We start from the raw sequence: 57,671 nt of genomic DNA, 5'->3' as shown, positions 1-57,671 counted from the left end.
AATCGATAATCTCGAATTCCCGCCGCTTGGCCGCAGCCTGCGCCATCTCGGTCAAGCTTCCGTGGAGCTTCTGGCCGCGGAATGAAGCTAGTGCTCTATTGTGGTTACAGGTAGGAGAACAATGGAAAGGCTGCTGGCGTGCACCAGTAGCTTCTCCATGCAGGCTGACGAGAACGTTCGGTGCTGGCTACGCCGTATGCGTATGCATGATTAAGGAAAGGATCCTCCTCCAAGACTCGCGGACAGAGGTTCCGCTATTTGGGTGAAGCTTCCTTGCATTAACGGACGCACCGTGAACCAGCCGTTATGGAGCCCGCTGCTTCGAAACGGTACCAGCAGTCCATGCACGTTTACTGTAATCCCCCTTCCTTGTTGCGGAACTAAAGCCGCCCGTTAGCGTTAAACAGGCTGCCGATCATGCCGGCAGCCTGGTGATGTTGTGCTATAGCGTTCCTGTTAGTTCTATCGTTGACGATCCGGTAGCGGCACCTGCATTTCAATTGTGTACGGCTTGCCATCCGGGCCGCCTGCGACATTAAAGTATAACTTGAGCGCGCTTGCTGCTTTATTAACAGGCTCGAATATATAGTACTGTTTACTGCCCGACTCCGTCTCCGGATCTCCCTGACCGCCAAGAATCGGATAGACGCGCCCCTGATCATCCCGCGCTGCCGACATATCAAAATCATCCGGATGCACGAATGTGTTTGCTGTATCCTCGGCCTTAGGCCGTAGATGGAAGAACACCTGTGTCGTCACAGGCGTCACGATGATCTTGTCCACGACAAATCCGCGATTAGCGAGCGTATCTGGCATGTTGGGCTTCTCGATCACAACCGATTCGGCATTGATTTTCACCGGTACGTCAAAGCGAAATGGCTGTTCGACTCCGGCTACCGTAAGTGTAACCCCAAGCGTGAACGGACTCGTCAACCCCGATTGAAACCGATCCATGCTAACGAGCACGGAATGCTCTCCAGCTGGCCTCCATGACGGCATTAGCTGTTGCTCCTGCCAATAGGCCTCGACGGAAGTCAGCTCGCCAGGCTCAGGATTCCGCAAGTCGCGGCTGTAGAATTCCCCGTCACCCTCCCGTTGCACCTCCAGCACGATCCTCGCCCCATCATAAATGACATTTCGGACGCTGATTGTTGTGTCTCCGAGAGTCTCGGTGACTGCAACCGGCTGCACCAATCCATTCTCCACTGCTGCTTGCATTCCCCTGTCCCCATACAAGGAGAATAAGCTTCCGATCACCGGCACCGACCGCATTGATTCGGCGAATGCCGACGACATGTAACCGAGCCCGGCCATGCCCATTCCAAGCAGTAACACGCCTGCCACAGTTATGGCTGCCAAGCGTCGCAGCCGGCGGAACCGTCCGGGGACGATGGAATGAGAGCCGGCTTGGCCATTCACCTGCAGGATGCCGTCGGAGAGGCCAGCCCGATCCGGCTTGCGGCGCTTGCCGGCTGCTGGCAATGAGGAAGGTGCTTCGGCCCGGATTTTCCCAAGTATCTCCTCCATTCGGAGCTCTACGGCCTCGGGAATGTCTACGTTCAGTTCCGTTCCCGACCGGAGTCGGTCCAGCCGTTCGTCAATATGATCTGGCTTCATGATTACCTCTCCCTTCCCAAGACGGCTCCAGCCAGCTTCTCAGCTGGGCCTTGCTCCGTTTCAGCCGCATCTTGGCTGCGCCTTCGCTGATGCCAAGAATCGCCGCAGCATCCGCAATCTTCAAGTCCTCCAAATAGACGAGCACCACCACTAGCCGAAGCGGCTCCTCCAGGCGATCAATGGCTTCTTTCAGTTCTACGTCTTGGCAAATCGGGCGATCTGCAACCGGCTCCGGCAGCGTGCCGGGCAGAGAGTGGCGTAGTCTCTTCTGCAAGATCGAATTGCATTCATTGATAAGGATTCGATACAGCCATGTTTTGACATGGGTCGGTTCTCTCAGCGAACGGATTGCCTGGTAAGCCCTTACGATGGTTTCTTGGAGTGCATCCGCACAATCCTCGTCGTTTTTTAGAATCGTACTTGCGGTTCTGTAGAGCGCACCCTTCAGGCTCTCTATCAGCTCAAGAAAGGCTTCCGTATTCCCCTCTCGAGCCGACCATGCGAGCTTCGCCAGTTCAATTTTATTCGACGATGTGACGCTGCCTGACCGATTATTCGTCATCCTTTTAATATTCCCCGCCTCCCAGAAGACCCGGGCCTTCTCGTGTTTCATTGCTGTCGACATAGATTAGATGTGCTGAGCGGAGAAAAAGTAACGGGTGGGGACGAATATTTGATATCGCTATATAACATCATAAGAAAAAGCCTGATTTCTCAAGCTTTTACTCGTTCAATTATGTAGGTGGAGTTGTGTCGCTAGACAGATATGCTGCTGCAAACATGAGAGGTTCTTTCGTATGAGGAGGTTAATCCCTCGGATAATTCATGCTCATGATATCCATGAAAGGAACCTTGTCCAATCCGTCTGCCGTATTCACATGGACCTTGCCCGTCCTGGAATCCATCGCTATGATTTGTCCCCGCACGCTCTCTTCTCTCCCCCAGACGGTCAGCAGAATCACTGATTCCTCCTGAAAGGCCTCCACGAGCTGATTGCCTATCTCCTCCAGTACGAATTCGTCTCTGGTAGGTCTCTTCGGTACTTTCGCTTTAGCCACTTTCGTCACGCCTTTGCTTAATATCTTGTAGCTCTATCATAATACAACATGATCAAGAAATTGATCTCCTAAATACAAAAAGCCGCGAATATTGCGGCTTTTAATGAGATACCGTTCTTGTCACCCGACAGCTGAGATGCATTGACGCAACTGGCCGCGTCGTGTCAGTGCCGTCCCTTGTTCGTATTGATGATTTGCGGAAGCATTTTCACGCTTCTCACCATTGGGGATTGGCAAATCGAGCACACAGGCACGTTCGCAAATGAGAAATTATCACGGATCCATCCTTTGCAATCCTTATGCGTGCAGCTCCAGATTATCGTTTCTTCATGCGGTAGCTCTTCTACCGGTTTGCCGCGATATGCCAACAAGAATCCCCTCCTTTAATTAAAAAGCTGCCCTTAACGCGGTGTTAAGGGCAGCTTCACGGGCTTGGTTTAAAGCTTAACTACGTTCTCGGCTTGAGGTCCGCGGTTGCCTTGAGTCACGTTAAACTGAACGCGCTGGCCTTCGTCGAGGGTTTTGAATCCATCGCCTTGGATTGCGCTAAAGTGTACGAATACGTCGCTGCCGCCTTCAACCTCGATAAAACCAAAGCCTTTGTCAGCGTTAAACCATTTTACTGTTCCTGTTTGCATATTGAATATGCCCCCTAATGAATGATTAACATGTTTTTCTTGTATGGTGAACAAAAATCACACATTGAAAAAAGTACCATCCGGACAATGTGAACCCTTTTCAATATGTAAATTTAAGGTATGATTTATGTTAATCTAATTTATAATACCACAGTACAATACACAAATCAATAAATATGGTATCATGAAGAATAAACTGATTTAGGAGTGATAGGTCTGAAGAAAAGAAACAAGCCGATTTCCTTTGATGAATTGCTGAATGAGCTTCAAGGCGCGAAATCCAATGAAGGCGACCAAAATCACGTATCCATTGAAAAGTTATTTCATGAGACCTTCATGAGTCGGCACTCTTCCTTCAAGAGTTTCAACGAGTTTCTCCGCAAGGGAAACTTCGACGTTGACACCCTGGAAGACATCGACAACATCCCCGAAGAGCTGTTAGATCGGCATGTTAACCGGGAGACCGACTTCGGCAGCTGGAAGTCGATGCTGGGCCGGGCCAACGAGGATTATGAGGCCGACCAGCGGGTATAGCGGCTGTCGGATTTTATTCACTCAAGCTTTTCACTAATCCTTGCCATGGACCCATTAAATGAAAGGCTGACATTTATTCCCCTACATAATAAGTAAAAAGTCTGATTGCTCCAGCTTTTACTCGTTCAATTATGTAGGTGGATTTGTGTCGCTAGACACCTCTGGAGGCTTACTTTTACTCGGAAGGCGCCGCCTCTCCATTAGTGGTCAATCTGTTCTCATTAGAACAAGTCTTGCACTCCCCCCTTGTGTAATTTCATAAGAATCCCATACCCATCAGTGCAGCCTCCGCTTTTTACGAACGCCTTACAAATGTGAGCCTCCGCTCTTCTTGCGCTAATCGCGTCGCAATGGCACGTCCAATCCCGCGGCTCGCGCCCGTAACCAACGCAACGTTACCCTTTAATTCAGTCATGATTTTATCTCCTCTTGTGTCAAATACGGTACACGATAGTTATAACACGAGGCGAATTTTGAAATGTTGCTCTCCTATTCGAGGGAACAAAATTCGGAACGGATTCTTATCGCGTCGGCGTCTTAATGGGAGATCGTTTATTACAAATTTTCAACTCTGTGCCAGTATAAATTAATTTAGTATTTGCGGCCTTCTGGCCAATGTTCCGGCTGCTCCATGACCGCATTCCCCTCACAATCGCGAATCCAAGTATCGAACTTCCTCTCTCCCGCCTTGAGTTGAATAACGCGAGCGCCGACGGGCATAAGGTCTTTTCTTACGCCATCAATAAAGCTCACATAACGGGTCGATCGTCCGTAACAAAGCTTGATTCCGTGCAGTTCTCCAACGAAGTCATTGGCATGGTCATGACCAACGAACGTCCCCATGACATCCCCCATTTCCACCATCGCGGCGAAAAAGCCCGAATTGATCTGCGGACTTGAACAACAGCCGTCATAGCGATACCCGTGGCAAACGTGGAAATCCCATACTTCGTTATACTCCGGCAGCGGAATATGAAAGAAAGCAAGCGCCGGCAAAGGATTGCCGCCATTTCGCCTCGTAAACTCGCGCGACTGTTTGGTATACCAATCAATTTGGTCGCGCCCGATCCACGCGTATCCTCCGACTGGGCTGTCCTTGGCCGGATAATCGCCGCTATCGAGAAAATAAAGCGCTGCAGCCGGTTCTCCTCGTTCATCATGAACCGACAAGACGTAATTACCAGCTCCGCTTACGTCCTTGGGGTCTTCAAGAGCTACGTTGTAAGGATACTTCAGCTGCTCTTCATGCATCGCTTTACGCGGCACGCTCCCTTCGGAATCGTGATTACCGAACACGGCAGCCCAGTTGACTCCGAGTCGTTCTACGATGGATACGGCAGTGCGCATCGATTTAAGCGGATCCCTCGCCCGATTGCTCGCAATCACATCCCCGCAAAATACGACCAAATCAGGCCTTTCGGCGTGAATGATCGCTTCCATCGTACGTAGGGTTGCGACATCGTATGCTGGCGTTTCCGGGTCATAATCGAACTCATCTACTAGTTCCGTATCGGAAAACTGTACGATTTTGAAAGTACCATCTTCACGAAAGGTTAGTTTGCGCTTCATGATTGCTGCCTCCGATTCTAATAATAAAGGTAAAGCTGGATATTCCGCGATAAGCCGGCAATTTGCTTAACACTGTCCCACTCGATGTTTCTCGTATTATACAGCCGCGTCTCTAGCCCGCTTCTCATGCTTCGTACTCAGCGGATTTCCACGTGTCCCGTCTAATTATTCGCGCTCAAAGCGTCCGATCCTCCAGCTGTACCGACATTGTAGGAATCTTTGTGTCGCTAGACAAAAAAGCTGCCGGTTTCAGTTTCCGGCAACTCCTGCTTCCCAGCTTTGCTGTATTTCTGCTGCTACTGTTGCGCGGCCGAGTTCCATGTCAGAGCAATCCACATGTCGGACATCGATTTTGTGTCGAAATAGAGGCTCCAGTCTCCGACAGGCGCAGCAGGCAAGCCGTCAGACAATATCCCGCGATGCAAATTATTATCTGCCACTAACTTGCCCTTCGGTGTATTGCTATTCGTACTACCGGTTTGGAAAACTTCCACAATTGGAGGAAGCGGATCCTCCGTTCTGCTGCGCGCCAATATCTCGACTCGCTCGACGCGCTTAAGCCGGTCTCTGCTCCAGAATGGGTAATGCTCGTCTTTGAAACGGAGCACCAATTCGAACCGCTTGGTGTCGCTTGGTTGTTGGCTTTGAAGATTTGCCCACGCTGCCGGAAACTCATGACGCACGGAGAATAGGCGGACCGATCCCGGCGCCTGAGCAATCTCGGCCAGACGATTGAAGCTCTTCTCGGCTTCGCTGCGCAGCGAACCGCCTCCCTCGCGAGCCGTATAGCGAAGGTGAAGAAGCACGTCGCTGATCGTGTCATAGTCGAATTGGCGCAGATTCGTCGGCAGCTCCAGCTCCCATTCGCTAATGACGCCCATGTTCTCGAATGGAAGATAGCGCTCATCCCGGAGATTGGTCTCGAACATCCCGCCGTCGTTCTGGGCCGTGCTCGTGACAATGGCTTGCGCGCTGCCGTAATAATCGCTGAATCGACTGTCTTCCGTACCCAGCCGCGCATAGCCGTCCCCTACTCCGATTTCCTTGCGAATGGAGCTCTTGGTCAAAGTCAATGTGCAGTTCACGGAAGTGTAAGGGCCGGTGACGCAAGGAATGCTTATCGCCACGCTTCTGATCCGCCGGAAATAATGTCCGGGTCCGTCCATATCGAACAGCGCTTCAGGCAGTTGGATCGACGTTCTCCCCGTTGTGCGCAGCTCGATGAGGCCTAGCGGATTCACCTGAAGCAAACTGACGTGCTTGGTCAGCTCATACTCGCGCTTATTCAACTCGTGGTAAGCCATCTCCATGCGCTTCAGGTCGAAATACAGCTTCTCTCCTGCCAACAAACCTTCCTTGCCGGACATATAGCCATACTGCAAGAAAGTCAGATCGGGCTTGCCCAATTCGTGCTGCAAGGCGCGTTCGGCTTTCTTCGCCACATCGAAAGCAAACTGGAATACCTGCGCGTATAAACCGCGTACCTCGCGCTTTAGCCATGCGTAAAAGGCTTGCGTGGTTTTTTTGCCGTTCTTTTCGTTGGTTAGGAAATCTTCGATTTCCTGCGAGTGCTTGATTTGCTGCCGGTGGTTGCGCCACTCGCGCTCGGCGACATTTTCGCGTATTTGCGCGGCTCGCAATTGTTTGAAGATCTGATTGATCTCGCCGGCTGCAGCATTGCTTTGCTGCACCCAGTCTTGTTCCCGGCGGGCGAATGATCCTACTTTCGCCGCTCTTCCCGCTTGATAGTTCAAGTGGTCGGACCATTCAAGGGCTAAATCAGCAGCAAGACGAGCCGTTCTGGAAAGATCCGTACCGCCCTTCGTGGCATGTCCCCCTAATCCCCAAAAGTGGAAGTCTATATTGAAATCCGGTAACACGGACAGACCTTCCCCAAGCAGAATAGAGCCTTTTGCTATATCATGCCACATTCTTGAAGAACTAGATTTGTCCAATTCCTCCGCTTCATAGCTGCTCACGATTTTGCCGCCGGATTCGCCCAAATCTTGCGCAATGTCCACTTCATAAGCTCGGCGCGCAACCTCCGGTTCGGAGCTCTTGAACTTCAACTTGTCGAAGCTGTCCGCATCCAGCGGATCCATCCCCGGAACCGCGATTTCACTCTCCGGTTTGCCGAGCATCCGTTCATAATAGATGTAACGCTGAGCCGCGTTGAAGAGCGATGTCTCGAGACCTTCCCGGTTTTTGATCGTCTCCTGCCATTGCGCGTATTTGACCGTTTCTGCTAGACCCAGAATGACTTTTTCGTGCCTGGCGCGAAGGATCGACAGTGCCTCGTTATCCTCCTTCTCCAGCGCGGATAGCAAGCTGTTGCCCAGCGACTTGACTTCCTGGCCGATCTCTCCAGCCTTTTGCACGAGCAATTGATAGCGCACCAACGGAAGCGGCTGGTTGATTCCCGCGATGACAGCGCCGATATCCAACCCTGCGGCAGCCGCCCTGGCCAGCAATGCCGGGTCGATCGGAGGCTCGAACAACGGCAGCTGGCGATAGATGCCTTGCAAGTTCAAACTGTTGCGGATCTTAAACAAGCGGTCGGCGACCGTATCCCAATAGCTCATCAGCTTGTCGTTACGCGGCACGCAGAAATACAACGACGTCCCAATCGAGCTTAAGGTCGCAAATTGATCGATGGCGCCGCCTGTCATGGGAAGAGGGGTGATATCGAACGGAATCTCGCTCTCCATCTTCTCCAGCGTGTTGCCGAATTCATCCCACTTGCGGCGCGCGGAGGCATACGTTAGCGGTGCCAACGACCCTTTCTTAGGCACGGCTTGCGGCCGATCGCCCAGAATCAACGCGGCCAGCACATAAATCTGCGTTGCCTCATTGATGGCTTCGCCGGTATCCTGCCGGAACAGGTCATCTCCCCAGGCGATTAAATTGTCCAAATAAGCCATCACGGCCTTGAACATATAAGCGGTATGGCGGTACCGTGCGATAAGATGAGGCCGAAACGGAGAATCCTTCCAAGCGCCAATGCTATTGATCGTGTCCTTCTGCAGCGCCGAGTCGGTTCCCGCGGACAGATTGATAAGTATTTCTTCAATCTGTTTGACCTCGGTGTACTGAAACGGCTGCACTTTCCAGAAGCGTTCCGGCGTCGCTCCGTCGCTGCTGTCCGTAGGATCGAAGATAAAGTGGAACCACCGCTGCGCTTCCTCGTAGCGCTGGTTCTTGCTGAGATGTATGGCGGCAGCGATCGGAATGTGGTAGAACAGCTCCCAGTTATAGACGGAATAAGCACCGCCCGAAGTAAAGTCGAGGTCTCGTACAGGGTAAGGCTGCTGCACCAGATCCGTAGGCGAATAGCGCGTCTCGGTGAAGATCTCCCGATAGAGCTTCGGGAGCGGCTTGCCGCCCAGCAGCTTGATGTTCGTCCCCGCAGGCAATGCAACGATGCCGGGCTCGGCTAGCCGGCGCAGCTGCCCATCTTCGCCTATGATAAGGACGGCTTCCGGCAAGGCGACGTACACCTCTTCGGACACAAGGATCACGACAGCGCCGATTTCGAGATCGGCGGCGGTCCCATCCTGGAGCGCGACTCTTATGCCCCGTTGTTGATCGGCGGCTATGACGCTTCCGGGCAGCGTCGTCTTCAATCCGCCAGCCAGCCTCACATCGACACCGTCGGGAATCGCAACCGTTACGCTTCCTTGCAGCGTGATCGGTTCGCTCTCCGTCGGTTGGCCCTGCCGCGGTAATTGCAAAGCCAGACCATCCGGCAAGGCAATCTGGAAGCTGAACGGCAGCGTCCGATACGTCCCGTCCATGTTCTTCACGTAGTCGGTGTCGGCAGCCTGCAAACCCGCGACCGATCCCTCCATCAACCGCTTGGCCAATTCTCCGACATAAGGATGAAAGTGAGGGTAAATACGATAGCGGAGGGTTCGGGATTGGGTAAGGATATGGCGTTCGCCCGTTACGGTCTCTTCGACCTCGACATAATCGTGAATAGGACCTAACAGCTTGATCGCGGCTGAATCCGCCAGACCGTGAAATGGAGCAGCCTTCCCATTTGGACTCGTCATCTAGCACCTCTATTCCTCATATTGATGCTGCCCCCGGCGCTGGTGATGACGCGGGATAGTTGTTCCGTCTCTTGAATGCGGCCTTTGGCCCCGATGAAGGCATCGCCGAATTGCAAGGCGATGTCGGGCTGAGTAAGCGCATCTGCATTGGGTTTAATGCTGTACAGCGAGACGGAGTTCATCGTTTCTGGTCTAAGTTGAGGCTGCGTGATGAATACCTGGTTATATTTCGGCGGAATCACCGGTTTGAGCTCGTGAGGCGGATGCTCAATAAAATCGTTCCAGCGCGGTCGCTGAGACTTCTCGGTATGGATATAGCCCTGCCACTTCTCAACCGTCGTCTCCGTCAAAGACGGCTCTACAAAAAAGGTGTACAACTCGTCTGCATAAAAAAAGGGGCTGACTAGCGGCGCAAACTCCTCATTCGGCCAACTCATTCGATTGCTGGCCTGTAAGAGCGTGAAGCTGCCGATATTGGATAAAATGGTTTGCGGCGCAGGAGAAGCGGCTTTCGTTACGCCGTCTTCCGTTACCGCTTCCTGTACGAATGATACCGATAATGCGCCCTCTCCTTCGTAACGATTATAGGATGTCTTGTTAAAAGCGTATGGCGTAGCCTTAGTCGACAAACGAGTGCTTTCGAACTGGGGAACGCCGTTCTTGCTAGCTACTCTGAAGTAGTAGAATAAACCGTTCAAATGGATTCGAACCGCATCTGTACCTGCATCCGAATCTTCCTCCTTGGACACGGTTACGAATACTTGGCTTGCGTCAAACGGTTGAGAAGCAATCGTATTCCCGAAACCGCCGGATTCCCGCACCGTCCATTCGCCTTGGAAGTATTCGGACCAGTTCAGTTGAATATCGAGGCTTCGACTAACCGCGCCTTTGGAGACCGTTGCGGCATCATTAATTAACGTCTTTAATTGAATATCGCCCAGGCTGCCCGTCTCGTTCGTACGGGGTCCGGTCGGAGACTCCTCTACCTTCTCCATGAAGGTCAACCAGAACAAATGCAGCCTCTCTCTCCACATGACCGCAACGAGATGATCGCCGTCGATGTCGGCTGTCACCGGCTCCCAGGGGGTCCACATGTGATAAGCATAGCTGCGATAGAAATACTGGCGCGGCGACATATAGGTGCGTCCGATCACATGAATGGTCGGCGGACCTAACGGCTTCTCCTCCGCATACATCGTTACGATTTCCAACCGCGCCAACTGGTCGAGCTTCTTCAGGTATACATAAAGCGCATCCTCGGCGAGCTGGTTCGTCACGTCGCCTTGCAGCAGGCTGCTCTCCAGCTCCTGATACAAATGGGTTTTGTCGTCGCGCCATTCCGGCTCCAGCCAATTCTCGGGGTACAGGTAAATCTTGCGGTTCGCCTCCCACACCCGGTAGCGCTTCATCCAGCTCCAATGCTGCGCGTTCAGCACCGAAGGATGAACGCTAGGCTCAAGGTTCAAGAAGCAGCGCTGAATAAACGTCTGCACCGACGATATGGCCAGCCGAAGCCGTGAAGTTTGCACGATCGGCTCGGTACCGGGATCGATCAAGAAGTATTCAAACAGCTTCTCGACGCTAACCAGCTGCTCGTTCGCGTGCATGATGTAAGCGACCAGCGCATCGCGCTGACGCTGGCGCAGCGGGTCGAAGATCGCCTGCGCTAATCGCTGCCATGTCTCCGGCTCGTAGCGGGCTTTTACCGTCCTGCGAACATTCATGGCAACGGCTGCATCCGGCTTGGCGGTAAGCCATGTCTTCAAGGTCGACACCGATATCCCGAACCTTTCGACGAATTGCAGCGCTTGCCACAGACGTCCCACCAGTGCTTCGTCCGCGAAATGCACGGGTTCCTTCATCTTTAGTTCGGCTGCCGCCAGCTGCACTTCACTACTCCGTCTCCTTGTCAGAGCCGCGATACGTTCACATAACGCTTCTATTCTTGCGGCCTTCTCGCTGTCTTCGAAACGCAAGCGGGCATATTCGAAGACGGCGATGAGGTCGTCGCTCCCGCCCGCCAGATCGCGCTTAAGCGAAGCATAGCGTACCAAAGGCATAAATCCGCTGAAGCTCGCCACGGCCGGATCGACAGCTTGCTCATCCCGAACTTCCTCGCCGGCATCTACCCCGGCCGGTCGTTCCTCCGTCGGCAGCAGACGCCAATTCACGCCGCCGAAGTCCGACGGATTCGTCAGCATGTGGCGAACCTCCCGCTCGCTCAAACCGAGCCCTTGCGCGAGCTGCAAGGCTTTGGCCGCCATCGTGTATGCACGTTCCGCTTCGTTCAACTCGTTCCGGGGGATCATGATCACAAGCTTGCCGAGCTGCTGTTTAGGCGTGGTCTCGCCTTTGATTAACAATTGAAAAGCGCCGCTTTGCAGGTTGCTGGCCGTCAAATGGAAGGCATACAGCACACCTGGCTTCAAGCTGAGAAGCGCGGACAGCTCATCGCCTTCTTTCGCAGCAATGCCGCCTTTCGCAAACGCAATGGCTGACTGGTCAATAGAAAGCTCAACTTTGGCTGCTTCCTTGCCCAATATGGCGTATAAACGGTACTCTCCGTCAAGCGGGACTTCGATAAAGCCCTCCCATGTCGCTTCCTGGCATTCGTCGTCCTCCTTGATCTCGATGCGCTCGGTCGATTCGGGCTGCTTCTCGGCATCAGACGGCGAGAACTTCACGCTGAAGCCGCGCCGGCCCAGTCCTTCAAGCATGGACAGCAGCGCCTTATCGGGCGCATCGGGCAACGCGAGAAATTCCCGGTTCGTCAATAGCGCTTCAATCAACGTTGGATCGCCGCCGGTCTGCGACGTCATCGCTTGCACGATGGCCCTGCGAGTAAGCTTCGCTTGGAGAAGAGGAAGTATCGTCGCCACTATCTTCTGGCGTTTCGCATCTCGCGATACATTCACCTCGTTACCGTAGAGCTCATTGAAATTCAGAGACCCATCGAAGTTCTTGCTGAAGAAGGCCTCGAATTGAGCACTTGAGTCCAAGGCGATATCATCGAGCAGCTCCGCATAGATTTGACGCGCTGCAATGGAATCTTGATCACCGGGTAACGGTTCCGGAATCGCGTCAAGCAAGGCATTCTTGTCGGCTGAGGTCAGGACGCCCGTGTACGTTACTTTCTGTTGCTGCCGGTTCTCGTCATAAGAAACGTTCACGCCGTTGATCGCATAACCTGCCGGGTCGAGGCGATGCTTTGGGGGCACGTCTTCTTTCGTCGCGCTATACACTGCTTTGTCCAGCAATAGCTCAACGACATCGGGAGCATAAGCCATCCCCATTGCCTGCCTAAGCTCGTCATCGCTCACGCTCGCCGAGACATCAGGTATGGCGAAGTCGGCAGCAATGGCATGCAGCTGCGCGGCCAAGAGCCTGATCCAATCCTTGGAACCGCCGTCTTCGCGATAGCTGCCGTTCGGATCCATCCGATGCCGGAACAGGTAATTAAGATCGTTAATCGTGAATGTACTGGCCTTCACTTCCTGCGCGAGGCGTACGAAAGCAAGCGTTTGCTTGAGCGGATAATCGTCCTCGATGCCGCTCAGCGCATTCGGACTGAGCAGGTGGAACGGATTCAATCCGCTAAGCGTCTTTAAGCTGATCATTTCGCTGACGGACAACTTCAATGCTTTGGCCAATAGACCATAGCGATACAGCGTTGAAACGGTAGATAACAGGAGTTTGGCTTTATGGACCTCGCGCTCGTCGCCCTTGCTGCTGTCTTGCAGGATCAGAGAGATCTCGTCCGCCGTTAAGTTCAACGCGGCTTGTATCGCGGGCAAATGATCTGCGAGGAACAAGTCCGGGTCGCTTAGGTAGTTGCCCCAAGGATCGTCGAATACGGCATCCTCTTTCAGGATGTTGCGCGTTAAGAACAGCTGCGCATACAACGAGTTTTTCCCCTTCGTCGGCATTCGTTCAGACCACAGCATCAGCAGCTTGATTCGCGAATCCGTGCCTGCTTGAAGCCGTTCCGACAACTCTTTGAGATGCGCCAGATAGACGAGAGCGGTCTGCATCGCATTTCCCAATGCAGCATCCGTGATTGCTTCGTTGACGGGAAGACGACAAAAAGCGGTCAGCGCAAGATCGGTCTCCTCCATCGTCCACCCCAGCCGCTTCCATAACCGTACGAATACATTCAATTTGATGAAGACCATGGCATCCGCTTCCGAACCGTCCGAATATCTCAGCTCTGCCAAATCTAACCCGCCGCCGCTATCCGGATCTTTTAAAACAACGATCTGCTCGAACTCCTCTGCTTGCCAAGAAAGATCCAACCATTGCGCAGCGTCAAAATGGGGTTTGAACTTCTCGGTGAGCGCCGTCAGACGCCGCTCGAACTCGTCTTCTTCCTCAGGCTCAAGAGGCGCATATTCAGGATGCTTCTTGTAGCGAAACACTTCTTGCACATCAAGTCCCAGCTTGCGCAGCGTGACCAGAGCGTGCAGATTCGGGTTTACGAACTCGGTCTGCACAAGCTCGATGAGTTCCTTATAGGTTACATCCAGTCTGCGAGAGAGCGTCTTGGCCGAAGTGAGTATTGGGATGGCTTCGCTTCCGCTCTCCGTGCCGTAACCGTATAATCTAGGCCAGCTAGCTATATTCGGAGCCGTATATAGGGCATATTCAACGGGAGTTAACCCAAGAAATTCGCTGAAGATATGTACGCGATAGTAGGCTTCTGCGGGAGCTTCCGCAGGCTCGAACAATTCATGGCTCGGCCGAAACGTATCCAGGACTTGCCAGAATGGCGTCTCGAAATAGCCGCAGAAGCGGCGTATCGTCTCCAGCCACAAATCAAACGGCAGCGACAACGGATAGATCGCGTCTTGTAACGTTTCGTAGGCTTCGGGGATGATGTTCTGAGGTTCCGCGATCAATTCCGCGGAGGTGGCTTCCCCGGTATCGCGCACCGCTTTGGCATCCATTTCGCTATAAGCGACGTAGTATTCCAGAATTTCATTGACGAGATCGATATAGGGCATTGCCGTGTTGGTATTCTCGCAAGTCAAAGGCAAATAAGGGATATCCGGGCGGCGCTTAGCGAGCGCTTCATACGGTTTAAAATAATCGTAGCTGGCATACGTTCTGCCGTTATGGGTTTTCTCCCAATCCTTCAAAGCATGCGCCCAATCTTGTTCCGATGGATCGACGAAGCGCAGCAAGTCCACCAAATACGCGGCAGGACTAAGAACAGAACGGCAATGCTCGCATTCGCAGTAATCCATCGAATCGAAGAGCGATTCCATCGTCGGATAATCTTTCAGCAGCGACTTCAGGTCACGCTTGGCCTTATCATGGCGTTCGGTCGTGCCGGTGATCGCCGTAATCGTCGGCGTACTGTCTATCTTCTTGGCAAGCGTGTAAATATTGAACGTGGATGAAGTGATCTGTACGCTCTTATCCCAAATGACTTCCGTTACGGTATGCGAACCGAAATCTTGAGCGTACCGCTCGATAAAAGCAGCTTTCGGAATAGCGGCCACCTGCCTGGCCGAAGTGAACCCAAGATCGAGCAATATCGTCATCGCATCGTCGCTCGGAGTCATCTGATAAGCGCGCGTCAACAGCTTAACCCCTTCCTCGGCGAGCCGCTTATCGGTATCGGTGAACCCGTCAAACAAGGATTCCCCGTGATGCCGAAGGAATTGTTCCACCGGCGTTCGTCCAAGCTGAAATCCCTTGTCCAGCGCATTTTTCAATACAGATTGAACAGGCGCCTTCATCTCGTCATGCCGCGAGCCTAGACGCAAATCTTTCTTCTCCAGCATCCGATGAATGACTTGAGTGGGAAAGCTCTGACGCACCTTGCGCGCAAGGTCGCCGGCGTATGCGTCGCGGCGGTCGTTAAGCTCCTTCTGGCTATACGCGGACGGGATCAATCCAGCAAGCTTCTCGGGAATGACCACGCGATTCTCGCTCGCCATGCTATCCAGCCTCGCACTCCATTCTTTGGGCGTGTATAAGTCTTGCTCGACCAAATGCGCCAGGTTCTCTTGCGAGCCGATTTCATTCATCAGAGACTCGCTAAGCGGTGCGTTGTTCAACGTCAAATAGGCAAGTTTGCCTTGCAATTGCAAATCGGCGATCGGAATGCTTCTCTTCTTGGCTTCCATCCATAATTGTTCGTCGTCGTCATCATACTGCATCAACAGCTTTTCAAACTCGTCCTTGTGCGCCTGTTCCAGATTCAATTTGGCCAGCATGTCGCCTACGCTTGATAATGCGCCGGGAACGATCCTCTTACGCCGCGCGGCAAGGGCAAATGCTTCGAACGATCGGGCCGCTGCGGTGATTTGGTCCATAGTGAGAGTGATCACGCCCGCTTCATGGGCGCGCGTCAAGGCGGTTGCGAATGCCTCGGGCGTAACCATGGCCAACGCTTCGGGATCGTCCGGCAATCCGGCGCGGATTGCGCCATAGAGTGCATCGTGCCGAATACCCGTTATCGGACTGAGCTTGGCGGCGGAAGCGGCTCTAGCGATCAAACGCGCATCCCAATTGGTCGTTTCGTTCAACATCGATAGATCATAGCTATTTCCGTTCTCTTGCGCCCGAGCGAGCTTGCTTAGGTCGTCGCCGATGATTCCCTTTAGATCGCCTGACATCAAGGCGAATTCGTTGGCCTGAGATGTAACGGTGGAAGGCGCAACAAGGTTGAGCACTTCATAGCGGCCGGCGTTAAATTTGGGCATGGAGAGCCGAACTTCATTGAGATCCGAGTCAAGGGTCCGCACTTCGATGTGCGCGGCCGAGTTGTCCAAGTCATAAGGCAAAGCATAGAAGCCTTGATCATCTGTCTCGGCCTCGCCGAGCAACGTCTCGTCCTCGCCGAAGCCTCGGTTCACGATGCGAAGCTTAATCTTCGCGGCAGGCAAGCCGTTGTCCATAAAGATACGTCCCTCGACCCGTCTGGGGAGAGCAACGTTCCCGACAGCAGTGACAAGCGCGTTCCGCGTCCCGTCATCCAATACGCCTGTTTGGGCAAGGTCGAATGTAGCTTGCAGCTGCAGCAGCGCATCGTGCGTGCCGACCCCGAAGATGCCGCTTCCCGTCTCGCTCGCCGGAAGCGTGACACCCAGACTGGCTAATTTGGCATGAAGGTCCTTGACCGCTTCGCCTTGCATGTTGAGCGAGAGCGGAGCGGCCGTTCTCCCAAGCGTACCGATCTTCTCGTCAATACTCGCCAGATGATCCGTTCCGGCATTAATCGCGTTCAACGTCTGCCCTTGCGTCTTCAGCGCTTCGGCCAATTGTGCCCACCCCTCATCCAACGCGCCTAGTTTCTGCAGGAGATCATTGATTGCGGCGGCTGTCGCCTCGTCAACGACTCCGCTGTCTGCCAGATGCCGTTCCTCTTGAAAGATGCTGACCAGCTTAATCGTGCCGTCTTTATATATTTGATCAACGCGCTCTTGCTGCAACAGCGCGCCCAGCTCTCGCCTGAAACTTTCATTACCGGACATCATCATGGCTTTGTCCAGCAATAGCTGCAGCGCGGCTTGCAGATCGCCGACCTCCGGGCTTCGGTCACCTGGCTGCAGGGGGAAGGTTATTTTGTTCATGGGGGCCTCCTTGGATATCTACCTGAATATCTATTTGCTACTCAAGTTGAACGTTTTGATACTTACATTTGAGCTATTCAGCCAGGTTATGGATTCCTTCGTCACCTCAGCCTAGGCGGGTTATCGCGCCTGGCCAGGGCCTCCCGGGTTACGCCAATCGCCCTGGTGGGCGTCGAAATGTTGTGTCTCGGTCAGCGGCACATTGATCGGTGTTCCCATGATGTGGTGGATGCTGATAGCCTCACCAGAGACAGCATCGGGGAAATAGCGCTGCCATGCCTCATCAACATAGGGAACATAACCAGCTGCAATGAGCGCGCGATTATTCTCGCTCAATATGTCGGACATATCGCTCTGATCCCAAATGTCGCGCCACTCACGCCAATCCGTCGGGTTGTGGCGCACCACGCCAGAGGCGGTCGTATTGCTGGATTTTGGTGGCCTATTGGGATCTCGGACGAATTTCCCGGTCTTCGGATCTCTTGCTTGCTTTGGCGGAGCAGGCGGACCGATGACAGGTTCGTCGGGCGGGCCGCCGGAAGCCCCTCCACTCGCTAGCGGTGGTTTGCGAGAATAATTTTCTTCTCTAGAAACGCCAGGCACATAGGTGCCGTTCTCAGTAAACGTGCCTCTGACTGTCTCGACATTTGGATCAGGGTTTTCGACGGGAGGAACGATGACTTCTATTTCGTCGTTCCGGGAATAAATCTTTCGATTTGGATCGACGCTTTGTGGAATATTCGGGTCGGCAGAAGGCGGTGGCTGGTTGTCTTCCAGATGTACCGGCAAGTACGCAGATACGAATATGCCAATGATGAGCCCCCAGCCGATTCCTCCAACGAGGAGAGGACTTACCGGCGCACCAGGAACAGGTTCGACTGGTGGCGGCGCGGGTTCAACCGGTGGCGTGGGAGGTCTCAAATGATTGGCGTTCCCCGGGAATCCGCGACCACCAGGCGGGCTAACAGGATCAAATGTATTTGGGGATGGCAAGTTCTGCACCGGCAGAGGCGCGAGTCCGGAAATGTCAGTCATTCGGACGGGGTTGGATGCTCCGTAGCAATAGAGGTCGATGCCGCCTCGCATGTCCACTGGGTCACAGCTCACCCACCGCCCCAACCACGCCGCGTAATACCTCGCCGCGTGGTAATACAGCCCGCTCTCCTCGTCCCGCTCCTTCCCCGTGTACCGATACCGCTTCGCCGTCTCCGTCTGGCTGCGCACGGCCTGATAGGTCGAGCTGCCGTAGGGCGCATACTCCTCGTAGGAAATGATCTGCGCTTGCTCGTCCAGCTCCAGGCTGCTTGATCCGAGGTGATTGCCGAACTGGCAGCGGATCAGTCGCTGCGGTACGTCCTGCTCATCGCCCAGCGTGCGCATTTCCACCAACGCGATGCGCTGCTTGTCGTCCATCACGTGCAGCGTCTCGCGCTCGAGTTTCAAGGTTCGCGCATGGGCCGCACCTTCATAGCTGCGAAACACTTCGAATCCGCCGAGGTAGATGCGCTCGTCATTGACGCCGCCGTTGTTGGCCAGCTCCGTTACCTTGCGCACGCGCTGGCCCGAGGCGTCGTAGACGTACCAAGTGCGCTCGCCGTGGCGCTCTCGGCCGCCCGCGTCTTCGTCATTGACCTTCTGCCGCTGCGTCATCTGCAGCTGATCCCGGTAGTCCCACTGCATCGTCTGCAGCTGCGGCATACCCAGCATGTTTCCGTGGGCGTCGTGGCTGTAGGGCTCCAGCGCGGCGTTGCCGACGGCGGTGCGGCTCAGCCGGTTGCTCTGCTTGTCGGGCTCGATCAGGCTGGCTTCGCCGTAAGTATAGGCGCGCGTCCAGTCCGCAACGGCGGCATTACCCCGAGCGTGCTGCATCTGCAGGAAGTTGCCGACCGCGTCATAAACGTAGCGTTCGGTGTAGCGGCCCATCGCATTCCGGTCGTTGGGCGCGAAGCGGCCGGCTGGATTGGCACTGAGGATGCCGACGCGCCCGGCATCGTTGTAGGCGTGCGAGATCGGCGTGCCTCCCTGGCCGAGGTGCTCGCGGCCGGTGGCCTGGATCAGCCGGTAGAGCGCATCGTAGACGTAGTCGTTGCTCGGCTCGACGCGCTGGTTCTTGAAGTAGACGGCCTGTTGCGCGTCGTCGTGGATGTGGGTGATGTTGCCGGCGGGGTCGTAGGTGTAATGCAGGTTCTGCACCTGCTTGCCGGGCCAGGCGGGGTCACCGGCCTGCTGGTCGTCGCCGGGGAAGTCCGCAGGCTTGCGCCTAGTCAGCAATTGGGTGAGGCGGAAGGTGTGCGGGTCGTAGCTGTAGAAGGTGCTGGCACCGTTCATGTAATCAATGCACAAGCGCTGACCTTTGGCGTCGTAGTCGATGTTGGCGACGCCGACCGGCGACGGCGTCTCCACGGCCGGATCGAGCAGCTTGGCCGGTTCTGCCGCGCGTTCCAGCCACGCATGTACGCGCTCCGGCAGGTTGGCCTCGTTGAACACCGGCTGGATGACGTTGACCTTGCCGCGCCCCAGGCTGCTGCGCGGCGCGACGGACTGGATGGGACGATTGAGCGCGTCGTAGCAGGTGCTGCCTTCGAAGGTCTCGGCGTCGAGATTCGGTCTTGGATTCCGCGACCAATCGGGAATGGCTTTGTAATCGCTGACCAGCTGCCGCGTGCTGCACAGCAGATTGCCCTTGAAGTCATAGGCCTCGGTCGGCTTGCCATCGGCGTCGAATCTTGCGTTGGCGGTGACGCCGGCGGAATCGAAATGCCGATAGATGCGGGTGCGCAGGTTGAGGCGCTGCGCTTCTGCTTCCTGGTCCGGCGTAGCCCCAGGCGGCGGTTCGCCGTATTCGATGCTGTCCACCAGCAGACCAGCCTCGTTCGGGGGATTCAGCGTGTGCGGGTCGGAGTTCGGCTTCAGCGGATCGGGATCGCTGAAGGTGCCGCGCACGTACTGCTCGATCGGGCGGCGCAGCGCGTCATAGCTTGTCGTAAAGTCGTGGCCGCGGCTGTCCCAGGCGCGGATGGACTTGCCGGCCACGTCGTTGAGCATCCAGCGCGCGCCGGCTTCCATGCTGAGCTGGTAGACGCGATTGCCAAGCATGTCATAGGCGTACTGCATGACAACGCGCTGCTCCGGCGCCCCTTGGGGCAGGTTGTCCGCGTCGGGCAGCCTGCGCTCGTCGAATACCTTGCGCTGGTTGCCTTCGATGTCCAGCTCGACGCGGGTGCGGAATTCCTCGTCGGGTTTGTTGTGGAGCAAGTGGCCTTCGCAGATTACCCGGTTGCGTGCCACGGTCAGGAAAGGCCGACCCAGAGCGTCGAAATGGGCGGTGGCGGGTGTGCCGGCGTGGCCGGCGGCGCGTTCGGCGGCCTTGGTTTCGTTCTTGCGATCCTCGGCGGCCGGGTAGCGGTCCGCAAAGGCTTCGGCGTGTGCAGGCAGGGTTCTCAGCTCGTGCCAGGTGGGCAGGTAATCGGCATCCGGCAATCGGCCGAAATAGCCGGCGATGTCAGCATCGCGCAGCGGGTTGTCGGCATGCACCGGCAAGAGCACCGTGTCGTTGACGTCATGGGTCGTTTGCTGCCACGGATCGAAGACCACCTTCTCCCAGGTGTGGTTGGGATGCAGCGTGGCGACAACCCGCTCGGCCGGGTCGTAGAACAGTACCGGGCTGATACCGATCTGCACGCCGAACTCGAAGCGGTGATCGCTGTAGAAGCTGCCATCCGGCCGTTGCCGCTTGCTGAAGAAGGGCTCGTACTGGCGGACGGGCTTGCCCTTATTATTGAAGATGGTCCATCCGCTGCCAACCCAGCGCGGGTTGACGATGGGCGAAGCGGGGTCGTTGACGTCGAGCGGACCGGGTTCGGCCTGGATCTTCTTCTGGATTTCGCGGCCGAAGCCGTCGGAGTAGCTGAAGCTGATCTGCAGCTTGCTCTTGGCCCCCTGGCCCAGATCGCTGACATGGGTTTCGCGCGCGATGGTGGCCGCGAATGGCGGCTCGCCCAAGCGCATGTAGCGCGTTAAGTCATAGACGATGCGTGTCGTCGCGTTGGCGAGCAGATCGTGCGCGGCTTCGGTTGCTGCGCTGGCCTTCGGGTCGGGCGATGCTTCGCGCGGCATGTCGACGAAGGCATCGAACAGCGCCTGCGGCGGCTCAGGCGAAAACAAGGCATCGAGCCGGTCGCCCTGGCGCGGGTTGTCCGCGGGCTTGCCCATCACGGCGGTGCCGACCACCAGGCCGAGTGTATCGAAGGCCACTTCGGTCTGGTTGCGGTTCGGGTCGCTGACCAGGCGCGGCTGGAGCACGCGGTAGTCGTTGGCGTCCACCGTGACGCGGTTGCCCAGCGCGTCGCGGGTTTCGGTCATCAGCAGGTCGTGGGGGTCGAAGGCGAGCACGGCGCTCAGTCCGAAAGGATCGCGGTAGCGGCGCGGCAGGAAGAAATGACCTCGCGCTTCGGCCAGTTCAACAGGGGCTGCCGCATCGTCCGGGTGATGGAACGATCGGCCCGAAGGGACCCACCAGTGGCCGTCGCCATCCAGGTCGACGTAACCGCCCTGATTGCCGGCCTTGCCGCCGAGGATCGTTGCCTGGGCCGCCGGCGGCAGCAGGGATTCGTCGGGCTGCGCGGGGCGCGGGCGCTTATACACCTGATCCAGCAGCCCGGGAGTGAAGGCGAGCTTGTAGCTTTCGCCGGGCAGGGCGAGCGGCTCAAGCGCCTTAAGTGCAAGCAGCGCATCGGCATCGCCCTTGCCGGCCCCGCAGTCATCGGGCCGGTAGAGCGTGCGCAGGCGCTCAATCAGGCGTTTGCGCTGCTTACCGATCGGTGTCGTGTCTTCGTACTGAATCTCCTTCAAGGCGGTCAGCCGTTGGAAGCCGTCATTCACCCACTCATCGAAAGTGAAGCGGCCGGTATCGTCGGGCGGCGTGAAGCCGCAGAGCTCATAGGTGAGCGCTTCAGCCGGTAAGGGAGCGCGATAGACATCGGCGTGCTTCGCGAGTTCAGGGTCGCCCGTCGCGCCGATCGGATGGGTGACAGCGTTTTCGGCGTAGCTGAGCAAGGTGCTGGTCTGCCTTGCGCGGTCCCGCTCGTCGATCAGCGGCGATTGGCGCCGCCCGTAACCTGCGGCAAGTGACCGGAGCACATTGCCATAAGCGTCCACCTCCAGCGTCAGCGCGTGCTGCACGCGCGGATCGGCCGGGTTGCGCTCGTAGTGGTAGTTGATCGCCTCGCGCGCATGGGTGAAGAAGACGGCATGGCGGTTCGAGCCGCGCGGCTGCACCTGGCGGATGGTGAAGTTCTGCTCGGCGACGGTGTAGGGGTGGCCATGGGGGTAGTCGGCATCCGCATCGAGGCCGTCGAGCGCATAGACCTCCTGTCGCAGCATCATGCCCTTGAGGGACCGCACCGCTTCGCGCTCTTCTTCAGCGCTCAGCCCCAATGGAAGAATCGTGTCCGGAAGCAGACGCTTTTGTGCCTCGTCGTCGTTGTCAAGCCAGGCTGGCTCCCGGTAATACTCACCGCGGTCCGAGGGATTCAGCAATCCGGCAAAGTAGTTGGAGACACGGTCAGCCCTGCAGTAGATCCCGCCGTGGAACCAGGTTCTGGTCAGCACCGGCGGCACATGCGAGACACCGTCGATGTTGGCTGCCGGCGTCTCCCCGTCTGCAAGGGCTGCGAACTGTTCCGTGTCCCACTGCTCGACCATGCCGAATCCGCGGAACTCGCGCTCCTCACCGTCGAAGTAGCCATGGTGGTAGGCGTAGCGGGTGACGAAGCGGCTGCGGCTGATGCGGTCGAAGGTTTCGACACGCTCGACGACGTGCACCGGGAATGGCAGCCGCGTGATCCAGGGTTTGCCGTCTAGTTGATCCTGCAGATAAAACTTGGTCGAAGGCGCATACGTAACCGTCGTCTCTGCGCCCAGGTTATTGATCGTCGTCTCTAGCAGGTGCGGCTTCCGCCCGCCCATCAGGTCGACATAACGAATCGGACGGCGAGCTTCCCCGGGCAGCGGAGATGACCAAACCAAACAGGCCGTGCCGTTGCCGAGAAGATCCAAGGCTTGCACCGAGGCGACGTTATCGGGCACAGGGAAGCTTGGGATCAGGGTCGGAACGCTCCAGCTATTGCCGGATTGGTTAACATACAGGCGCACGCCATCGCGATGAAGATAGATCAAATCCGTCGTGCCCGTACCGTCTATGTCGGCCAGCCGAATGCGGCGGGGATCGAATTGATCGGCGTGGTCGAACGTGAAATCGGGATCCTCGGAATCATAATCCATCGTGACTTTCGCGCCAAAGCGGCCATACCCGAGATTCGGCCAATAGCATACTTCGCTGTTGCGAATACGGACGATATCGCTGAGTCCATCGCCCGACATATCCGAGAGATAGATCGACTGGTCCCCATCGGCAAAAACGATATGCGGCCCCTTCTCCTCGTCCCACGCATGGCTAACCCGCTGCGCGGCATCAAAGCCGTCTTCGCCCAACGAAGGATACCACACGAATGCGTCATGTTCGCTGATCAGGATATCGGCGTGACCGTCGCCGTCGATGTCGATGAACTTAAGATGGGGGTCGTTCCAATTCACATTGGGCAGCGAGGCGAACGGTACGAACGGATCCCATTGACCGTCCATGGTTCGTTCATAGAATCCCGGGGTCGGACCGGCATATTGTACGACATCCGGGAGACCGTCGCCTGCCAGATCGAGAAATTGGAATCGATCGGCCAATGCTGCAGCAGGCTTGAACGGTACAAGTTCGGCCGGACCGAACTTCGCCTCGATCGGTCCATCCGCCAAAGTGATGGGACTCAGGTTTCGTTTGTAGATCCATGTGCTCGCTTGCTCGGCCAACAAGCCCGACAGCCCTTCGCCGTCAAGATCGATCCACCGATAGCTGGCGCCGTCAATGCCGACCGGCACATTGTCCAGATTCTCGCCTTGCAGCTCTCTTAATTCGGTTTGAATTTCAGCATCGCTGTAAACAAATGCTAGCGGAGGCAGCTGTGCGGCGAGATAATTGCCGTCGTCTGTAAGGTTATAGCTTCGTTGGATCACTTCGATTAACTTGGAATACACGGGGGTACGTGCATTTGCAGCGTCTTTCTCATACGCGTAGGTGAAGTCGGTTGAACGAACGAGGCCGTCATATCCTTTCCGTGCGTCCGGTTGGTGCGGGTCGTCATCCGGGATATGATGGAACATTAACACGCGCCGGCACAATCGATAGGTACGAATTTCAAATGCGGAACGGTACGAAGAAAACGGGTCGTTGCGAAGATTCCATTCGCCTGTCTCCTCAGGAGCAGGCTTAGCCTCATCATGTTCGCCATAATCGAGCACGGCTTCGAAATACCAATCCCCGGGCGGTTCCGGCCATGGTTCGTTTTCCGTTAGTTCAGGCAGATAAGGCTTATGATTACCGTACAACATACGCTTGAGGTACTTATTGACGCTACGCCGTCTGTCTTCGCCATCCCCGCGGTTCGCTTCGTGAGCTTTCGAGAAGTCAACCTTACTCGCATTCTCGGCTTTGTATTGGTAATTGACTACATTGCCCTTGTCGTCGTGGCTCTGGCAGATCAGCCAGCTGAAGATCCGCCCAGGACGCTCGGAATGCTCAGGATGTTCAGGTTGCTCAAGGTAGGCGATCCTCGAATCTTCGCTTTTCCCGTACCAGGTAGTGATATTGTCTTTCGTGATGGAACGCCAAAAGATATCTCCGGGATCGGCGGCGTTCGTCCATCGCTCGATGCGGGCAAACAAGCCTTCAACGCGAGGACGATACCGGCGAATGTCATATTCCGTGCCGCTTACAGTCCGTGGCGGCAGTACCTCGGGAACCCAGTTTCCCGACGCATCCTGCGCGAGCATGGGTACCAGATCTTCGGCGCCCGAGAGGATGAAGACATCCGAATCTTGAGCATCCTGATAGCGCGGCAGACCTTTATCCGTTTTACGCGTGATCGCGGGCAAAGACAGATGCCATCCCAGACCGAAAGGCCCATTGCCTGCGCCTGAGTCATACGACAAAGAAAGCTGCGGACCGAATCCGGATCGCCCAGGGCTCATAGCGATCGGGACACTTATAGAGCCCGTCCCCGTCACGGGATTCGCGGCGAATTTCTCGCCCATTCCGCGGATCGCTCCCCCTCCCTTTGGTAACGAGATAGTTGGAGCGTTCCATATGGGGTCCTCCTTGCTGGGAGTTGGTGTACTTTCCGGCTTAGACAATGCGTTCAACCTCCGATACGCGTATTCTCAATCATGCATTCGGAAACGTGAGTTTACTGTTTCTTAGCCATTATTGTGTCAACCAGCATGCACGATTAGAAAAACATTGAGGCGTGACTATTCGCAACGTGTGATACAATCCGTATCCGGTTGAACGGGGGGATATTGTTAGAGATCTAAGTGGCTCGGGGACATCTATACGAGAACCGGAATAGCGCTTATCTCCTCTCTATTATTCAACTGTATGTATATTTTTACCAATATGCTTAAATGCCTATTTTTAATTTGTTTTTGCGAGATATTATGACATCTTCCCTTCTAGCGGTACGCGAGTCTAAGTTTAGTCAGTGACTTCTGGCTTGTTTTCTTCATTCATGTTGATTTCCAGATTTTCGCGGAGTTCTTGTCATTTTCGGAAATGGGATCAAGTTCTTGTCATCCGACCTCATCTGAGATTGTAAGACTTCACCAGTTATATTGTTGATTTCTTCTGATTGCTGAGCAACATAAAATGCGACTACCTGATCAACAGCCTGCTTCATATCTGAAACGTGGATACTCGGTTTTCAAGTCTCTTCCTGCAGTTGTTCTCATTATAGTCCCGTCCCCTAAATGGAAAATTAATCCACATTTATGACAGCGAATGTACATTCCTCTTGTCGCCTGTCCATATTTCTTAAAAACCATTATTAAATGACACTCCTTGTCTTAGTGGACCTTATCTTTTTTGGATTTAAGGCAAACTCGCTGACTGCCGAAACCGTCACGGAGCCCAGAAACGCGTTCATTCCCGTTACATTGTTCCGGATTGCGAACATGAGCGGCCGATCTGCTTACGTTCACACTCAGTGCCGACTGCTGTTGCCGCCGCCGCTTCCTAACCTCACTTACCGCTCCTGATGTCCTCGTTAAACGAGTCGATCACTTCTCGCTTCGCGAGCAGCTGCTGCTTTTGCAGCTCGGTCCTCGGATCCGCCTTCTCGTTCATCAGAATCTGTTGGATGGCCGCCACAACGTATTTGCTTAGACGGTCTTTCAGAAAATATTCCTGGTGGGGATTGGCAGCCGTTTGGAGGACCGCATCGACCAGATCCTGCCGAATGTCGGGGAACATGGCGCTCACGGCGATATCCTTGCGGACTTGAAACAAGTTGGGGAAGCCGCCTCGGTCCTTCACCCATTGCAGCTCCTTCTCTTTCTGTTCCTTGGAAGATACATAGGTGATATACGTCCAGGCGGCATCCTGTTTCTCCTTCGACGAATGCGCGTTTATGGTCCAGAGGGCGCCGCCTACTTGTCCGTATGCCTTGCCGGAAGGGCCTGCCGGGAACGGCATCAGACCAATATCGCCGATGTTCATGCCTTTGCCCGTAAACATGTCTACCGATCCGATTTCCATGCCCGCTTTGCCGGCTGCAAAGTCCTGCAGGTTGCGGTCCCAATCCTGCAGCGCGTTCTTCTGAACGATCTTGTGCGTCCATTTCAAATCTTTATAGAATTGCAGCGCCTTGACGGCCGCATCCGAGTCAAACGTCAACGTCGCCGTGCCGTCGTCGTTCCGCCGGGTCAAATCTCCTCCCGCCTGCCATACGAAATATTCGAAGTACCAGTCCGCCCACTCCGTTCCGAGGATATTGAAACCGTATTGCCCCGTGGCCGGATCCGTCAGCCGTTGCGCAATCCTTACGAATTCATCCCAAGTTCTAGGCGCTGCACTAATACCGGCGGCCTTGAACAGCTTCTTGTTGTACACCATCGTCATGACGTAAATGTCTCTGGGAAACCCGTACAATCTACCGTTTCTGGTTCCTGCATCGATTGCGGCGTTCGAGAACTGCTCCTTATCGGCGTACTCGTTCCAGCGATTCGTTAAGTCCGCGACGAAGCCGTTCAATATGTATTTCTGGATGTCGGGAAACGCGTTGCCGGACCATACGTCGGGACCGACGCCGCCCGCCATGGCGGTCAAGTATTGCTCCCTGTACTTCGTCGGATCTACTTTCTCGTGCTTGACTTTAATGTTCGGAAACTTGGCCGAGAAATCATCCATTTCTTTCTCCCATTCCGGCTTATTGGCATCGTCGTCAGGCGGCTCGTCCCAAGCCGTGATCTCGACGGTATTCACGGCGGCGGCGCCATCCGATTCCACGGTCATGCTGGAGAGCAGCTCCACGGACGGATGGCTTCCGCTGCCGCAAGCCGGCAGGAAAGCGATTGTCGCAGCCGATACGGTCAAGGAAAGCGCGCTCCAGATCTCCCTTTTCCTATCGGGCATGACTAGAATCCCCCCTCCGCAATTGCAGCACGATATCCGTCAGGACAGACTGCAGCTCCGCATGATCGACCGGCTTATGCAAATAATGCCGAACGCCGAGATGGCTCGCCTGCCGCGCATATTCAAGATCGTCGTAGCCGCTGATGATCACGCACTGGATCGGCTTCCTCAAGCTGCGAACCCGCGCAATAAAGGCAAGACCGTCCATCTCGGGCATGCGGATGTCGGTAATGACGATATCCGGCATCTCCAGCTCCATATAGGCAAGACCTTCTTCGCCGTCTCCCGCTTCTCCGATAATCCGGAGCGGAAGATCCATCAGGGCGATTTTGTTCGCGAGGCCTTGAAGCAAGATCCGTTCATCATCCAATAGAAGCACTTTGTAATCCATCTCTTGCTTCCTCCCCATCCGGAATGGCTGTCATTAATGTCAACGCAACTACGGTTCCGGCTTGCGGGCCGCTCTCGATCGTTAATCCGTATGCATCCCCGTACAATAATCGAATTCGCGAATGGATGTTCTTGATCCCGATGGAAGCATCCGTTTGGCCCGCGCTTGCGGACAGCGGCTTCCCGTTCAAGCCGCTCCGAATGGACTGCAGCTTCATTGGCTCGAATCCGATTCCGTTGTCGGTCACGCGGATTTGCAATTCACGCTCGTTCAGCGCGATGGCCTCGATGCATACTTTCCCGCCTCTGCGCATGCCCTCGATGCCGTGAATGATGCTGTTCTCGACGATCGGCTGGAACAGCAGCTTCGGAATCGATACGGAAGAGAGCTGTTCGTCCACGCGCAATTCGTATTCGAGCCGGCTGCCGAAACGTATTTTCTGAATCGACAGGTATTGCCGGATTTGCTTCATCTCCTCGCCGATCGAAGCATACCGTCCGCCGCTTATATTGTAACGAAGCATACTCGAGATCGAACGGCAGATGTCGCCGATCATCTCCTCGCTGCCCGGAATGGATGCGAGGCTCTCGATCGTGCCGAGCGTGTTATACAGGAAATGCGGATTCATTTGGAGCTGAAGCGCCTTGATCTCGGCATCCTTCTTCTTCAGCTCGGATTCGTAGACTTGCCGGATCAGACTGTGGATTTCCGAAGCCATCCGGTTGAAATTATGGCAGAAGAACCCGATCTCGTCCTTCGTTTCGACCGGCACCGCGATCTTGTAGTTTCCCTTCTCGATCTGTCTCATCCCAAGGCGCAAATGCTTGATTGGACGCAGTACCTTGGACGACAAGACAGCCGCGAGCAGCATCGCGACGATCAGGCAAACCGTGCCAATTAGCAGGGTCCGCTTGGCAACGGCGTTGACTTGCCCCAATAACTCGGACAACGGCGCTTTGCCGACGAGCACCCATTCCGTCTGGCTGATCGCGCGATAAACGACGAGCGATCGCCTCCCGGATTCATCCGTGTACTTGTACGATTGCTGCTCGGAACGGCTCATCTGGGCCGTTTCGATCGCGGATGCGCAGCTTCCGCTGCCTGAAGCCGTCCGAAGCACGGGACAGCCGTCCTTCCTGTCCATGACCGCGTACGCGAAAGAGTTCTGCGCTTGCAGGGAATCCATCCATTGCTGCAGCATTTCGCCGTCCAGCAGAATCACGATGGTCCCGATGATGGGCTGCAGATCTTTCTGTACGTCCTTCAAGGCTTGCACGAACGCGAAAGTCGGCATGACGCGGTGTTCGGTGCGATTCATGAGGCGCGAGAACTCCCAGGCTCCGGTGCCGTTGCGGCTTATTGCGACTTGCTGCAAACGTGCGATTTCCTCTTCGAACGTCTGTCTTTGCCCGTCATTCCCGTAATAATTGCTCACGCCCGTCTGAATCCGTCCCTCGGCGTCCTTGCCCATGATCAATATTGCTCCGATCAAGGGGTTGTTCCGCTCCAAGATGCCCATCTTGCTCATAAAGTAGCTGGTCGCATCCGGCGAGCCGAACCCGCTCTTCACCAGCGTCTGCAGCTCCGAATCGCCGAAGAAGTTCCATGATTCGTTCCGTATCGTCTCCATCTGGGATTCGATCGTCAGAACCGCTTGATCCGTCAGCTGCTGCATGTTCGCGACGGCGTCCCGGTTGATGCCCTTCGACGTCACGACATAGAAATTAATGCCCAGGCTGCATACGGTTACAATAATGATCGCCAACATGCCAATCAGCATCTTCAGGAAGAACGACCGCTCCACGGCCCGAATCGGATACGCCAACCATGCCCATGCCTGCTTCAAGCTGCCAACCTCCTACGCGTCTGTTTCTTTTATCATCATAGCAGGATCGAGAAGTCCGGAGGGATAGACCGCCAAAGCTTCTTATCGGGCATGAAAAATGCTCCCTGCGACAGACAGGTTTGTTATTCACCTGTCCACCGATGGGAGCATATCAACTGAGGCCTCTATTAGGGACGAAGTCGCGGCATACTTCCTAGGAGAGGCTGTAAATCCGGTACATCAATGCGGCCGTTTCGGCTCTCGTCGTGTTCGCAAGCGGATGAAGCATGCCGCCGCTTCCCGATACGAGCCCCTCGCCTACGAGGGTTGCGATATCGTCCGTAGCATAACGCGCGATGCTGCCCCGATCCGAGAAGCCATTCAAGTCCACCTGGCGGTCGGATGCGCTCAGTTTGCCTGCCGCCTGCAGCGCCCTTGCCGTCATGACCATCATATCCTGCCTAGTGATCGGCTGCGCAGGATTGAATCGCGCGCCGTCGTCGCCCTTGGCTATGCCAAGCTCCTTGGCTGCCGACAAAGCATCGGCATAGAACGAACCGGGCACGGCATCGGTAAAGTTCTTGTCCGCTTTCGCGTTCAGACCGAGCGTCTTCATCAGCATCGTAATGAATTCGGCACGCGTCACCTGCCTGGAAGGCGCGAATTGCTGATCGGATATACCGTTCACGATTCCCTTGGAAGCCAGGATCTCGATCGGCTTGCGCGCCCATTCAGCTTTGCCGAGGTCATTGAAGGATTTCTTCACGAACGCGACGGCATAGGTGCTGAAATGCGTAGTCGTGAAGGTCATGCTCCCCTGTTCCCCGTTATACCGGCCATCGTACACGGGAACCGCGTTTCCGCTGCCGTCCACGTAACGCACGGTCAAATGCTCCGGATCGCCGCGCTCGGCAGCGGTCGGGGAATAAGGAACGCTAACGGCCACGGGGGCATGAAGGTTGCTCCATGCGACGGGCTTGCCATCGGCCAGAAGCTGAAGCTCGACGACCGGATGCCCGGCGATGATTTGATTCGCCGCATCGGTCAAGTTCAGCTTGCTTGCGTCTGCTTTCCCGATGCTGATCGTAATCTCTCCCTGTGGCAGCGAACCGGCCGGAAACATGTCGCTGCGCAGCGTGATCGTCCCGACTGGAGTCGTGATTTGAATCCGAACTTTTCCCGTACCGTCCGCGAAGAACGCGGAAGGCAGCTTCAACGCGTAAGTTTGCGCTCCCGGCACTTCCGCCAGGTCCGCCTTAATCGTACGGTTGCCGTTGCTATCCGCTTGCGCGTTCTGAAGCTCGCTTGCGTACTTGTCCGAACTCAGGGAAAACATGGCCGTATGGGAGCTATTGTTGCCCCCCGAACCCGGGTCAGGCTGAAGCTTCACGCCGCTCCCTCCCGAATTACCATTACCATTACCATTACCATCGCCGTTCCCGTTACCATTGTCATTGCCATTGCTATTACCGTTGCCATTGCTATTACCGTTGCCATTGCTATTACCGTTGCCGTTGCCATTGCCATCGCCATTACCATTACCATTGCCATTGCCATTGCCATTGCTATTACCGTTGCCATTGCCATTACCATTACCGTTGCCGTCGCCATTCCCGCCAGTTGAGATGTTCACGAATAGGTTCGCGTTTACGTCGATTACGGCGGATTCCAGCTTCGAATTCACGGTTTTGACATGTTGAAACACAATGGTAGTATTGCCCGCCGCAAGTGCTTTGAACGTCAGCGTGTACAATGTCGCCGTACCGCTTACGCCAGGTATGGCGCCTACCATGGTATGCGCCAGCGTGATGGTGTTGTCTTGCACGATAGGCTCGATGTCGTACCCTTTGCCCGCAGCGATCGCTGACTTGAACTCCAGCTTCGCGGAATCATAGGTCAGACGGACCTCGTTCGCAAACAGATCGGTTAGATCGCTTCCCGTCAGCGTGACCTGGAACTCGTTGGCCGTCTTCGGCGTTCCCCCGGACACCGCCAACGAGAAGGACGGCGCGCTGGCGGCCAGCGCCGCGTGCGGCAGCAAGCAGGAGACGCACAGCAGCAATGCCATGCAAATCGGAAGAATCGTTCGCTTCATCGTCATCGTCATCGTTCATCCTCTCGGAAAATAGATGGAGAAAACGTGCCGGAAGCGCGTTTTCTCCACCGAATTGGCCCTGCTTATTGCGGATTGCCGAGAATCATTCGGGCTAATGCGGCAAGGTCGACGATGTCCAATTTCCCGTCATGGTTGAAGTCGTACTTCTGCAGCTTGCTCCAATCCGAATCGGACGAGACAGCGCCGTATTTCGCGGCCAGCCGTCCCAAATCGCCTACCGAAGTCCTCGTAATCATCGAGGCGATGAAAGCTTGAAGTGCTGCGTCCAGGCTTCCCGTAGACGCATCGACTTCCGCCTGCAAGGCATCCTCGTCGAGGTTCACGCGATTCCCGTCACGGATCGCGGTTCCGAGCGCATTGTACGTGTTTTGCGGATAGTTGCCGTATCCCGTGCCCACCTCGGAAGCATCAAACTTCTCCTGAGATTCCGCAAGCTTGGCCGTCAACTGCGTCTTGTCAGCCGGCTGTACCGTTCCGATGACCTGTATGCCGTAAACGGAACCGTTGTTCAGCTTCGTTTCATTGCCCGATGCATCGGAGACGACCGCATTGCTGACATAAACATAGCTGGACGCCGTATGCTCGATGGATTTCGCCGTGAAATGCAGCTTCAGAAGATCGACGGTTCCCGTGATCGTTCCGCTCGTTCTCGCGCCGAGCAGACGGATTTGCCCTTCCGAAGCCGATTCATCGACGACCGCGAACCCGGCGAGAGACGATTCGGATGAATCGTAAGTAAGCTGCGAAGGATCATATTGGACCGTGAAATCTCCCGCGTACACGTTCGATGTCAGTCCCGCCAAGCCTACCGTCACGTCGACCGGCTGCTCCGCGCCTGCTTCGGCAGGTCCGCTCAGGATTACGGAAGCCGATTGCTGGCCAGTGAATCCAGTGTTCCCGTTAAATACGGGAACGACAAGCCGATTCCCGTTGCTGTAGCTTTGGAGCGCATTGTTCTGTACCGTGTTGAAGTTAAACTGCGTGCGGCCTCCGCTGTCGCCGTTAGCCGTGTTATCGATGTGGATGCCTTCTGTCTCGCCGTTCTCGATCGTGTTCAATTCGACTCGGACATCCTTCATCGGATTGACGGAGAGCCAGAAATGGAGGCCGGCATGGTTATGGCCGGTATGGCCCGCCTTGTTGATCGTGTTCCGTTGGAACTTCAGCCCTTCGATCGGATAAGAAGTCTCGTGCTTGGCCTGATCGCCGACAGGCTCGGTCGCGACCATCATGCCCGCGTTGTAGGTACTGTCGATGAGATTGTCGCGCAAGGTCAAGCTGTTGCCGCCGATATCCGACAAGCCTCTGCCCCAGTAGCTGGCGATAATCGAATTAAATTCCGCCATGTTGCTGTTGGCGATCGCGCCGAAGTTGAGCAGGTTAACCTGCGCGACGCCGTCGTCCCCAAGTCCGCGCATTGCGTTGTTGCGCGCCAGGTTGCCGCTGTTGCCGCCATCGCCCCAATGGATGCCGTCGAAATACGTGTCGCGGATACGGACGTTTTGAATGACCGAATCCGTCCAGTCCGTCCAGCCTTCCAAGCAACCGACATGCTCCGCCCATAGATTCTGCAGCACGTTGTTATGTCCCATACCAGGGTTTGTCAGAACGACGATGCCGGAGTGACCGCCCCGCTGCGTATCCACGCTGCTGATCCGGAGATCGGAAATGGTCGTATTGTCATTGAGCGTAAACCCGACCGTGCCGCCCCAATCCGAAATCGACGTCGTGGCGTGCAGGGTCGAATACCAGATGCCTGCCCCTTGAATGTTCACGCCGGACGGAACTTCGATCTTGACGCTTTGGTTGTACATGCCTACAGGGAGCCATACGCCTTTGCCCTGCGCGGACGCGTCGTTGACGGCGCTTTGGATCGCCGCCGTATCGTCAGCGACTCCGTCTCCTACCGCAAGATACGGCGCATCTTTAACGGAGATGAAGTTCGCCGGCATGCTTAGCGGAGCTGCCGCCGTCTCGAGATCGATCAGGTCGATCGCGTACCATGCCAGGCTGTCGCCCGCGTCTCGCTGCAGTTTGACGGTATCCCCGGCGTTGATGTCGATGGCCAGATCCGTCTCGTCGAATCTTCTCGCGGCGTTGACGTCGCCCGTATCGTACAGATACGTCGAACTCAGGTCGATCGTCTGTTTCTTGACATCGTTGACGTACAGGCTGAGCGTGCCGCTGCTGTCCTTAGGAATGCTGTAGCGAAGCACGAAGCGGTTCGCATCCCGCACGTTGCTCCACTGCACGTACTCGCCCGTGCCGTTCAGATTGACGTAGGACTTGCCCGAGGCAACTTCCTTATGCATCGGATCCGGCGTATCGTTCAGCGCAGCTCCCCCGCCAATCGTTCCGTTCTCCGCTTCGTATGTCGTATAAGGCACGGTCGCGCCGCGCGATTCGTTGTTCGTCAAGCGGAACCAGTCGATATTGGCGATGCCGATTCCCGACTTGCCGACGATGTACAGATCGTGCAGCCCTTTCGCTTCGGACGTCAGACCCCAGGTTTGGGTTTCGTAACGGTTCCAGCCGTCCGTATTCGCCACCGTGAAGGTACCGACGACAGGACCGTTCAAGCTGTCGAGCCTCACTTCGAATTGGCCGCCCGTAGTGACCGACGCAAGACGGGCTTCGATCGTCTTATAACCGCCGCTTAAATTGACATTGCCATAGACCAAGTAGTCGCCTTGATCGAAGCTGCCGACGACTTTGCCGCCATCTGCTCCGTCTGCTGCAATCGCATTCGCGCCTGTCACGGACGTCTTATCTTCCGCCTGCAGCTTCAACGCGTTCGTCATCGTAATGACCGGCATCCATTTCGTCTCGTCGTTCGCCGCGCTTCCGTTGTTGTTGACGATGAAGTAGATCGCATCGCCGGCTTCCACATGAATGTTCGTCACGCCGTCCGGAATGGCATCCGCTTCGGAGGTGATCGTATGGCTCCACAAGACATCCTTGTTCTTCAGAATGGATGCGATAACGCCGTCGCCGTGAACGTCCGTCTTGAACACCGTTCCCGTAATGTCGATGTTGCCCGCCCTAGGCGCGACCCATTTCTTGACGACGTCGGACGCATAGTCGGGATGGAAGAAACCGTCGCGCGTATACGGCAATCCTGTCGTGCTGTCCGGATCTACCCATTTCGGAATGCTGTCCGTGACATATTGCGTGAGATAGGAATAAATGCCGTTCAGCTTCTTCATGCTGTACCAGCCGCCCGCGCCTTGCGTATTGCCGAAGGAGGCTTTCGCGTCGAAGGTTTCGCTCTCCGTCGTTGCGACGGCCGTTGGTCCCGTAACGCCGCCGCTTGCGGAACCGACGAGCGTGACTTCCTTGAACACGGTCGTATCCGCCCAGTACGGCAGCGATTTGTCCACCCAGCTGACGTACGTATCGCGCTTGCCGTCGCCATTCGCGTCATCGTTCGCGCTGGCGTTGAATCCGATCTTGTCGCCTGACTTCGGCGTCAGAGCGGTGAAAGGCACGGCGAACTCGACGATGTAACCGTCCGCGGTCGTTTTCACCGCGCTTTTTACTTTCGTCAGATCCAGCGATGAGACCGCCGACGATACGACATTGTTAATGTCCACTCTCGCCTGGTAATCGCCCAGCTGCATCGTGCCGTGCTTGGCATTCAACTCGTCCGTCCATACCTCGACGGAATCGTTGTTCTCGTTCGCGCCTTTCGCGTTCGGCGTGCTGTCTTTCACGTTGAACAGATAGTACAGATTTTTGCTGTCCCACGCGACCTTGGCCGTTCCCGTCGTGCCGTTCGCATCCGTATTCATTTGCAAGGACGAGGAACCGCTCCACAGGTCATCCACGTCCCCGTCGATAACGGGCGTTCCCTTCGCCGCATGCGGCGGATCGATTAACGTAATTTCTTTGAATACCGTCGTATCCGCCCAGTACGGCAGCGACTTGTCGATCCAGCTGATATACGTATCGCGTCTTCCGTCGCCGTTGGAATCGTCGTTCGCGCTGGCGTTGAACCCGATTTTGTCGCCTGCTTTCGGCGACAGCGCCGTGTACGGTACGGCGAACTCGATGACGTAGCCGTCCGCGGTCGTCTTCACCGCGCTTTTCACTTTGTTCAAGTCGATGGACGCAATCGTCGACGACAGCGCATTGTTGATGTCTACCCGCAATTGATAGTCGCCATCCTGCATCGTGCCGTGCTTGGCATCCAATTCATCCGTCCATACTTCGACGGAGTCGTTGTTCTCGTTCGTGGCCTTCGCATTCGGCGTGCTGTCCTTCATGTCGAACAAGTAGTACAAGTTCTTGTCGTCCCACATGACTTTGGCCGTTCCCGTCGTGCCGTTCGCATCCGTGTTCATTTGCAGCGGCGAGGAGTTGTTCCATTGCTCGTCCGCCACGCCGTCGATGACCGGAGTGCCTTTCGCGGCGACGAATTGGGCATCCGCCCCGCCGTCTCCGCCGGCTTCGGGATCGTTCTCCATGTCCGAGGTCACGACCGCGCCGGCCGCACCATTGGAGAATGCCGCTTTGCCGGAACCCGACACCGTATTCCCGGAGAAAGCCAGCGTGCCGATAACGGTCTGGACGATCCGAATTCCGTACTCGGCCGGATCGACGATCTGGTTCCCGTTGAAGGTCGCGTTGATCGGAAGCGAGCCCACGATCAAGACGCCGCTGTCCTTGGAACCGTTCAAGATGTTGTTCTCGATCAGCGCATTATCGATGCTTGGCGCTTTATTCGTGCCTTGCAGACGGATGCCGCCCCGTTCCGCGACCGAGCTGTTACTGCTGTCGCCGGTGATCGTATTTCCTCGTACGATCAGATTGGATACGGCAAAGGTATGCCAGTTGCCTTCCGAAGCAATGTAGACGCCGGCGCCGCCGGTGTTCGTGATCTGATTGTTCTCGACGGTAATGTCCTCGCCGCCGGAAACCGTAATTCCCCGGGCGTGGCCACCCGACACGTTATTGTTCTGAATCGTAACGCGCTTGGACCAGCTCGGCGTCTTCTCGTAGGAGACGACAGCGATTTGGTCATCGCCGTTATCGATGCACGTATTGTTCTCGATGAGAAGATCGCTCGAGCCGCCCGTATTGTGAATCCCGTCGGCGAGCGTATTCTTGACCGTATTTCCGCTAATCACGCCGTTGTTGCCGAAGTTGATGATCCCGGCGGAAGAGCCGCCGTCGATCACGACGCCTTTAATCGTAAAATTCGTAGCGGTATTCGTAACGAAAACCCGCGCGGAATCGTCGGTCGACAACCGTTCCGACGCCGCGACGGTAGTCAATTGCACGTTGCTCAAGTCGGAGCCGTCGCCGCCAAGCTCGATCGATTGATGCTGCAGGTTCGTGCTCTTCAGAATCGATGTCGCTCCATCGCCCGTCAGATCGACCCCGTCCAGCATAATGACGTCGTTGAACAGAAACGTCCCCGCCGGAACATACACCGTCTTGCCTTGCGTCTTGGCATCCGCGATGGTGCTGATGATAGCGGCCGTATCGTCCGTCTCGTCATCTGCCGTCGCTCCGTAATCCACGATCGATAGCGTAGTTTCGACTGCCGGCTCGGCGCCGACCGTCGTTGTTGCTGCGACTGTCATTGCAGGCATACTCATTAATAATGACAATAAAACGGCTAATACCCTTTTACCTGACATTCAATGGCCTCCCGTTCGCATCGTTTCGACTTTCACTCCAATTGTAGAAGACGAAACTTCGCAAAAAAACGGAATTAATTAACAATCGACTATGAATTATTTAACCGCTTTCATTTGCGCCCGGTATTGCCTTGGACTCGTACCGAAGCACTTCCGGAAAACGCTTCCAAAATACGCCGGATCCTCATAGCCGACCTTGCCGGCAATATGCGAAATTTTCAAATCCGTCTCGAGCATCCAATTCACGGCCGCGTTCATGCGCAGTTCGGTCAAATAGTCGTGGAAGCTGACGCCGAACTTTTCTTTGAACCGTTTCGAGAAGTAGTTCGGATGGATATAGTAGGTATCGGATATCGTTTGCAGCGAAATCGGTTCATTGAAGGACGTATCCAGGTACTGCTTGGCCTTCTCCATCACGTCCGTATGCAATTCATGATTCGTGGCCATCACATAACCAACGATTTCTCTTGCCAGGCTATTCAGCTTGCTAACGGCCTCCCGCCAAGTCTCCATGTTCTGGAGCCATTGCAGCAAATCGTCCATATCCCCGATCAACCGCTCCGGCGCGGGCAGCTTCGCCAAGAACTTATGAAACAGCAAATACACGTCGACGCAGAACCATTCCAGCTGGGAAAAGGTCGCGCCCGGCGAGGCAACAAGGCTCTCCAATCGTTGTTCGATCCATCTCGCCCAGGCTGTTTCGTTGCCATCCTCCAGCCATTGCTGCAAGATGCGCTCTTCCTCCTGGGATAACAATGGACGAACGATCGGCAACTGTTCCTGGAATTGACCGTATTCGAAAATATGCCCCGTTCCGCGGATGACTTTGTTGCGGATGATCTGCTTCGCCTGTTGATAAGACTGCCGGATATCCTCGATTCGTTCGACGGTCTTGCCGATGGAGACGGTCGCTTTCAATTTGAGGTAATTCTGTATGCCATCGAGAGCCTCCCGCATGGTTACATGTATCGCGTCTCGCTCCTCCGTGCCATTGAAACCGAACAAATAGACCAGCTCGTTCGCATGAATCGCGTGCGTGAAGAGAACGCCTTGCCGTCCGGACGATTCCATCCGGTCGGACATGATATTCTCGACCGCGAACCGGATAAGCTCCTCTTCCCCGTCGCGGAACGAATAATGGGGAACCGCATACGGCTCCAGAATCAGAGCAACGACTAGATAATGGTCGAAATGCGCCTGCACCTCTTCAAGCCCATGGTCGGCTATTCCATCGTGCATGTCCGTCTGCGCGGATAATTGGATCAGCTTCGTTAAATACCGCTGCCGCAAAGTCTCCTTGTTCAACGCATGGCTTTGGAGCAGCCGCGCTCGCTCCTCCTCCAAGGCACGCTCTTCCTCGATCCGGCGAATCGCCTTCAAGAGCGCGTCCCTCAGTTCCTCCCTGTCGACCGGTTTGAGCAAATAATCGGACACGCCGAAGCTCATCGCCCGCTTCGCATACTCGAACTCGCCGTAGCCGCTGACGATGATGACGTTCAGCTTCTCTTGCAGCATGCGCGCTTGCTCGATGAACTGCAGCCCGTCCATGCCCGGCATCCGGATGTCCGTGACGACGATATCGGGCTTGATCTCGTCGAGCAGCTCAAGTCCGTCAATGCCATTATCGGCTTCGCCGGCGATGACAAGGGGAAGCTTGTCCATCGTAATTTTGTTCACTAAGCCTTGGCGCAGATAAGGTTCGTCTTCCAAAATCAAAACCTTCAGCATGGTTCCACTCATCTCCTTATCGGATCCCTTGGGACAAATGAGCCGCATCTCTTGCTGCTGGCGGAACTGCTTCTCTGATTATGCGAGCATCTGTTGTCTTAACACGAATGAATACGCTTCCAATTCATGCGTGCAAGAAGGGGACTGTCGATTCTTCATCAGCAGTCCCCTTGGTGTCGGTGTCGTATGCGTCTAGCTCCGCTATCGAATAATTTCAGCCTAACACATCCGAATTGCTTACTCAATACATGCGCGATCGAAGTGGTCACCGAAGACAACCGAAGGGATTGCAAGCATTCGGTTTGAATTTCAACGGCACTGTAAAAAACGCTAGCGGAGACAAATGTGCGGTGAGATAGCTTCCGTCGTCTGTAAGGTTAAAGCTGCGCCGGATCACTTCGACTAGCTTGGAATAAGTGAGGTACGTGTACTTGCGGAGCCAAGTTTATTCCTATGGGACGTACATCCAGGAGGCCCGAAGTACTGTTCTCAGTCATGATCCGACTGGCGAGCAATGTCTTATTTATTTGACTTTTTATAGCAGTCATCAAGAATTTCCGCCCATTTTCGAGCTTTATCCATGAACGAAACATGTGCGCCAGGCAAAGTAACGAACAGGCTGCCCGTTTCTTGTGCTAATTTCATAGCCACGTCTGCGAACCAGACTTTATGTTTAACGGTCCAGTCTCCAGCCGCAAAGATGAGCTTATCCTTATATTCGCGCAGAGCCGCTATATCGGGCATGTAATTCGTGATGGGGATTAATTCTTGCTTTATGAAAATATCGTCGGCGAGGGCTTGAGGCATTCGAGCCTTCCCTGCCTGCTTGGGCTCTCTGAGTAAATACCATTTCAGCCGAATATCGGATAGCAATGGAGCAAACGTCCGCATTCGCTCCTGCTCGTCCCTTAGTATGCTGCTTACGAAGGCCGTTCGCATCTTAATGCATTATTCCACTTCTGCGTAGATCATAAAAAACAGTTATGAACGTAACATGAACATAATCATCATGCCGCCTGTCCTAGTTTCTCGCAGGAATGAGATCAAGTTCTTGTCCATTTCGGAAAATGGGATCAAGTTCTAGTCACCTGAGAGAGCCTGCCTGTGCCTTCACGATGATTCCCGCCACAGCAAAGAACCACTCAGAAATTTGAGTGGTTCTTTGTTTTAAAGAATGCCGATCCCGACATGTTTGGGGAATCGCGGTATTCGAACGTGAAACGTTGCTCTATCGAAGTAATCTTAAGGCTCCGCCACATAATGGAAGGCGTCAGTGATGATGGAGGATCCGCCCTCTCCAATCACGCTCACGTCAACGGGTCCCATAGAACCAGCCGGCGTTGTGACCGTAATCTTTGAATCCGAATCGATCGTAAACTGAGCTTGTGCGCCGCCGAACCAGATCTCCGTCGTGTAGGTGAAGCCCGTTCCCGTAATGACTACCGACGTACCGCCAGTAATTGGACCTGATGTGGGGCTTATGTTCGAAATGTTAGGCATCGCCGCATACGTATAAGCGCCGGTCAATGTCGTCCAACCGCTAAGTGTCGTCACTGTTACATTAACCGGAGCCCCAGCCATTCCTGCGGGCGCGGTCGCCGTAATTTGCGTATTTGACAAGACGGTGAACGACGTTGCTGCAACACCGCCGAAGGATACGGCTGTAACCCCCGTGAATCCGGTGCCCGTGATCGTTACGCTTGTGCCACCCGCATCCGGGCCTGCCGGAGGACTAATGCTGACAATAGCCGGCAAGGCCACGTAGGTGAAGCTTGCAATTGCCGATGCAGTGCCTCCGATCGTCGTGACCTCTACATCCACTGCGCCGGTCGTCCCTGCTGGAGCAATCGCGGTGATTTGCGTATTCGACAAGACGGTGAATGACGTTGCTGCACCGCCAAAGGATACGGTTGTAACCCCCGTGAATCCGGTGCCCGTGATCGTTACGCTCGTGCCGCCTTCAGCCGGACCGGTCGGTGGGCTGATGCTCGAAATCGTCGGTGCCGCTACGTAAGTGAAGCTTGCAATTGCCGATGCAGTGCCTCCGATTGTCGTGACAGCGACATCCACTGCGCCGGTCGTCCCTGCCGGAGCAATCGCGGTGATTTGCGTATTCGACAAGACGGTGAATGACGTTGCTGCACCGCCAAAGGATACGGCTGTAACCCCCATGAATCCGGTGCCCGTGATCGTTACGCTCGTGCCGCCTGCAGCCGGGCCAACTGTTGGGCTAATGCTCGAAATCGTCGGTGCTGCAACGTACGTGAAGCCTGCAACCGCCGTTGCAGTGCCTCCGATCGTCGTGACCGCCACATCCACTGCGCCGGCCGTCCCTGCCGGAGCGATCGCGATGATTTGCGTATTCGATATAGCAATGAACGGTGTCGCCGGAATGCCGCCGAAAGATACGGCTGTAGCACCATTGAATCCGGTGCCTGTGATCGTAACGCTCATGCCGCCTGCAACCGGACCAACTGTTGGGATAATGCTCGAAATCGTCGGTGCCGCTACGTACGTGAAGCCTGCAACTGTCGTTGCAGAGCCTCCGATTGTCGTGACAGAGACGTTCACAGACCCAGCTAATTCTGCGGGTGCGGTCGCTGTAATTTGCGTATTCGACACGACGGTGAACGATGTTGCTGCAACACCTCCGAAGGATACGGCTGTAGCCCCCGTGAATCCGGTGCCCGTGATCGTGACGCTCGTGCCGCCCGCTACCGGGCCGGCCGTTGGGCTGATGCTTGAAATCGTCGGTGCCGTTACGTACGTGTAGCCTGCAACCGCCGTCGCCGTGCCTCCGATCGTAGTGACCGCTACATCCGCTGCGCCGGTCGTCCCTGCCGGAGCGATCGCGGTGATTTGCGTATTCGACACGACGATGAACGACGTTGCTGCACCGCCAAAGGATACTGCTGTAACCCCCGTGAATCCGGTGCCCGTGATCGTTACGTTCGTGCCGCCCGCTACCGGGCCGGCCGTTGGGCTGATGCTCGAAATCGTCGGTGCCGCTACGTACGTGTAGCCTGCAACTGCCGTTGCGGTGCCTCCGATCGTCGTAACTGCCACATCCGCTGCACCGGCCGTCCCTGCCGGAGCGACCGCAGTGATTTGCGTATCCGACACGACGGTGAACGACGTCGCTGCCTCGCCGTCAAAAGCAACGGCTGTCGCCCCCGTTAATCCGGTGCCCGTGATCGTTACGCTCGTGCCGCCCATCTCCGGACCGGTCGTCGGGCTGATGCTCGAAATCGTCGGTGCCGTTACGTACGTGTAGCCTGCAACCGCCGTCGCTGTGCCTCCGATCGTCGTGATCGCTACATCCACTGCGCCTGTCGTCCCTGCCGGAGCGACCGCCGTAATTTGCGTATCCGACACGACGGTGAATGACGTTGCTGCCTCATCATCAAAAGCAACGGCTGTCGCCCCCGTAAATCCGGTGCCCGTGATCGTTACGCTCGTGCCGCCTGCTTCCGGACCGGATGTTGGGCTGATGCTCGAAATCGTCGGTGCCGCAACGTACGTGTAGCCTGCAACCGCCGTCGCCGTGCCTCCGATCGTAGTGACCGTCACATCCGCTGCACCGGCCGTCCCTGCCGGAACGGTCGCCGTGATTTGCGTATCCGACACGACGGTGAACGACGTCGCTGCCTCGCCGCCGAAAGATACGGCTGTGGCCCCCGTAAATCCGGTGCCCGTGATCGTTACGCTCGTGCCGCCTGCTTCCGGACCGGCCGTTGGGCTGATGCTCGAAATCGTCGGTGCCGCTACGTACGTGTAGCCTGCAACTGCCGTTGCGGTGCCTCCGATCGTCGTAACTGCCACATCCGCTGCACCGGCCGTCCCTGCCGGAGCGACCGCAGTGATTTGCGTATCCGACACGACGGTGAACGACGTCGCTGCCTCGCCGTCAAAAGCAACGGCTGTAGCCCCCGTGAATCCGGTGCCCGTGATCGTGACGCTCGTGCCGCCCGCTACCGGGCCGGCCGTTGGGCTGATGCTCGAAATCGTCGGTACCGCTACATACTGGTAGCCTGCAACCGCCGTTGCAGTGCCTCCAATCGTAGTGACCGCTACATCCACTGCGCCTGTCGTCCCTGCCGGAGCGACCGCCGTAATTTGCGTATCCGATACGACGGTGAATGACGTTGCTTCCTCATTATCAAAAGCAACGGCTGTAGCGCCCGTGAACCCGGTGCCCGCGATCGTTACGTTCGTGCCGCCCGTCTCCGGACCGGCCGTCGGGCTGATGCTCGAAATCGTCGGTGCCGCTACATACTGGTAGCTTGCAACTGCCGTGGCAGTGCCTCCGATCGTAGTGACCGCTACATCCACTGCACCGATCGTCCCTGCCGGAGCGACCACCGTAATTTGCGTATCCGACACGACGGTGAACGACGTCGCTGGCTCATTATCCAAAGTAACAGCTGTCGCCCCCGTAAATCCGGTGCCCGTGATCGTTACGCTCGTGCCGCCCGATTCCGGACCAGCTGTTGGGCTGATACTCGAAATCGTCGGTGCCGTTACGTACGTGTAGCCTGCAACCGCCGTCGCTGTGCCTCCGATCGTAGTGACCGTCACATCTGCTGCGCCTGTCGTCCCTGCCGGAGCGACCGCCGTAATTTGCGTATCCGACACGACGGTGAATGACGTTGCTGCCTCATCATCAAAAGCAACGGCTGTAGCGCCCGTGAATCCGGTGCCCGTGATCGTTACGTTCGTGCCGCCCGCTACCGGGCCGGCTGAAGGGCTGATGCTTGAAATCGTCGGTGCCGTTACGTACGTGTAGCCTGCAACCGCCGTCGCCGTGCCTCCGATCGTCGTGACCGCTACATCCACTGCACCAGTTGTCCCTGCCGGAGCGACCGCAGTGATTTGCGTATCCGACACGACGGTGAACGATGTCGCTGCCTCGCCGTCAAAAGCAACGGCTGTTGCCCCCGTGAATCCGGTGCCCGTGATCGTTACGTTGGTGCCGCCTGCAGCCGGGCCGCTCCCTGGGCTGACGCCAGTGATCGTCGGCTTCCGCACGATCGTCACGGAGCTGCCGTCGTTCGCGGCTTCGACCGTCAACGAATAGATGCCTTGCGCGTTCTTCACATTTATTTGGAAAGTTGCCGGCTCCCCCGTGATGGGGTCGCCATCATCGACCAAATGCGTTGCTGTATAAACGTGTCCTTTGTTCGTAAACGTATCCGGGTTACTTCCGTTGATTTTGAAATTGCTCAACTTCGTAACCGGAACGTCCGTCGTGAAGGTCAGCGTAATCGTATCGCCGATGACTGCGACAGCTGAGCTAGAGTTACTAGAGGTTATGCTGACATTCGAAATGACCGGCGGAGCTGCATCTTCGACGATGACCTCGCGCGTCACTTCCACGGCTTGGTTGCCCGCGCTATCACGAACGTTATAATGCACGATATACGTACCCGACGACATCGTGTCGATGGAACCAACCGTCTCGCTGCCCTTCGTATACGTGACTGCAGCGATTAACGCTGAATCTCGATCATCCGTAACCGCGACGCCAGCATCCTTATAGTCGCTTCCGTATGCGACATGAACGGTTGCGTCCCCAATCCGCTCGATTACCGGCGCCGTACGATCAGGCGAGGTTCCTGCCGGCGATGGCGGACGAACAAGATCCGAACCCGCATTGTTGTTGACGGCACTCGTGCCTCCGGCGATCGGCGCTCCGCCGCCTCCGGTTACGCCTTCCACGCCGGCCGCGACCGAGATCTTCGTGTTTGGTGTTGTGATTTTGGTATGGTCGGCACCAGTGTTGACCTCGACCCGTTCAAGCTTGCCCGCACCTGTAATTTCGGTGCCTTCGGCCGCGGTGGCAAGCAAGCCTACCGTCCCTTCGACCTCGATCCGGGCACCGACGGCTTCCCGACTCACGGAGATCGTCTCCGCGCTCGAATCTTGATCGACAATGACTCTCGAATGTTCGCCGGTGATGCTGACTTCCTTCATGCGCGCCTTCCGAGCGTTCACCGTGACGCCAGGAGCCGCGACGTCGATGCGGCCGACGGCACCTTGCACGTTGACGTCGTCGGAGCCATCGTCGACGTACACGACATCAACTTGAGCATCGTCTTGTACCTTAACGCTGACGATACCGTCGATTCGAGATACAATGACCCGCGATACAGAGGAATTTCCTTTGATGATGACGGAATTCTCCCCGCCGCCCCGTACGACCATCCTGCCGGTCACCTTCACGTTATGTAAGACGACCTCGCCGTTGCCGACGCCATCTCCAATAACCAGATCGCCGTTCACCGTGACGTTATCCAACGTGACGCCTGGCGCGCTGATCAATACATTCCCCTGCGGGAGCTCGGTTACGACGCCGTTGGAACGGATGTATTGCTTAATCATGTTGTCCAGCGTCTGCGCGAACTCTGCCCGCGTCATGCGTCCCTTGGGATTCAATTTACCATTGGCCCCATGAACGTAACCGGCATTAACGATTGCATACACGTCGCCTTTGGCCCAAGCGGACAGATCGTCCGTATCCGCGAAAGCCGTGTTCGAGGTATCCGCCGGCTGGAGCTTGAACGCTCTGGCGAGAATCGTGAACGCTTCTTCGCGCGTTACGGCATCCTTCGGCCGCATTTGGCCGTTCGAACCGCCGACGACGCCCATATGGGAAGCAATCGCCATCTCTGGCGCATACCAAGCTCCCGGCGCAACGTCCTTATATCCGTCAATGTCACCCTTCACAGCAGCGCCGAACATCCGCACGACGATGGAAGCCATTTCCGCTCTCGTTAATTGGGCGTCGGGCAAGATCCTGCCGTCCGTTCCCCGCAACAGTCCGTTCGCGATGGCATGCTGCAGCGCCGACGTCGACCAGTCATCCGGCATATCCGCAAACGCCGACGGTTGAACGATGCCTTGCCCGGTCGCAGCCGCACCGGCCGCAACCGGCAGCGAGCCGAACAGCATGGCCGCGGAGACGATCGTGCTTACGCCGCGCAGCGATTTATTTTTACTTCGAAAACTCAATTTCCGCTCTCTCCTCTGTCATATAAGATGAGTCCGCCGAATGACATCCAAATACAACCCGCACATTTTGACAAAATTCGGAAAGATTCTCTGTTATCTAGTATAATTCTCATAGAATTGGTCCGCAATGCCTATTTTGATAGATTACCATGGCCGCATCTGCTGAAGTCGGCCTGCATTATTCTGTCGGGAACGAGACAGCCCATGAATGCAAAAAGCCGCGATTTCGCGGCCTTTAATGAGATCATGTTCTTGTCACCCGACACCAAATTCTTTTTTAGCCAATGCTGATTTTGATGCGCAATGCGAATGCTCCATTCGGACAAGCAAGTCAACCAACTCTGGGCCTGCTGCATAGTTAACTGTTTAAGCTCCCATGATACAGATCACGATACAGCCCCTGCTTGCCTAACAGCTCTTCATGAGGCCCCTGCTCCACGAGACGGCCTTCCTTAAGCACCAGAATGCGGTCGGCCTCGCGGATCGTGTTCAGCCTGTGGGCGATTACGAAGCTTGTTCGTCCCTCCATCAACCGTTTCAAGCCCTCCTGGATTTTGATCTCGGTAACGGTGTCGATACTGCTCGTCGCCTCGTCCAGCACGAGAATGGCCGGATCGGCCAGAATGGCGCGCGCGATGGCGAGCAGCTGCCGCTGTCCCTGACTGATGCCGCTGCCATCGGCCTTCAGCACCCGGTCGTATCCGCCGGACAACCGCATAATGAATGAATGGGCGTTTGCGAGCTTGGCGGCTTCTTCCACCTGGCTGTCGGTGGCATCAAGCTTGCCATAGCGAATATTGTCGCGGATCGTTCCTTCGAACAGAAAGGAATCCTGCAGCACGAACGCCATATGGGAGCGGAGGCTTTCCCGCCGAATCTTCCGGATATCCTGCCCGTCCAACGTGATCGCCCCCGCATGCGCATCATAGAAACGCGAGAGCAGCTGAATCAGCGACGTCTTGCCGGCTCCGGTAGGACCGATGATCGCTATCGTTTCACCGGGCTTCGCCTCGAAGCTGATTTCCTGGAGCGTATGTCTACCCGCCTCGTAAGCGAAGGACACCTGATGGAAGACGATCGCGCCTGCCACGTCGTCAAGCGCAACGGCCGTATGCTCGTCCGCGTCTTCTTCCTGTTCATCCACGATTTCGAATACCCGCTCCGCTCCTGCGATGGCGGACAAGAGCGTATTCCACTGGTTCGCCAGATCGTTAAGAGGTCTGGTAAACTGCCGGGCGTATTCGACAAAAACGATGATGACCCCAACCGTTATCGCTCCCCGGATAGCCAATATTCCACCGACGCAGGCAATAATCGCAAAGCTCAGATTATTGAGACCGTTCATTAGCTTCGGAATAAAGCCCGATATGGTCTGGGCCCAGAATCCCGAATGTTTGATGCGCGTATTGCGTTCATGAAAGGCTTGAATCACCCGCTCTTCCTGGGAGAACGCTTTGATAATCCGCTGACCGGACAGCGTTTCTTCCACGAACCCGTTCAATTCTCCCAAATTCCGCTGACGCTCCTTGAATAGCGTGCCTGTCCGCCGCGTAATCCACCGCATGCCGAGCACCATCAGCGGAACCACCAAGAACGTCAGCAGGGTCAGCAGCGGACTGAGCAGCAGCATGACGACGACCGTGCCCGCCAGCATCAGCACGCTGGATAACAGCTGGATCGCCGAGCTGTTGAGCGTAGAGCTTACGCTGTCGATATCGTTGGTCATGCGGCTCATGAGATCGCCCTGCCGGTTTCTCCCGAAGAACGGGATCGGCAGGCGATGCAGCTGCGCGAAGAGATCGGTGCGCATCCTCAGGACGGTTTCTTGGGCGATCTGAATCATCCATATATTTTGCAGCCAGCCCACAATGGACTGAAGCACATAGACGCCGGCCAATCCGAGCAGAAACAGCAGCCATGGCCTGCCGCCCGGTCCCTCCAGATAATCGTCAATCGCCATTCCGATCAGATACGGACCGAGGAGCGTGAGCCCGCAGCTTCCAATTACCAGCAGCATGACCAGCGAAAGCCGGCCTTTCCGGTGAGACAGATAGGACCAAATCCGTCCGAGCGTTCCATGCCAGTCCTTAGCCTGGGCTTTGGCCCGCTTGCCCGCCGAAGATGCATCGGGAACGGCATCTTTCCCGAGCGGTCTGGGATACCGGAAAGGCTCACGTAATGCTTCCCACATATGCCGCTCCCTCCTTCCCGAATTGGGATTCATATATACGGCGGTACAAGCCGTCGCCGGCCATCAGCTGACCGTGAGTTCCCTGCGCAATGAGATTGCCTTCGTCCAGCAGCAGAATCAAATCCGCCCCTATCGTGGAGCTGATCTTCTGCGTAATCAGGAGCGTCGTGCAGGACATGCCCTTGAGCGCCTGCAGCAATGCCGCTTCCGTTCGTACGTCCAGGGCGCTGGTGCTGTCATCCAGCAGCAAGATAGCCGGCTTGCGGATCAAGGCGCGGGCGATGGACAGCCTTTGCTTCTGCCCTCCGGAGAGATTGATGCCCCGCTGTCCAAGAAGGGTATCGTACTGATCGGGCAGCTTCTCGATCGTCTCGTGAATTTGCGCCAGCTTGGCCGCTTCCAAGACCTGCTCCATACTGGCATCCTCCAAGCCCCAAGCGATATTATCGCGTATCGTGCCCGAGAACAGCAGCACTTCCTGGGACACATAGCCGATGGAGCGGTGCAAATATTCCAAATCCAGCTCGCGGGCATTCCGTCCGTCGATGCGCACGACTCCGGCAGTTTCCTCGTAAAGGCGCAGAACAAGCTGCATCAGCGAAGACTTGCCCGATCCGGTCGCCCCCAGGATCGCCACGGTTTCACCCGGACGGACCTTGAAGCTGATGTCCACCAGCACGCGGGCCTCCGAGTTCGGGTATTGGAAGGAAACTTGTTCGAATGCTATGCCCCCTTCACACGGACCTTCGGGATTCCGGCCGGACCTGACCGGTGCCTCGCTGTCCGTAATCAGCGCTTCATCTACCCGCTGGGCAGACGCACGGGCTCTGGAGAAAGCCGCCACGATCATGGAGAAGGCCGATAGGGCTCCCGCCGTTCGGAGCGAATAATTCACAACCGCCACCACCTCGCCCGCAGACGCGGTCCCCATGCTGATTTGCTTATGCCCAAACCAAAGCACGGCAATAATCCCGGCGTTCATGATCAGCAGTATGAAAGGCATCGTAATCTCCGTCAGACGCAAGGCGGAGACCGTATTCTTCATTAAGTCCTGGCTCAGCCGCGCAAAACGGCTCACCTCTTCCGCACACCGGACATATACGCGGATCAGCCGCATGCCGGTCAGATTTTCCTGCATCACGCGGTTCAGCGTATCCAGTCTCATTTGAACCCTTTTGAATAAGACGGACGCTCTCTTCATGATCCAAATGACGAATACGAGCAGTGCGGGAACGGTCAAGGTGAGCAGGAAACCGAGCTGCACATGCACGACAAGCGCCATGATGATGCTCCCGATGACAACAAGCGGCATGCGCAGCATAAACCTCAGTCCCATGAATACCGTATCCTGAAGCTGCGTAACATCATTCGTTAACCGGGTAATGAGGGATGAGGTGGCGAAGCGATTAAAAACCGGATAAGCGAACCCCTGCACCTTGGCGTAAAGGGCCTCCCGGACATCGAACGCAAACCCCTGACTGGCATGCGATGCAAAAAAAGAGCTCAGAATACCAGCGATGAATGCGGCAACCGAGCCGCCTACCAATATTCCGCCCCACAGCAGCACGACTGACGTATCCTTTTGCGTAATACCTTCATCAATAATGAACGAAATGAGATAAGGCTGAATCAGCTCCACTGCCAGTTCGACCAACATCATAACGACAGCCATGCCGGCTGCAACTCTGTATTTCCCCAAAAAACGCAACATGCTCATGCCTGTGATCCTCCGTTAAGTTATGAACTGTTAAACTTGCAGCCATTTATCCTGCGTCATCCCACCTTTGCCCCGTTATCCGCTTCCTCTGAGCGGCAAGCCCGTAATGAATAGAACACAAACCTATTATCAGGTAATTCGCGTATGGATTACATTATCCTGCCCGTTCCTTCCATGAGAACGGCAGCTGATCGTTAGACCGGCTGCCGGTTTTGGTAACTGAGCTATAGTTCCCCGTTAATTCTATTCAACGACTGTACCCATACTTTGGCTTTAGCTTGCAAGGTTACGATAGTTCTTGCCACCCGACATTCCCTCATATAGAACAAGGAGCAAGATCGCGGCGGATCTTGCTCCTTGTTCTTGTATAGCTATATCGGATGTCACCCCAATCAACTGCACGAACCCGTTCCCCGGTCGGGGAGACCGATTATTAAGGTTTGGAAGTACTGTTTATTTTCTCGAAGTACGGGGCGAGCTTGGAGGCGAGCTGCTCAAGCTGCTGCTGTTCTTCTTTCGTCAATTTCTCTTCATGGACGACTCCTTTCTCATCGGTGATTGTCAGCTTTATTTGCACCAGCTGCTTGGTCAGCTTCGTATATTCCTTGTATTCGTCTTCGGTGAGCTTGCCTTTCGCTGCCTGAAGCATGCCTTCAATTTCTTGATAATTTTCCTGCGTGCCGCCGTGTTCTTCGATGGTCGCAGGGGAACCGAAGATATCATCGGCCAGATAGGAAGCAGCAAATACAGAAGTCGGAATCAGTATGGCTGCTGCGACGATGCCGGTCAGTATGCGTTTTTTCATAGGAGATCTACCTCTCTTCTCGGTCATATAGCGTTGATAGGACTTGCGGACACGTCCATACAGATCGGGTGGGCAGTGCATGGAATCCGCCGCCCGGTGAAGCCCTTCACGTAATTCCTCTTCAATGGACATAAACGTCTCCTCCCGTCATAGCGACACGTTTCCGAAGTTCTTTCATTGCCAAGTGATGTCTGGATTTCACTGTTCCAACGGGGATCCGCAGCATAGCTGCGATTTCTTCCAGGGCATAATCGTGATAATAGCGAAGAATGACAACCACACGTAGTTTGTACGACAACTGGCGGACAAAGCTGAACAGTTCTTGCTGCATTTCGGACTGTAGAATCGTTGTATCGGTCCATTCGAACTGTTCGTATGTCATCCGGCTGTTTCTTTCAAAGAGGCGAATTCGCCGCCAGGCCTTTCTTTTCCAATCCTGGACCTGACGGAGGATGATCCCATGCAGCCAATACCGGAACGGCCGGTTCGGGTCGTACGCGTGAAACGATCGCCATATGCGCATGTAAACTTCATTCACGATATCCTCAATGTCCTGTTTGTTGAAGACGAGAAAAGCAACCGTCCGATAGACGTCCTGGTGGGTCGCCTGATAGACAAGCTGAAAGGCCGACTCATCGCCCAACGTTGCTTTTTCCAGCCATGGAAGTAACTCTTTTTCATTCATGGGGGGCCCTCCCTAATGTGTTACACCCAATAATTCGCCCTTGCGAGGAAAAAGGTTCAGTAATAGAACAAACTTTTTGACGGTACTCGCCGGAAACATCTTCAGGTATGCCGCAAGACAGCCAGCCCCCGGCTTCCCGGATGCTGGCTGTCGCTTTGGCTTGCGCTTTAGCTATGCTTTAATCGGTTTCTTCGTACATCTGTCTGAAAATAAAAAACCGCATAAAATGCGGCCAGAATGTCGTGAAACCCATGTTTAAAGATCCTGAATGGCTTTAGACAGCCGCAGCTGTTTGGATCACATCGCTCGCGGACATAGGATCCTTTATTTCGTCAAAAAGGCAGACGTTCGATGCGCTCCGGAGACAATAACGAATCCTGTGTCCTTTCGTTTACCCAAACAACCCGATTTCCACCAAATAACGGATTCTGTGTCCGTTGCTCATGAAGACGATCTAGCTGGCAACGGCAATGTCGAAGAATCGGGAACTTTCTCGACAGCCTGCCAATTCCTCAAGTGTTAGTTTTAACTTCGTTGCTATGCCGTTACGCCTATACTCTGGTGCAACCCACAATTGAAATATCTCCACAAATCGTCCGTCTTCTTGAAACAAACCTCGATCTATTTCATGAAATATGGTTTTCCAAGGAAATTTACCGTCTCGGTTAAGGATCGAGTACATGATTAATCCTGCTTTCTTTCCAATCTTCTCGTCTTCAAAAATAAATGCCCCTCTATCATGTTCAGTAACAAATTTCAATATTTTACTTGAATGCTCTTTTAGATTTTCTTCCGTAACGTTGTTGCATTCTCGACTTCCGACGGAGTCGGATGTGTCCGGCTGGTCCTGCTTCCTGGCTTATGCTAGTCCGGACTGAGGGCGAATGCCCGAAGCGTGAATGCAGTGTTAAACGCTGGTTCGTTCTTCTTCGAAATCCCCAGCATTGCTTGTTCAATTCAACTTCCAATTGTATTAATCCCATATCCTGCTCAATTTATCAGAATAAAATAGGATTGCCTTCTTATACTCTTGAATACCTTTATCATTACTTGTATCTGCTAATTGCTTTAATATGATTTCCATTGCCTCACTGTACGCAGCCTGATTGAAACGTACCATTGCATAAAATACTTGATACTCTCTGCGATCTGGATACGTTCTTATCGCTTCCTCGAATATGAGCTGCGCCTCATCATACATTCCTAAAGTTCGAAATGTACTCCCCAGCCCCAGATATGCACCTTGTCTCTCCTCGTCTTGCAATTCTAATTCAAGGGATCGTTTGTAATACGGTATTGCTTCCCTTTCTAGTTCCATAACATCATGCACCCATGCACATTGATACCAAACAGAAGGGTTCATCGAATCCTGATTGATTAAGTCAAGTAATATTGTTCTTGCTTCTTCTAATTGACCTGACTCTCTAAAATGAATAGCCCTTTCAAGGTCCTCCATGTTTATCATCCTTTATGCTCTACATTAATTTCATATATCGTTGTTGCATTCTCGACGTCCGACGGAGTGGGGTTTGCGACTGATTCCGCTTCCAGGCTTCCCTACTTCAGTCCGAACCGAGGGCGAGTGCCAGATGCGTGAATGCGGTGTTAGCCGATGCTTCCTCTTCTTGGGAGCTGCCCACCACATATGTTCTTGATCTTCATGCCTTAGCCGAAGGAGGTTCTGGAAGCAGCCATTGTATTTAAGGCGTTCTCAAAATAGCTATATACTTCATCTGCAATTCCCAGAAACTCTTCAACAAGCACATGACTATCCAAGTAACAAGCATACAGATATTCAACTAAAGCGGAGTCAATCTCGCAATAGTCTAATATGGCATTCTTCATCTTAATAATGTCATCTTGCCATACACCTGTATCTTCTAAAACCAAAGAGTATAATGCACGAATTAATCTCTTAGAATAACCTTTAACATATCTAGTTTTCATTGTGTTATCACTAGCATTAGAAAGTAATTTATGTATACGATCTACTTCCTCCTTGGTCTCTGTATTTAAGTCTAAAATGAACTCCGGAGAAGAAATTATCGGTGGCACTTTTTCACCAACGTCATGACCATTTAGGCAAACACAAATTATCTTAATCCAGAAACCCCACTCATTCGGTTTACTTAATACATCGTCAATCGAGCAAATGATCGTATCAATCTTAGTTACTACTGGATACTCTTTCAAAAGCTTGTCTTTAATATTTGTTAATCTTTCGTAATCAATATCTTTGGGATTTACACATACAATAGTAAAGTCTGCATCTGAGTTATAAGGTTTTGCAGTTCCTTTTGGAATCGAGCCACACATATAAATGCTATGAATCTTACCTATAAATTCGTTAAGTATATTATCTATATACTTATCAACAAAATCCTTATATTCACTTTGTATTCCAATTCTTTTTATAACTTTTTCTAATATCATATGGACTCCTCCTGCACATGCAAGAACTTCTTTCGGCTAACGTTCTTGAAGTCTCGACGTCCGACTCCGTCGGACGTGTCCGGCTGCCACCGCTTCCTGGCTTTTCTACTTCGACCGGACCGAGGGCCGAATGGCCCGAGGCGTGAATGCGGTGTTAGACGAAGTTAACACTTCACTGAACTGCTCATACTCAGTCTTTCAAATGGTCCTTAAACTCTTTTTATATCGCCATAAATTGGCCTTTCAAAAGTGATCCTCTTATCCCCTTTATATTGTATTCAAGGATTTTCAAATTTCTTTAATACACGCTTTGCTGATTCACTTCTTTTTCCAACTGTGTTATCATATTTCTAAAGAAGCCGAGTGCGGCTAACACTCGGCTTATCAATTGGCTTGGATGGGCGTATCCCTTCTTGGTCGAATGGACATAAAAACCCACCTTTGGCGTCAACCTTGGGGTGGGTTTTTACTTTCTCTTGTTGTTAGAATCGATGTATGTTAAAAGGGCAAGGATACACGACCCAAATAAAAACATGATGGTCAATGCATCCTTTACCTCCATGGCCTCACCTCCTTTCGAAGGGAAACCATGCCCACCCAAGTTTCAATTGTTTTCCCCCATTGTACCATTATCAAAGATGGAGAACGATTGTTCGATGTTTAAATTAAGCTTGAACTTGTTAATTTCGTCTAACGTTGTTGTATTCACGAACCCTCACTGCCTTAAGTGACCAACCGGAACGGCCGCGACGAGGTTAGGCCGTGCAGGGTTGTCCGGCTGAAATAACTTCCCTGACTCTGAATTCCTCTTCTTCCTACTTCGGCCGGACCAAGGAGCGTTAGCGACGCAGCATGAATACGGTGTTAGGCGAAGCCTCTTGAGTTACCTTCACATTCAGTAGTCCTTAGAATCCCATGTATTAAATATCATTATTATGATAAAATTAAATCAATACCTTATTTAGAAAGCGGTGAATGTCTTGCCAATCATTAGACCCATTTCTGATCTTCGGAATAATTTCAATCTCATCTCAGAAACCTGCCATCAAGAAGGTGAACCTGTATTCATCACTAAAAACGGTCATGATGATCTTGTCATTATGAGTCACGCTCTTTATGAAAAACAACAGGCCACTATCGAATTATACCAAAAATTGGCTGTTGCTGAAAAAGAAAGTGCTGATCCTTCTATTCCTAAAACAAATCACGAACTTCTAATGAATAAATTAAGGGGTCGTATCCATGGAGAAAAAGTATCCGATTAACTATTTGCCTGTTGCTGAGCAAGATTTATCGGATATTATGGAATATATCATGTTGGATGATCCTGCAGCAGCATTAAACCTGCTAAATCAGTTCGATGAATCAATATCTATTCTTTCCTTGTTCCCTAATAGCGGCGTCATCCCCAATGATTCTCGACTTCAAAGCTTACATTATCGAATGCTTATTGTTCATAGTTATCTTGTGTTTTATGTATTCAATAATGAAACAATCGAAATACGTAGAATTCTACACGGCAAAAAAAAATATGGTTTCTTATTATGAATCTCTTCTACGAATCAACTACTCAAACCATTCTTCGGGTTTCGCCTAACGTTCTTGTATTCTCGACGTCCGACGGAGTCGGATGTGTCCGGCTGCTTTCACTTCCAGGCTTCTCAACTTCGGTCCGGACCGAGGGCGGCAGCCCGATGCGTGAATGCGGTGTTATCTGATGCCGGTGCCTTCCTCGAGTTACCTGCTCCATTCCCTTAGGTATAATTAGTCCTTGAAAGGGGTTGTCAATTGTGGCTGTTAGTAAAGAACGTTTTAATGAATTATTCGATCGATTGTCTGTAAAAGATCTTGAACTGGTCTCTGAAATAATGGAACGCCTTTCTCAGTCAGATGCTAATAAGAAAATCCCTCTTGATGATGAACCGACTACTCAGGATGATCTTAATGCCATCAATAATGCTCGTGAGGCTTACCTAAAAGGTGAGCTACTTACTCTGAAGGATGTTGAGCATGAATTACGAAATTAAGTTCCATAAGGATGCCTTTACTATCTACAGAAGCAGGATGCTGTTACTCGGAAGCGAATAATTGATTATCTCCATATTCTATCTGAAGACCCGAGGCATCCAGAGCTTGATATTAAAAAAATGCAAGGCCTGGAAAATCACTTTCGGCTTCGAATCGGATCCTTTCGCGTAATTTACACTATTATTGATAACGAACTCATTGTGATTATCGATAAAAATCGATCACGTGGAGACATTTATAAATCTTGATGGCACTTGAACTTCAAGTGTCTTTTTATTGTCTTGCACCGGTTTCAGATAACGTTCTTGTATTCACGACGTCCGACGTATGTCGGATGTGTCCGGCTGACTCCACTCTCAGGCTTCTCAACCTCAGTCCGGACCGAGGGCAAAGCCCGAAGCGTGAATGCGTTGTTATCTGAAGTTCCCCCACTTCATTGAATCGCATTCAAATTGTAGTGTTCATTTATTTCATAAAGAACTATAGTACTTAGTGCCCCATATACCTTCATTGATAATTCGGCTCTTTCTTTATCAGGTTTAGTAACATTTATCAACGTGTTTGAAATTATTAACGAAGCCAGCGGTGAGAATCCATGCTTGTCTTGCTCACTTGTTTCCCATAAATCTATTTCATTCGTTTCTTTCATAGACTCAGTGAAAAACTCTTTTATAGGTTCCGGATCAAAGTGAAACGCTGACTTGTCTCTTATATACTTTAAGTTTGTTTTCTTCAATTCCTTTATCGCTTGAGATTCTATAAATACCCATGCTTCAGCAAGAACCGAATCACAATTTATCGCTTTTTGAATTACTCCTTTACTAACAAGTTCTTCAAACTTATGCAATGTCTCACCAATTCCTGCTAATGCCATCGCCAACATAATTATGTCGTCTTGAGAAGATAAATTTGCTCTCCCAGCCTCCTCACCCATATAAAGACCCAAACATGTACGCGTAGTTGAAAGGCTGCATAATAACTGGAATAAAGCTATTTGTTTAGGATCCTGAAGATCAATTTCATTTAAATTTAGTTTCACCTTCATTGAAAAAGCCTCCAATTATTGCTCTTGATCTGGGGAATTTCAGATAACGTTAGTGTATTCACGACGTCCTACCGCCTTTGCCCGAAGGACGGCCGCGATGCGGTTAGGTGGTGGGATATGTCCGCTGAATCCTCTTCCTCGAAATGCCTCGTGCGGACCGAGGGCCGAATGGCCCGAAGCGTGAATATGGTGTTATCTGAAGTTCCCATAATCATTGATTCATTATTAGGTGTAAATAACATTAAACCCAGCCTGATAAAGATGGCTGGGTTTAATGTCTAGTCGTTAGAAATCCAAATTGTAATAATACATGTAATTATTGAAATAAAAATTGCAAGTACACCGATGAAAGTTGCGTAGTTTCCCCATTTATTAGTTGTAACGAGCGATTGTATATGCTTTGTCGAAGTGTCTATTCTTTCCTCAGAACGTTTAACTGATTCTTTTACATCTTTCATTTCATTTTCAAGTTTAACTGTTGTATCAG

33 protein-coding genes and 1 pseudogene (2 of these 34 cut by a window edge) are annotated in these 57,671 nt (G+C 54.1%); 6 read left to right on the top strand and 28 right to left on the bottom strand.

Annotated features, from left to right (window positions below; all coding sequences use genetic code 11):
* Positions 1-85, top strand: partial view of a hypothetical protein gene (locus GXP70_RS16200; RefSeq protein WP_162357780.1) — the 3' end only. The gene continues 92 nt to the left of window position 1, outside the view; 85 of the gene's 177 nt are visible here — the last part of the coding sequence; the start codon falls outside the window, past its left edge; the stop codon is at positions 83-85.
* Positions 86-462: 377 nt separating this feature from the next.
* On the opposite strand, the gene GXP70_RS16195 is transcribed toward GXP70_RS16200, so the two are convergent.
* The 5 genes from GXP70_RS16195 to GXP70_RS16175 all read right to left on the bottom strand — a co-directional run bounded on the left by GXP70_RS16195 (position 463) and on the right by GXP70_RS16175 (position 3,313).
* Positions 463-1,617, bottom strand: coding sequence for a DUF4179 domain-containing protein (locus GXP70_RS16195; protein ID WP_162357779.1), 1,155 nt, complete (start codon positions 1,615-1,617; stop codon positions 463-465).
* Entirely contained in the window at positions 1,598-2,179 is a 582-nt protein-coding gene (locus GXP70_RS16190) for a sigma-70 family RNA polymerase sigma factor (RefSeq protein WP_162357778.1), read from the bottom strand. Before GXP70_RS16190 ends, GXP70_RS16195 begins: the two co-directional genes overlap by 20 nt.
* Positions 2,180-2,423: 244 nt before the next feature.
* Complete coding sequence (locus GXP70_RS16185; protein ID WP_162357777.1) at positions 2,424-2,675, bottom strand: YolD-like family protein; 252 nt, start codon at positions 2,673-2,675, stop codon at positions 2,424-2,426.
* 164 nt (positions 2,676-2,839) lie between these two features.
* A complete protein-coding gene (locus GXP70_RS16180) occupies positions 2,840-3,043 on the bottom strand; it encodes a cold-shock protein (RefSeq protein ID WP_162360513.1) in 204 nt (67 codons plus the stop codon).
* A gap of 69 nt (positions 3,044-3,112) precedes the next feature.
* A complete protein-coding gene (locus GXP70_RS16175) occupies positions 3,113-3,313 on the bottom strand; it encodes a cold-shock protein (RefSeq protein ID WP_162357776.1) in 201 nt (66 codons plus the stop codon).
* A gap of 207 nt (positions 3,314-3,520) precedes the next feature.
* On the opposite strand from GXP70_RS16175, the gene GXP70_RS16170 reads away from it, so the two are divergent.
* Positions 3,521-3,847 carry a hypothetical protein gene (locus GXP70_RS16170; RefSeq protein WP_404822258.1) on the top strand — a complete coding sequence of 109 codons (327 nt, stop codon included), beginning with the start codon at positions 3,521-3,523 and terminating at the stop codon, positions 3,845-3,847.
* 328 nt (positions 3,848-4,175) lie between these two features.
* Here the strand turns inward: GXP70_RS16170 and GXP70_RS16165 are convergent.
* The 21 genes and pseudogenes from GXP70_RS16165 to comI form a co-directional block, all read right to left on the bottom strand.
* Positions 4,176-4,262: pseudogene (locus GXP70_RS16165) on the bottom strand (SDR family NAD(P)-dependent oxidoreductase); the annotation flags it as partial.
* Between the two features lie 176 nt (positions 4,263-4,438).
* Positions 4,439-5,416: a metallophosphoesterase family protein gene (locus GXP70_RS16160; RefSeq protein ID WP_162357774.1), complete on the bottom strand. Its 978-nt coding sequence runs from the start codon at positions 5,414-5,416 to the stop codon at positions 4,439-4,441.
* A gap of 296 nt (positions 5,417-5,712) precedes the next feature.
* Positions 5,713-9,468, bottom strand: a complete 3,756-nt coding sequence (locus tag GXP70_RS16155) for a Tc toxin subunit A-related protein (RefSeq protein WP_225442440.1) — start codon at positions 9,466-9,468, stop codon at positions 5,713-5,715.
* Positions 9,465-17,048, bottom strand: coding sequence for a neuraminidase-like domain-containing protein (locus tag GXP70_RS16150; protein ID WP_162357773.1), 7,584 nt, complete (start codon positions 17,046-17,048; stop codon positions 9,465-9,467). Before GXP70_RS16150 ends, GXP70_RS16155 begins: the two co-directional genes overlap by 4 nt.
* A 120-nt stretch (positions 17,049-17,168) precedes the next feature.
* Positions 17,169-25,190 (bottom strand): SpvB/TcaC N-terminal domain-containing protein, encoded by an 8,022-nt coding sequence (locus GXP70_RS16145; protein ID WP_162357772.1) that lies wholly within the window; start codon positions 25,188-25,190, stop codon positions 17,169-17,171.
* A 982-nt stretch (positions 25,191-26,172) separates the two neighbouring features.
* A complete protein-coding gene (locus GXP70_RS16140; RefSeq protein WP_162357771.1) occupies positions 26,173-27,564 on the bottom strand; it encodes an extracellular solute-binding protein in 1,392 nt (463 codons plus the stop codon).
* Entirely contained in the window at positions 27,554-27,955 is a 402-nt protein-coding gene (locus tag GXP70_RS16135; protein WP_162357770.1) for a response regulator, read from the bottom strand. The genes GXP70_RS16140 and GXP70_RS16135 overlap by 11 nt, the downstream gene beginning before the upstream one ends.
* Positions 27,927-29,801, bottom strand: a complete 1,875-nt coding sequence (locus tag GXP70_RS16130; protein WP_162357769.1) for a sensor histidine kinase — start codon at positions 29,799-29,801, stop codon at positions 27,927-27,929. The genes GXP70_RS16135 and GXP70_RS16130 overlap by 29 nt, the downstream gene beginning before the upstream one ends.
* A gap of 193 nt (positions 29,802-29,994) precedes the next feature.
* Positions 29,995-31,887: an S-layer homology domain-containing protein gene (locus GXP70_RS16125; RefSeq protein WP_162357768.1), complete on the bottom strand. Its 1,893-nt coding sequence runs from the start codon at positions 31,885-31,887 to the stop codon at positions 29,995-29,997.
* Between the two features lie 71 nt (positions 31,888-31,958).
* Positions 31,959-37,484 (bottom strand): sugar-binding protein, encoded by a 5,526-nt coding sequence (locus GXP70_RS16120; RefSeq protein WP_162357767.1) that lies wholly within the window; start codon positions 37,482-37,484, stop codon positions 31,959-31,961.
* A 153-nt stretch (positions 37,485-37,637) separates the two neighbouring features.
* Positions 37,638-39,269, bottom strand: coding sequence for a response regulator (locus GXP70_RS16115; RefSeq protein WP_162357766.1), 1,632 nt, complete (start codon positions 39,267-39,269; stop codon positions 37,638-37,640).
* A 519-nt stretch (positions 39,270-39,788) separates the two neighbouring features.
* Positions 39,789-40,160 (bottom strand): hypothetical protein, encoded by a 372-nt coding sequence (locus GXP70_RS16110; RefSeq protein WP_162357765.1) that lies wholly within the window; start codon positions 40,158-40,160, stop codon positions 39,789-39,791.
* A 351-nt stretch (positions 40,161-40,511) separates the two neighbouring features.
* The gene (locus GXP70_RS16105; protein ID WP_162357764.1) at positions 40,512-46,280 is read right to left on the bottom strand and encodes an IPT/TIG domain-containing protein; all 5,769 of its coding nucleotides are present in this window, start codon (positions 46,278-46,280) and stop codon (positions 40,512-40,514) included.
* Between the two features lie 358 nt (positions 46,281-46,638).
* A complete protein-coding gene (locus tag GXP70_RS16100) occupies positions 46,639-48,471 on the bottom strand; it encodes an ABC transporter ATP-binding protein (protein ID WP_162357763.1) in 1,833 nt (610 codons plus the stop codon).
* Positions 48,452-50,182 (bottom strand): ABC transporter ATP-binding protein, encoded by a 1,731-nt coding sequence (locus GXP70_RS16095; RefSeq protein ID WP_225442869.1) that lies wholly within the window; start codon positions 50,180-50,182, stop codon positions 48,452-48,454. The genes GXP70_RS16100 and GXP70_RS16095 overlap by 20 nt, the downstream gene beginning before the upstream one ends.
* A 439-nt stretch (positions 50,183-50,621) precedes the next feature.
* Entirely contained in the window at positions 50,622-51,125 is a 504-nt protein-coding gene (locus GXP70_RS16090; RefSeq protein ID WP_162357762.1) for a DUF3600 domain-containing protein, read from the bottom strand.
* A complete protein-coding gene (locus tag GXP70_RS16085; RefSeq protein WP_162357761.1) occupies positions 51,115-51,678 on the bottom strand; it encodes a sigma-70 family RNA polymerase sigma factor in 564 nt (187 codons plus the stop codon). The genes GXP70_RS16090 and GXP70_RS16085 overlap by 11 nt, the downstream gene beginning before the upstream one ends.
* Positions 51,679-52,132: 454 nt before the next feature.
* Positions 52,133-52,438 (bottom strand): GNAT family N-acetyltransferase, encoded by a 306-nt coding sequence (locus GXP70_RS16080; RefSeq protein WP_162357760.1) that lies wholly within the window; start codon positions 52,436-52,438, stop codon positions 52,133-52,135.
* Between the two features lie 213 nt (positions 52,439-52,651).
* Positions 52,652-53,134, bottom strand: coding sequence for a tetratricopeptide repeat protein (locus GXP70_RS16075; RefSeq protein WP_162357759.1), 483 nt, complete (start codon positions 53,132-53,134; stop codon positions 52,652-52,654).
* A gap of 209 nt (positions 53,135-53,343) precedes the next feature.
* Entirely contained in the window at positions 53,344-54,111 is a 768-nt protein-coding gene (locus GXP70_RS16070; protein ID WP_162357758.1) for a nucleotidyltransferase domain-containing protein, read from the bottom strand.
* Between the two features lie 466 nt (positions 54,112-54,577).
* Positions 54,578-54,673, bottom strand: coding sequence for a competence inhibitor ComI (gene comI / locus GXP70_RS29870; protein WP_225442439.1), 96 nt, complete (start codon positions 54,671-54,673; stop codon positions 54,578-54,580).
* Positions 54,674-55,091: 418 nt separating this feature from the next.
* Between comI and GXP70_RS16065 the strand changes: the two genes are divergently transcribed.
* The 4 genes from GXP70_RS16065 (at position 55,092) to GXP70_RS30330 (ending at position 56,387) form a co-directional block, all read left to right on the top strand.
* Complete coding sequence (locus tag GXP70_RS16065) at positions 55,092-55,376, top strand: type II toxin-antitoxin system Phd/YefM family antitoxin (RefSeq protein WP_162357757.1); 285 nt, start codon at positions 55,092-55,094, stop codon at positions 55,374-55,376.
* Positions 55,354-55,659, top strand: a complete 306-nt coding sequence (locus GXP70_RS16060; RefSeq protein ID WP_162357756.1) for a type II toxin-antitoxin system RelE/ParE family toxin — start codon at positions 55,354-55,356, stop codon at positions 55,657-55,659. Before GXP70_RS16065 ends, GXP70_RS16060 begins: the two co-directional genes overlap by 23 nt.
* A 242-nt stretch (positions 55,660-55,901) precedes the next feature.
* Positions 55,902-56,138 (top strand): hypothetical protein, encoded by a 237-nt coding sequence (locus GXP70_RS16055; RefSeq protein WP_162357755.1) that lies wholly within the window; start codon positions 55,902-55,904, stop codon positions 56,136-56,138.
* 57 nt (positions 56,139-56,195) lie between these two features.
* Complete coding sequence (locus GXP70_RS30330) at positions 56,196-56,387, top strand: type II toxin-antitoxin system RelE family toxin (RefSeq protein ID WP_162360509.1); 192 nt, start codon at positions 56,196-56,198, stop codon at positions 56,385-56,387.
* 185 nt (positions 56,388-56,572) lie between these two features.
* Here GXP70_RS30330 and GXP70_RS16045 read toward each other — a convergent pair whose 3' ends face one another.
* Together GXP70_RS16045 and GXP70_RS16040 are read right to left on the bottom strand one after the other, a co-directional pair.
* Positions 56,573-57,184, bottom strand: coding sequence for a hypothetical protein (locus GXP70_RS16045; RefSeq protein WP_162357754.1), 612 nt, complete (start codon positions 57,182-57,184; stop codon positions 56,573-56,575).
* Between the two features lie 278 nt (positions 57,185-57,462).
* Positions 57,463-57,671, bottom strand: the 3' portion of a protein-coding gene (locus GXP70_RS16040; RefSeq protein WP_162357753.1) for a hypothetical protein. The gene runs 466 nt beyond the window's last position; only the last 209 of its 675 coding nucleotides appear in the window; its start codon lies off the right edge, out of view; its stop codon occupies positions 57,463-57,465.

The sequence above is a fragment of the Paenibacillus lycopersici genome (assembly GCF_010119935.1).
Lineage (GTDB): Bacteria > Bacillota > Bacilli > Paenibacillales > Paenibacillaceae > Paenibacillus_Z > Paenibacillus_Z lycopersici.
The sequence above is the reverse complement of the archived record's forward strand: the minus strand, read 5'-3'. Positions and strand labels throughout refer to the sequence as shown.

Bases quoted from the DNA above. Each gene is read 5' to 3' on its own strand.
- GXP70_RS16195 (WP_162357779.1), bottom strand. From the start codon at position 1,617: ATGAAGCCAGATCATATTGACGAACGGCTGGACCGACTCCGGTCGGGA.
- GXP70_RS16190 (WP_162357778.1), bottom strand. From the start codon at position 2,179: ATGACGAATAATCGGTCAGGCAGCGTCACATCGTCGAATAAAATTGAA.
- GXP70_RS16175 (WP_162357776.1), bottom strand. From the start codon at position 3,313: ATGCAAACAGGAACAGTAAAATGGTTTAACGCTGACAAAGGCTTTGGT.
- GXP70_RS16160 (WP_162357774.1), bottom strand. From the start codon at position 5,416: ATGAAGCGCAAACTAACCTTTCGTGAAGATGGTACTTTCAAAATCGTA.
- GXP70_RS16155 (WP_225442440.1), bottom strand. From the start codon at position 9,468: ATGACGAGTCCAAATGGGAAGGCTGCTCCATTTCACGGTCTGGCGGAT.
- GXP70_RS16150 (WP_162357773.1), bottom strand. From the start codon at position 17,048: ATGAACAAAATAACCTTCCCCCTGCAGCCAGGTGACCGAAGCCCGGAG.
- GXP70_RS16145 (WP_162357772.1), bottom strand. From the start codon at position 25,190: ATGGGCGAGAAATTCGCCGCGAATCCCGTGACGGGGACGGGCTCTATA.
- GXP70_RS16140 (WP_162357771.1), bottom strand. From the start codon at position 27,564: ATGCCCGATAGGAAAAGGGAGATCTGGAGCGCGCTTTCCTTGACCGTA.
- GXP70_RS16135 (WP_162357770.1), bottom strand. From the start codon at position 27,955: ATGGATTACAAAGTGCTTCTATTGGATGATGAACGGATCTTGCTTCAA.
- GXP70_RS16125 (WP_162357768.1), bottom strand. From the start codon at position 31,887: ATGACGATGACGATGAAGCGAACGATTCTTCCGATTTGCATGGCATTG.
- GXP70_RS16120 (WP_162357767.1), bottom strand. From the start codon at position 37,484: ATGACAGTCGCAGCAACAACGACGGTCGGCGCCGAGCCGGCAGTCGAA.
- GXP70_RS16115 (WP_162357766.1), bottom strand. From the start codon at position 39,269: ATGCTGAAGGTTTTGATTTTGGAAGACGAACCTTATCTGCGCCAAGGC.
- GXP70_RS16110 (WP_162357765.1), bottom strand. From the start codon at position 40,160: ATGCGGACGTTTGCTCCATTGCTATCCGATATTCGGCTGAAATGGTAT.
- GXP70_RS16100 (WP_162357763.1), bottom strand. From the start codon at position 48,471: ATGTGGGAAGCATTACGTGAGCCTTTCCGGTATCCCAGACCGCTCGGG.
- GXP70_RS16095 (WP_225442869.1), bottom strand. From the start codon at position 50,182: ATGTTGCGTTTTTTGGGGAAATACAGAGTTGCAGCCGGCATGGCTGTC.
- GXP70_RS16090 (WP_162357762.1), bottom strand. From the start codon at position 51,125: ATGTCCATTGAAGAGGAATTACGTGAAGGGCTTCACCGGGCGGCGGAT.
- GXP70_RS16085 (WP_162357761.1), bottom strand. From the start codon at position 51,678: ATGAATGAAAAAGAGTTACTTCCATGGCTGGAAAAAGCAACGTTGGGC.
- GXP70_RS16075 (WP_162357759.1), bottom strand. From the start codon at position 53,134: ATGGAGGACCTTGAAAGGGCTATTCATTTTAGAGAGTCAGGTCAATTA.
- GXP70_RS16070 (WP_162357758.1), bottom strand. From the start codon at position 54,111: ATGATATTAGAAAAAGTTATAAAAAGAATTGGAATACAAAGTGAATAT.
- comI (WP_225442439.1), bottom strand. From the start codon at position 54,673: ATGGAGGTAAAGGATGCATTGACCATCATGTTTTTATTTGGGTCGTGT.
- GXP70_RS16060 (WP_162357756.1), top strand. From the start codon at position 55,354: ATGGAGAAAAAGTATCCGATTAACTATTTGCCTGTTGCTGAGCAAGAT.
- GXP70_RS16045 (WP_162357754.1), bottom strand. From the start codon at position 57,184: ATGAAGGTGAAACTAAATTTAAATGAAATTGATCTTCAGGATCCTAAA.